Below are 56780 nucleotides of genomic sequence, written 5' to 3'. Positions count from 1 at the left end.
CATCTTGTCCATAGACGATATTGCGCAATAGAGGATGTTCTCGCCCTTTGCCTACTGCCCAGAAGCTCAGGAACCAGTCTAATTCTTGACACTGGTGGAGATTTGATTGAGCTATGCGATTTAGCCAAACTAGTCGTTGCTCTTGTTAACCCAGAAGCTGAAATACGTCGAGAAGTTGATGCAGGGTTACCATTCGACAACTATCATTCAGATGGAAAAGATTGGGATGATCTCCAAAAATCTGTTGGCTTGGCCTTAGATTCAATATCGCAACAGATCATTCGAGTAGCTGAAGACTTTTAGTAAAAAACTTTTGTCGCAGGACCAGTCTGGGGCAAAACTTATTAACCATCTCTGTTCATAAATGTCACTCCTGATTATTACTGGTGTGCTTTTTGCCTTGCGGTTTTTGAAACAGAGAAAAGAAGCCTGACTCTCGAAAGCACCCGGGTGAAAAGTTTCGCGATTTCGTAACCGAATTTGAAAAATGCGTAGGGAAGCTCAGCTAGAGATTCAAAAATCAATTTTGTTATCTTCATGACAAACCCAAGTTTCCTAGCAGTGATTGAGCTTTTGGGGCTTGGGGTGACACCACCTGGCTTATTTAATCCCTGGACAGTACTGTCCCAGGAGATAAGTCTGTTTCTCTCAGTCGTGACTGAGGTGAAAGTGGCAGAGGTTGTATACCCTTCAGAAGATTCGGTCACTGGCAACCTGCTCATACATGTTCTTTAGGTTTCCCAAGTAATTCTCTAAAGAAAACTTAGCTTCTGCGCGGGCCCTTGCACGAACACCAAGTTCTTTCAATAGCGATTTATTGTCTACGGACCATGTGATTCGATTTGCCATTTGGCCGACCAGACCATCAAGATGTACTTCCAACTCGGGGCATTCTGCAACTTCACTTGCGGCGGTCTTTCCAACAGTTATAACCGGAACGCCCGATGACATTGCTTCTAGGGTCATCATTCCGAAGGACTCTACTGAGGACGGCATGGCAAAAAGATCTGCTGCTTCGTAGAAAGTTCCTAGATCTGATAAATCGTTAGTCCAGGGCAACTCAATAGACTCAACTTCCTTGGAGTACTTTGCAACGAGACCTTGTTTCTGGATGCAGAGTAGAAGGATTTTTCTTCCAGTTTTTTTTACTTGCTCAATGGCCTGGACTAGCTCTTTAAATCCTTTTCTCTCATCGTCTGTAGAGCGAGCTGCAACAACAAACACATCCTTGTCTATTCCAAGAATCTGTCGGGCATCAAGTTCTGGCTTTGGTCTAAAAACTTGGGTGTCTATTCCGAAGGGAAACTGAAACACTTTAGCGTTCCAGTTAGAGACCTTCTTTTCAATCTGACCCCTCATCCAATCTGTGGTTATGTGAATGTTCATGGGGGTTTTCGAGAACAGTAGCTCCTTTCTTGATCGCTCTTTATCGGTTCGATCCCAATAGACAGGAAGCGAAGAATCAAGAGATGGGCAACTCCCGCAACCTAAATCCCACCTTGCGCAATTAAGGGGAAGGGTGCAGTGACCAGTAAGGGGCCACAGGTCATGCCAGGTCCAAACCGCAGGTTTCACTTCAAACACCTTCGCCATATTCTCAACGGTCATCATGTGATCGTGAATAACTTGAAGGTGGACTACATCTGCTTCTTGAAATTCGGGTAGGTCAAAAATTTTGCTTGACCAGGACTGGTAGGTGGACTGCCTACCCGTGAGGCTTTCCATAGCCATAATTGCTTCCGCGAGTAGTCTGGTTTTGCGACCGGGAAATAACTCAATTGAGTTTTCAGATTTTGAAGTATTGCTCCAGAATGAGCCAATCTTGGCATCTATTCCCAAGGCCTTTAGCGGTTCAATGATGTCGTGGCCATTCCATCGGCCCCCAACCTCATCGCTACTGCTTACATTGAATACCTTCAAGCCATTCCTCGCCAATACAAGATGTGATCACGTTGACCATCAAGTTCATCACCATCAGGCAACAGCCACAATGGATAATTGCACTAAATATACTGTAGTTGGCCTAGTTCCTTCCGTGGAGTTCACTTGAAGTCATTCGCGGAACTGCTAAAAATATTTGTCTTTGCTTGCCTAATCAACGCTTGTAATTGGCGTTGCTAGTAGATTTGGTATTTGCCGGTCTACTTAGGAGCAGTCTCCGTGAAAATCCTCGTGCTTCACGAAATTGATTACTTGGAAAAAGTAATCTATGAAATCCATGAGTTTCCAGAATTACTAGCCAAGGCCGGCCATGATGTCACATTCTTTCACTTTCAAGAAGGCGCTAACAGGGCCAAAAAGAACCTATTCCGTAAGAAGGAAATTATTGGTCGAGTAATTCCTGAAGCAAAGTTAACCCTTATCGGCCCTCATCAGTTCGGGTTTTTTGGGTTCGACAGGTTGTGGGCAACGGTTAGTAGCTGGCCAGCACTGTTTAGGATATTTCGAGAAAAGAAATTTGATGTGGTTCTCAATTACGCAGTTCCTACATTTGGCCTTCAGGCCCTGATTATTTCAGCCATTTTCAAAACTCCTTTTATTCACCGAGCCTTAGATTCCTCCCATGAGATTCGAGAGTCAATTTTTAGACTCCCAATACTTTTGGTAGAAAAACTCATGTATAGATTTTCTCCTTTGCTTTCTGCAAACAACTCCGCGATGCAGCGATATTGTGAAAACCTAGCCTGCCGAAAGAAACCCTCGGTTGTGAATTATCCACCGCTTGACATTGCTCACTTTTCTAATCGAGTCCCAGATCCTGAACTTCGGAAGCGCCTTGGAATTGCGCCAACAGACTCTGTAATTACTTACATGGGGTCTTTCTTCTATTTCTCAGGTTTACCAGAGGTAATAAAGAGGTTTGCTGAATTGGTTCCTCAAGGTTCATCAACGAAACTGCTTCTCATCGGCGGTGGCGACCAGGAGAATGAACTCAGGAATATTGTTACTGATCTTGGTATTTCTGATCGGGTCATCTTCACCGGCTTTGTGAGCTATGACGATTTGCCAAATTACTTGGCCCTTTCTACCGTGGCCATTAATCCTTTAGAAATAAGTCAAGTAGCATCGATCGCTTTTCCGAATAAAGTTCTTCAGTATTTGGCTACTGGCATTCCAGTTGTCTCTACTCGTCTGGAAGGTTTGTTCTCCGCTATCGATGGAATACAGGGTTTAACTTGGGCCGAGACTCCAACGAAAGTGTTGGACATTGCCTTAGAGGTTGCTCAAGCTGGTGGTGCTGAGACAAACAAGTCAGAATCCCACAAGGCGCTAGCGGCACTTTTCTCACCGGAGGCGGCTTTGTCTTCCATGGAGCAGACCTTAAATACCGCAATCGAGATCAACAAGCGGAACTAGAGTTAACTGAAATGAGTACGGTGTTGATATTGGGTGCCAGCGGAATGCTTGGCTCAGCTGTTTTGAAAGAATTTTCGAACTTTCAGGGTGAGTTGATAGCCACCACTAGAGCAGCCACGAGTTTAGTCGCTGGCTCAAATGTTAAATTCTTGAAATTCGACGCCGCTACAGACAACCTAGACAGCGCTTTCTCCATGCCAATTAATTATGTAGTTAACTGCATTGGGATCATTAAGCCATACATCAATGACTCAGATACTCAACAGACTGAAACAGCATTCGAAATAAACGGTGCTTTTCCCAATCGCTTAGAAGTTTGGGCATCCATGCACGGAGTGAAGGTTATTCAAATTGCCACAGATTGTGTCTTTTCTGGATCTAAAGGCAATTATTTAGAGACTAACGAGCACGACGCTTTGGATGTTTACGGCAAATCAAAGAGTCTGGGAGAAGCAAAAGGTGACTCCATGATGCACCTTAGGGTTTCCATAATTGGACCAGAAGTGGATCGAAACTCGTCCCTTTTGGAGTGGGTAAGGAATCAACCCAAGAACGCAGAGATTTCGGGCTATATCGATCATTTTTGGAATGGAATAACCTCGATGCACTTTGCAAAAATTGCTCGAGGAATTGTTGAGAATGATTTGTTTGAGGTTGGGGTCTTTCACGTACTTCCCCAAGACAGTACTACTAAGTGCGAACTAGTTACCTTGATTGCAAAGTATCTAGGTCGGTCAGATATCAAAGTCAACCCAACAGCGACTGGGGCAAACATAAACCGCACTCTAGGCACTAACTTTCCAGCGAAAAACAAGGGTTTTTGGCGGGCTGCTGGGTATGACGCACTGCCAACGATTGAACAGATGGTTTCAGAAGTTATCGCTTCAGAATCTAAAGGCTAGTGGGCCCGGCGTTGCCGAGAGGGCTTTAGCCTAGCTTTCGGATTCCAGCCCATTCATGATGTCTGGAAATAGTGGAAAGCATAAATCTGACCACTCGAGTGGAGCAATCGGTCACTTCATAGCCAGCTGGTAGCGACTGCGACGGTGTTCCATTTGCAGAGCTTCCGTCTTCTGTAACGGATCGAATGCCCGCGATAACGTTGGCGGCTTTTAACCCGGTCATAACAATTCCACCAAACTCAAGTGCCTCTGGTCTTTCCATAGAGTCTCTTATGGTGACAGCAGGGAAGCCAAGAATGATTGACTCCTCGCTTATGGTTCCACTGTCAGAGAGAACACACTTGGCATTTAGCTGCAGCTTGTTGTAATCAACAAAGCCAAATGGTTCGTGGAAAACCACACCTTTTGTTTCCTTGTAGCCAGGTATCGACTCAAGTTGTTTACGGGTTCTTGGGTGAGTAGAAACCATTACTGGCAAACCCCAGGTTTCGTGGACCATCTTCAGTGTTTCCAATAGGTCCTTGAGTCTTTCCGGTGAGTCGACGTTTTCTTGCCTGTGAGCGCTGACCAAGAAATACTTTTGAGGATCAAGGTCCAAAGTTGTCAGTATGTTGCTGGCCTGAATCTTTTGCATGTAGGAATCGAGGACTTCACGCATCGGGGAACCAGAAACCAGTATGCGTTTTGGTGGTAACCCTTCTGCGAGCAAGTTTCTTCTGGCGTGCTCCGTGTATGGAAGATTGAAGTCTGAAACGTGGTCTACCAATCGCCTGTTGGTTTCTTCTGGCACATTTTCGTCGAAAGACCGGTTACCCGCTTCCATGTGGTAAACGGGTATGTGCATTCTCTTGGCCAGGACTGCAGAAATCGCACTGTTGGTATCTCCCAGAATAAGAACCGCGTCAGGCTTGTGAGCTAAAAAAACTTTTTCTATTTTTGCAAGTGTGTCCCCAAGCACGGACCCGAGTGTTGAAGTGTCCACATCAAGATAAAGATCTGGGGTCCTAATTTCTAGTTCATCGAAGAAGACTTTGCTGAGCATAGGGTCTTTGTTTTGCCCGGTGTTTACAAAGATGTGGTTGAAGTGTTTGTCTAGAAGAGGGATAACCCTGGAAAGCCGAATGATCTCGGGCCTGGTGCCAACTACTGTGACAACAGTTAGCTTTTCTGGACCACTCATAACCCAAGTTCCTGACGTATTTCAGGAAGGGTAAGAAGAAGAGTCTTGACACCTTCCTTATCTAGCCTTGTGGTGTTGTGTGAAGTGTAAGACTCGTTCGAAGCCGGCTTGTTTTCCCCGTGCTCGAAGAACGCCTCGTAATCAAGAGTTCTAGTATCGAGTGGGACTCTGAAGTAATCCCCTCGATCCTCTGCTTTAGCCATTTCCTCAGCACCAAGTAAGGACTCAAAAAGTTTCTCGCCGTGTCGAACACCAATGGTCTTAATTTCTGGGCTGTCTAGTCCAACTAACTCAAGAAGAGCTTCTAGAAGGACGGCAATGGTTGCAGCTGGAGCCTTGCGAACAAACAAATCGCCAGTCTCAGCATTCTCAAAGGCGTGCTGGACCAAGTCAACAGACTCGCTGAGTGACATGAGGAACCTTGTCATTTCGGGGTCTGTGATTGTTAATGGTTTTCCACTTCGAATTTGACTGATAAAAAGCGGGATAACCGATCCCCTGGAATACATAACGTTTCCGTACCTGGTTACAGATATAACAGTCTTAGAGTCTAGATTGTCTCTAGCAAAAGCCATTGCAGTTTTTTCCATTAGTGCCTTGGTCATGCCCATGGCGTTGATTGGATAAACAGCCTTGTCGGTGCTTAAGCAAACAACGGAGGATACTTCTCTGTCAATTGCGGCCCTAAGAACATTGGCACTACCTTGAATATTGGTTGCCACAGCCTCCAAAGGGAAAAACTCTGCAGAGGGAACTTGTTTAAGTGCAGCGGCATGGAAAACCAAATCGGTGCCTTTTAGAGCATTTTTCACACTGAGTGGGTCTCTGGTGTCACCGATGTAAAAACGTACTCGGTTATCGGCGATCTTGTGTCTTAGTTGATCTTGCTTAGCTTCATCACGACTAAAAACTCGAACCTCCGCCGCGCCCTCGGAAAGAAGGTGGCTAAGCATGGTAGATCCAAAAGAGCCAGTTCCGCCTGTGATAGTTACAACTGAGCCTGAAATCTTATTTTTTGACAAGAAGTACCTCTACCTTTGCTCTGCTCAAGGTTAATGCTACTGCATCAATTTTTCTTGGGGTAAATATCTGAATCAGACTTTAAGCCCTTCACTACATAGGAGTCCTGGGTGGCGACCGATTTTACTAGCCTGGCTATTTTGATGTCTCTAAACATTTGATTTTTTGCTAGAAGTCCCAAGTAATCATCCCAAGGAATGAGCGGGGGCCCAGGAATAATGTCCGAAATAGCCTCGGCCAAACGGGCATTAACGATGTAGGCGTGTGCGCTGTCCCTAAACTCCCCTGGAACAAAACGAAAACCAGAACGGTCTCTCACCCCGCGTCTTTTCAAAAGATCAATCAAAAACTCCAATAATCCTGGGCGGAGAGAATCCCAAGATAGTGAATACAGCCAATCTATGAATCCAATTTGAAGAATATCAATTTGATTTCTGTTCATAAGGTCAGTAATTTCGGACAGAAACTGGTCGTTAACAACAGGGGTAAAGACTGCGTCGTCTTCAAGTATTAGTCCAAACGGAGCTTTTGCTTCAACAATCCTTCTCATTGAATTAACGTGTGATTTCCAGCATCCAACTGCCCCCTTGGATAAAAACTTGGGTTCATGAGTTTCTAGTTGACCATCAACTGCGACCTGGACTTCAAAACTTAAGCCAGCTTTTTGTAGCTCGGCAGTCATCCGAGCTAGTCGGTCAGGACGTCTTTCGAGATTGATTACCTGTACGAGTACTCCCGAAGCATTCGAATTTGTCATGTCTTCTTTCTTTCACTACCTAACTGAGAATAGTTGTTGCAGATTACTGTGCTGAAAGAACTTGAATCAAATTTACAACTCCTGATTGTTCACTTTTTAGCAAGTCATTCTCCAATCAATAGCGAATTACCTAGCCTCATGGTCCCAGATGTCTGAGTCTTTCTTTAATCCCTCGACTTGATATGACTCTTGCGACACCACACTTTCTATTAACCTGGCTACTCGTATTCCGCGTTGCATCTGACCCTTTGCAAGAATCTGAAGATAATCATCCCAAGCAAATATGGGTGGACCTGGAAAAGTCTCTGAAAGTGCCTCCGCCAACCGCAAGTTAACGATGTAAGCATGCGCTGTCAACAGGAAGTCTCCAAGTACAAATCGAACACCAGACGAGTCCTTGGTGCCCCTAGATTTCAGTAAAGCTATCAAAAATTCTAATAGCCCCGATCTCATAGAGGTTGAATTTCGCCAATCAATAAAACCAATTTGAAGAATATCAATTTGATTTCTGTTCATAAGGTCAGTAATTTCGGACAGAAACTGGTCGTTAACAACAGGGGTAAAGACTGCGTCGTCTTCAAGTATTAGTCCAAACGGAGCTTTTGCTTCAACAATCCTTCTCATTGAATTAACGTGTGATTTCCAGCATCCAACTGCCCCCTTGGATAAAAACTTGGGTTCATGAGTTTCTAGTTGACCATCAACTGCGACCTGGACTTCAAAACTTAAGCCAGCTTTTTGTAGCTCGGCAGTCATCCGAGCTAGTCGGTCAGGACGTCTTTCGAGATTGATTACCTGTACGAGTACTCCCGAAGCATTCGAATTTGTCATGTCTTCTTTCTTCAAAGATCAAATCGAAACTTAATTGCCACTCTGGGGATTCTAATATGATTTGGCAAAATGAATGGTAGCATTTAGGTCATGAGTTGGAGAAAAAGTGGTGACTCTCCGATTGTGGCAAAACTTATGGGTGGTTTGGGTAATCAATTATTTATTTACGGTGCTGCATTAGAGCAAGCTCGTCGGCTTGGTGTGAAAGTCGAGGTTGACACCTCGTTTTACAGGATACATACAAAGCGTGTCTATGGGCTTGATCAATTGTTCGAGCACTCCATACACGAATCAACTCCAGGTGAAGCAAATCCCAGCCTGGTAAGACGGGCCCTGAAATATGCCCTTCGACGTATGAAGCGTTCTGATCTAGTTATGGAATTCAAAGAGAAGTCACACCTTTTCCAGCCTGAAATATTCACGATTCATCCCGGGACAACAATAGAGGGTTATTTTCAATCACCCAAATACTTCCCGTCGGTTGGTGCCGAGATTGCAGAAAAGATAAGAAATGTCGTCGTCTCGACGAGCGAGCAGGCAATTATTGACGATGTGTCCTCCAATCCCTTTATTGCAGTCCACGTGAGAAGGGGAGACTATTCATCAGAATCACACATTCGGGAGGCTCATGGTCTGACGACTAGAAGATACTATGAGGCGAGTCTAGAAATTCTTGATGGAAAAGGTACTCCTTGCATTGTATTTACTGATTCTCTCGAAGAGACTAAAAAAGAGCTCGGGGGAATAAGTGATCTAATTTTCGATTCGCGAATTTTGCTTCTCGGCGAGCTAGCTACACTTAAAATCATGTCCCTCGCATCTGGGATTGTCATGAGTAACTCTTCATTTAGCTGGTGGGCGGCATACACCATGAGTCACTTTGATTCAGATTCAACTGTCATCAGTCCGCGCCCATGGTCAAAACAAATAAATTTTAATGAAGAGTTGATTGATCGTCGTTGGTTAAGTGTCGGAACATAGGGATTAAATGCCCGGCTATTGCATTAGTAAGTTTGCCAAAGTCTAACAAATGATGTTTAGCTACCAGCAAAAAATATTGCAAGGCGATGATTACAGTTAGGAAAAAATTCGACGCAGTAATTTAGACCACTAAAAAACTTGTCGGACTCGTGGAGTCTGCGCCGGAGACATCCTCAATTGAACTAATGATGTGTTGTGCAAGCATAATGGTAGAGGTTGGTAAGCAGGAATTCTCATTCAGCTCATTCAAGAATTGTTTGCATTCCTCAAGCTTTGAAGCCGAGGGCCTCCCTCGAGTTGATTCATGTAGATATCATGTAAACAAGATGAGTTGCTATGATTTTTTTATGGGCATTGAAGCGAAACACGAGGAACATACTTCCCTAATTAGCCCAAAGCATCAGTTAACTGTGTTTATTCCAACATTTAATCGAAGCGCGCGACTAGCTAAGAACATTGAAAAAGTACTCGGTGAAATTTTAAAATCCGGTCACGAAGAAAGTGTTTCTCTCCTTGTCGGAGATAACAGTTCGACTGATAATACATTTCAAGTCTGCTATCAATTCGACGCCTTTGCTAAAGAGAAAAAATTAATGTACCAATACTTTAGGAATTCACGTAACTTAGGGATGGGCGGAAATATTGTCGCAGGGTTAGATAGGATCAACGGTGGATATGTTCTACTCCTATCTGATGATGATGAATTGTATGAAGGCGCATTGACAAAGGTGCTTTCAGATATTCTGGAATTCCAGCCTAGTGTCGCAATTTATAATTTCAATCAAGAGCCATACAGCACAAATAATCCTTTGCATAAAATTCAAGAGTACACTTCTGACTCAATTGATTTCAAAATCCTGAGCTCATTGTTAATTTGGCCTAAGCTCACTGGAATCGTCGTGAATACTAAAGTTCTGGAACTACACTCAGATGAATTTCACCCGCTAGTAAAAAACTCAAAATACTATCCACATGTGTCGCTGGTGTTGTTCTGTTTTTTGAAATCTAACGGACTGTTAAAGTCAAAATTTTTTTTAGCGGGACCTGACGCCGACTATCGCGAACACTTTAATTTTCCGTGGTATGTTGGGGCGCATCTCTTGCATGACATAAGGGTGTTATGGGAGCAATTAGAAATTCAAAATCCTAGTTTCGATAAGGTAACAGAGGATTTAAAAAAAATTGACGTTTTGGACTTAAGCGTAAATCAATTAATCTCTTTCTACCAAGGTAAAGCAAAAGTTACGAGATCAGTAAAAATCACTCTTTGGAGAAATATAGCTCGATTTTTAATGTTCAAGAAAACTAATTCCGAAGGCCTAAAATTTGATCGACAGAATTGGCGCACCGTCATACAGATCCCTTATTTAGTAATTCTTAGCTTGTTTTCCAATTTATACCCTCCTTTGGGCCGCAAAAAGAAGCTTATGAATGAGGGTTTTTGATTTTTAATTTAGATTTTTTTAGGCTATAAATTTTTGATTCTTAAATAGTCAATATTCTTGGACCTTACACTTAATTTTGAATCGTTAGGATTACTTGCAGCTGTTTGAAGGATTCCGGGAGTAGTCTTGGAAAACTTCAGTTGAAAAAATCTCCTCAGCCCGTCTTGTTCAGCTACTCCCATTGAATACTCAGGTTAGAGACGCGTCACATGAGACGGCTTTCCTTCAGGATTTTTTCATGGTCGACGCCAATTGATTCTAGACTCGGACACAGTTCCTCTAATTGAAACTTCATGGTTTCTAAAGAATCGAGTTCATTGAGTGTCGGTGGAACGATTGACGGCTCCTCCCTCTTGCTCAGCAATTCGCTCCTTTAATTGCTCGTTTAGAATCGATTTGAGTTCCTGGATTGGCTCTGGAAGCCACTCGTTTTTGTCAAAACGCAAAGGAGCATAAAACTCCTTTTCGACCTCCGGGAATGTACGAAACTGGGCAATGTTGTTTCGTACACCAAACTGCCGATGGGCCTGGGACACAATGAGGCTTAGTTTGTCCTGCCCAGATGCTTTCAGTTTGAGCCTGTTTGGGCCTTTCGGGGCCGGTGCTTGACTAATGACAGAAAGTTGATCGGCTGCGTCTGTGAAGTGAAGGTACGGAAGGTACTTGTCGGGGGAACCCAAAGAATATGGTTTTTGCGCCAATATCCCTTCGGATAGAACCCTGAAAAATCTGGACTCTGGCTCAGAGGGTCCGACCAGGTGAGGAGCAATTACTTGAGTAGGTATTACTCGATCCTTGTTTTGCTCTAAAGACTCAAAAAATATTCTCTTACTTCTTGAATAGTGGTCTTTATCCACCCCGTGTATATCAAAATATAGGTTGTAGTACGAGTCCACTTGAATCCACTGAATGGTGTGAGTCTGCCCCTCTAACAACGCGAGTACTCGCTTGGGGAACTCGTAGCACGCTTCCCAGATTTCATTATCTGAATACCTCGGCCCCCATACAGCTGCACAATTAAGGATTAATTCAGGACGCCATCCAAGAAAAACTTCGCCGAGATTTGAAATTTCAGAGAAATAATCCCGTCCTCCTTGAGAGGGTCTCACTCTTGAACCCACCTCTATTATGTCAAAACTTTTTGAGTGTCGATTTATGAATTCTCGGCCTAGCCGACCTCGAGAGCCGAGAAGAAGGAGTTTTTTCCTGTGACCCACTTTCAAACCTCTCTAGACCCCCGAAGACCGCAAAAATATCGAAATTAGTAACTGCTATTCGGTGTTAGAAGTCTCATCTCGGAGGGTGTACACCTTGGAAATCTGTTGACTTTTTACTTTTTTTCATGATTGATACCATAAGGTACTTTACCAGAGCAAAAATGACTAAAGAGTAAACGAGCGCAGCTATCGGAAGAATCGAGACTTCTTCCTTGTGCCTCATTCCAACAAGCATCCACGAGGCGCCCATAAATGCAGCTTGGCTAAGTACTGCAGAAACTAGAAGAAGCGACAGCCCGGATCGTCTCAATACAAACCAAGCGGGGACAACCAATAACATGAGTAGGTATTCAATCCAGACGGGAACACGGATTTTGTCGAGGCTCGAGGCTACATCAAAAGCAAACCTGTCTATAGACATCGAAGGGTTCCAATAAGGTTGAAATTGTGGTGGTCCCGAAACCACAGCAAAGCTGTAACTCAAATTGTTGCTAGCGTTCAGGCTCTTACCGTGCATTACGAGAGTTTTAGGGTCTTGCACAACCGGCAGGAAGCCATCCTGGTAAACACCCCAATCGCCTAATAGCCCGGAACTAATCTTGTTGAAGATATGGCTAGGATTGCCGCGGAGATATTCAAAGAATACAGCTCGACCTTGCCTCTCAGCTTCGGCAAGTCCAACGTTCCAATAGATTGGAGTTGGCTGACTGAAGTGACTGTACTCCTGCTTAAACTGTCCAGCGTTTGTAAGTTCAATAAGTTGATCTCGATTCATGGACATTATTTCATTCCATAACGCAAGACCTTGCTCTTTGACTTCGGGATAAGCACCGACGTCAATTCTTGGATACGCAAACGCATCACCGGTAGGCAATTGTTGAATGAGCGCCTTCCAACGCAGAGCCTCTATACCCAGATTTTCGTTATCTCCTTCCAGATATCCAGGATCCATCGAGGAAGTGAGAATCCATGCGGTGTCGTAATTCAAGGTTGTGGTGCCTGTCCTTGGCTCGTGATACGAAATACTAAAAAAAGAAACAAAGGCAAAGGCGCTAATAGTGGCCGCAGATACGCCCAGAGCAATTTTTTTGAAACTGATACCACTAAACACAAATATTGCAATCAAGCCAAAGATTAGAACTAGTGAATTAAATTTGACCAAATACGCCAGAGCAAATACCAATCCCGTGATCGACGATAAGACAATCACCCTAGGCAAAGTTTTCTGTCGGGCCGCGGTGGCTGCTAGCAGCAACGCGAGGATTAAAAGATCACCCTGCAGCCATTCTGGAGATGCGGAATTTAGGCCGCCCCAGAAACCTACGTAAAGGGAATTTCCAAGGACGAAAAGCGAAGCGACGGTTGCATTTGTGAGGCGCCACAACAGGAACACGGCGGTAAGGAAAAGAAACAAGTGAAGGATGTTTTGTGCTAATTGGACGCTTTGTAGGAATCCAAGGTCACTGAATAACTCAGGTATTGGTACTCCTGCTATTCGCATGACAATCCTGTTCAAAACAAAGCCGTAACCTGGGGCCAAAATCAGATTCGACGACCCACTTAGAATCATCTGCAAGTAAGTCAGATTGTCGGCTCGACCAGCATTTATAGGATAACCAGTAGCGAAAATGACCTGCAAAACTACAGCAATCACCAGCGAAGGGAGAAGAAGCGTGACTTCTAGTGGGGTTTTGCGAAACCACCCAATAATGTTTTTCACTATGAAATGCCTCTTCTTGCGTAAGCTGAAATAGTCCTAAGTTGTTCCCGCTTAGACTAAGCCCGCTTTAGAGGCGGACTTTATCCAGGGAATAACTTCGTCAAGCATTGTGCTCAATTCGGTATCGGCAGTAAAACCTAGGATATTCTTTGCTTTATCGGTTGCTGGAACGCGCTTTTGAACATCGAACTCAAATCCGGATTCTAGAACAAAGTTGAATGGCTTTGAGTCTCCGTGAATCTTTTTCCAGATCGCCTCTGCTAATTCAATGACTGTGTGTCCGACTGCAGTAGACATGTTGAAATCATTATTGGTCGCCTCTGGATGCTCAAGGCTCATAACGATGCCTCTGGCCAAGTCTCCCCCGTATGTGTAATGGCGCACCTGATCGCCAGTTCCAAGAATATGAACAGGATCCTGACCCGCAAGAATTTTCCGGATTAGGTCAGGTACAACGTGACTCATGGCTAGGTTCACGTTCCCCGACTTAATTTCTACTTCGCCAAGGGCCCTAGATTCGCCAATGCCAACACAGTTGAAAGGTCTGATAATTGTGTATGGGAGTTTGTACTGATCCCATGCCGCTCGGGCAAAATACTCCACAGCTAATTTTTGGAATCCATACGATGAAAGTGGCGGTGGGACGACAAGCTGGTCTCCCTCTTGACTTGGCCAACGATCTGTGGATTCAAAAACCATGGAAGAGCTCATGTAGGTGAGCTTCTTCAGCTTTCCATGCTCACGAGCCCAAATGGCGGCATCACAGGCAGATGCGGTCATTCTCTCGTTCTTGGCTAGCAAATCGTATGCATATGTATGGAAGTACGAGATACCCCCGATAAGGGCAGCTCCGGCGATGAAGTGGTCACAATCGAAAATCACAGACTTCATGAAGTCCACATCTGAGGCATCTCCCTCGCGGAGTTTGTAGTTCGGGTGCGTGTCGTAGCTCTTTGCTACCCTGCCATACTTTGAAAAGTTGTCTACGCCTGCTACCTCAAAGCCTTTATTCAATAACTCCTCGACTATGTACCCACCGATAAATCCGTTAGATCCTGTGACCAGTACTTTAATTTTTTGTCTCCCTACTCTTAATCAGCACCCTAATCGTTGAGTCCGGGTGCGCAAATCCCAATCCAAACAGATACCAACCGAGGTACCTTGGAAGCCATTTTGCTAATCTGAAATTTGACTTCCCATAAGTCCTGTCGATCCAAGTAGTTGGAATTTCTGCAACAGATAATCCGAGTCGCCTGGCTTTGGCTGTCAACTCGAGTCCAATTTCAAAACCATGTCTGCTATGAATTCCCACTTGGTTGACAAAATCCTTGTCGTACGCCTTAAATGAATTAGTGGCGTCCCGTGTGCCAACTCCAGTTATGAAAGCGAAGCTTTTCCCGGCAACCCTAGACAACCAGCGCTTGATTCGTGGTCCACCAACCTGCTGGCCCCCGGGCATGTATCTAGAAGCAGAGGCGATTACAACCCCGCGCTTTACTAAGTGTGCCAGCTCCTCAACTTGACGCGGGTCATCACAACCATCTGCCATGGTGACTACGACCACGTTGGCGACTGCTTGATCTATTCCATATCTAATGGCATTTGCTGGACCCGCACCGTAGGTGTTTACTGCTAATCGAATTGAAGGAAATTCTTCAGACAATTTCTTCACTGGAGCGACGGTCGAGTCGCTTGGATTGTCCACGACTACCAGAATCTCGTTTGGTTGTTGTATTTCTTGGCTTAAGTTTTTAAGCCCAGGAACGACTGCCTCCCCCTCTTCAAACGCAGGAATGATTACCGAAATGCTGGGCGTCGTGGTCACGTTAAATTCCTTGGAGAGATGCCCCACATGTCCACCAAAGGCTTGTCTGTAACCATGTCTTTGTATTCTTTATGGGGTGTTGCCAAGATAAGGATGTCTGCCTGTTTCAAGACCTGGTCTAGTGGGATAAGGTCCTTGTCAGTACTGGTGGGCACCATTGGGTCTGTTGTGAGAACATTCTTGGCCCGAAACTTTAGCACCCGTTTTAGTTTGTACGACAACGAGCTTCGAATATCGTCTGAACCGGCCTTGAATGCCATCCCAAGAATTCCGACCGTCATGGCTGACAAATCATATTTTTGTTCAAGCTGCGAGACTATGAAAAGGGGCATGCCCTCGTTTACCAACATCGCCGAATGGCCAAGACTAAAGTTGTTATCTGAGAACGCGGCCAATTGCATTGTGTCTTTAAACAAACATGGTCCAGCTGCGAAACCAGCGCTCGGAACATCAGCGGCTCTCGGATAATCCTGTCGAATAGCAGACCTAATATTTTCGTAGTCAAGGCCTTTGGATTCTGCCATCATGTAAAACTGATTAGCCATTGCAAACTTCACATATCGCCAAGTATTCGTGAACAACTTTGCGAGCTCTGCTTCTTCTGGTGATAGCCGAACAATCGCAGGTGCGATTCTTGAGAATAGCTCGGAAGCCCTATCAAAACCTCTTTGTGTTCTGGAGGAAACTATCTGGGGAAGGCTTACAAGTTCTTCAACAGCATTATGCTCGGCAATTCTTTCAGGGGCAAAGGCAACATCTATATCCAACCCCCAAGCTTCCAATTCCCTCTCAACCTGTCTTGTAACGCCTGGGTAAATAGTTGATCTCAGAATTAATAGTTGACCATTTTTTAGGTAAGGGCGGCATCTATCAAGAGCCAAAGTAATTGCCTGGGGGTCTGGGTTTAGATGCTCGTCAACTGGCGTCCCGATAACCACGATCAGGGAATTCGTTTCTCCCGTTACTGCAGGATCGGTCGTGGCAATTAGTTTTTTAGCATCCAGGGACTCTTGGAGAAGTTTCTCTGCCCCAGGCTCCCAAAAGGGCATCTTGCCTTCGTTGATTCCCTCCACTGCAGGTTTGGAAATGTCATATATTGCAGTGTTTACGCCTCTGCTTGAGAGCATAATCGCGAGAGGGAGTCCGACGTGACCTCCTCCACCTATAACGACCGCGTCGAAACTCATCTGGACCCCGGAAATCCTAAGCATTTTTGTCCTGCGAACTTTTTAGTCTACCTCTAAAGGTTTTACAACTCGGTCATTATCTGAGTGAATTGATTCAGAGCAGAAGAGCTCTTTAGCACGGGAGATTAAAGTATCGGTGTGTTGATCTATATTCCCGCTTGGAGGTACTCAAACCCCAACTCTCTAATCCGTAGTCAGAAGTTCTAACCTTCGAGTTACAAACCGTAGGCCTTAAATGAGGTGGAGCGCTAGCAAATTCCAATTGGGTCAAACGGGTGACAGTCTGCATTGCAGCGACTATGACAACTCTGATTGACTACCCAAACTTGGTCTAGACCTAATGTAAATCAAGTCTTCATGGGTACGTCCTCTTGGTTGCCAAAGTGGAATAAAACCTTCGCGCCTCAAAAACTTATCGAGCTCAGCATAATTGACCCCCCCCGTCGTAAACGTCGAAGGTGCTTATCTCGACGTCAATTGTTTGGCAGGAGTCAAGTAGTCGACCTGCGCCTTGAAGAACAGATAGCTCTGCACCTTGCACATCAATAACCCAGTGCGGGTAATTTCCCGCTTGTTCTAGAGTGAGCAGGTTGTCTAACCGTTTCATCTTCAGCGGAACTGATTCCGTCATAGACAAGTCAAAACCATTATTCTCGGCTAACGGGTAGATTGATGAAGACATCCCGTCATTACTGGCTACGTGAAAGTTTACAACTTTTTCTTCGTCTCCCAGAAGTGCGTGTATAGCCTGTTGGTTTGGAAAGTCCTTGATATTTTTTATCAGGTCTAAATAGGGACCTTCTAAAGCCTCAAACCAAATTACTTTGGCTTTTGCTCTTGCATACGTGGTTGCTTCTTGACCGCGATGACCGCCAATGTGGAGAACCCCTTTAGTGGATTCGTAAATTTGCTCCCTGAAGGATGTTGTATCGGGTGCCGTGCCACCTTTCCTGCGAATATCAAATCCTAGGGTTGCAAAAATTCTCTTTACGAATTTGACAATAAATAGCACTAGATAGTTCCAATCAGAGTTCCAGGACAGTGAGATACATCACATTTATACCCTAGCTCAAGCTGTGGTGCGCTTGGAGGGACTCGAACCCCCAACCTTCTGATCCGTAGTCAGATGCTCTATCCGTTGAGCTACAAACGCTGGTGCCCCTAATTAGGAAGTTCATCCATTATGGAACCTTCTCAGTCTAGTCAAACCGAATGGGGTGTGACAATTGCCTGTTTGGATTGAAACTAACTTGATGGACGCGGTTCACGCGGCAGGAATAGAGAAACTGTTTTTCCTTAGTTCTTCCAAATTTTTCCTCAGCCTATGCTGTCTCTCCTCATGGTCCAACATGATCAAAGTCTTTGAAACTGGAGTAATCTACTGTGTGAGCTGTGATTTACTCCTCCCAGAAAGACAAATAAGGAATTAATGTTTCGAAATATAGCTAGCTTCTCTAGGAAAATTGTCCGATTTCTTGTCAGCAACCAGTTCCTGCGCCGTGGTTATAAGGACATATCAGGGATTCAGAAAGTCAGAGTGGTTTTTAGGGGCGGAATTGGGGCGCAGATTATGAGCGCCGCAACTTACTGGTATCTTGAACAGCAAGGTAAGGAAGTTCAAGCTGACATGACGTACTTTAGTTTGTTGCCCTTCGATGTTCGACCAACGATGGTAGGAGGACTTTCCTACTGGCCCTGGAATTTAGATTTTTTAGGAATATCTCAAGAGTCATTCATTAAATCTGATAGTTCAGCATATAACTATTCTGAATTTTATACAATTGGGGACAATTTTCAAAAATTTGAACTTGCCCTAAAGGCTCTGTCAACACAAAACATTAAGGAAAAGTTTAGAACTGGTGACTTTGAAGACATAATTCAACGTTGCCTGCCTAGGGAATTTGGAGGCCAAATAGGATATGCGGCGGTACACATACGACGCGGTGACTATGTTAATGTTGCTAGCCACGTTGTAAAGGATCAGACGATTATTGCTGCAATAGAAGCCGTAGCAAAGCTTATTGATATGTGTGTAGTAATTTCTGATTCGCCCATACACTCAGACGTAAGGGAGGCGGCTCAAAGCAAATTTAAGGTAGTTTCATTTCTGGACTCACCTAATTTCTCAGAAACAGACGCACATGTAGTTATGCAGCAAGCCAAATTTTTGGTTACGTCAAATAGCCAGTATAGTTTGACCGCAGCTTTGCTTGGAAAAGGGGTTTGTTTAGTCCCAAAGGTTTGGTTCTCCGGAGAACCTGAATTTTTAAAAGCAATAGAAGGACTTGGTGAATATCAGTTACTTAGTCAAAAACTGCACTCAAGCGATTGAGAACAGCGCGCAAAAAGGAATGATGTGTCGGTGAAAGAAAGAAATCCAATGGAAAACAAAATCGTTCTGAGTGAATCCTTGGAGCGAGAAATTGAATTGCACGCTTTCGAAAAATCCATGGTTTCGGCCAAGATTGCCGCCGAAAAGAATCTTGAAGAAGCAGTATTGAAGTATGAGGAAGTTCAGGCAAAGTATGACGACATTCTCCAATCCAGGACTTGGCGTTACAGCTATCCGATCCGAAAAGTAAGCCACTGGGTCAAGTCCCAATTTAGAGGTTCTGCATTTGGCAGATTTACCCTAAAAGTATTTAAGAAAATCTTCGGATAAACAGAAATACTTGAAAATGAGTTTTTCTGGCGAATTAAGTGTCTCTGTTGTTGTCGTTGGTAGGAACAATTTCGAACTAACCTCCAAATCTGTTGATTCGGTTCTGACGCACACTGATAAAGACGTAGAAGTTATCCTGGTCGACAATGGCAGCGAGTCGGGTGTTCTGGAAAGCCTAATTGAGAAATTAAGAGATACCCGAGTGTCTATTCTGTGCGTTGGTGCTAATAGATCTTTTGGTGAGGGAAGCAACATTGGTGCAGAATCGGCTACTGGTGAGATTCTTGCTTTTCTCAACAACAACGTCATGGTTACAGAGAACTGGCTAGAGCCTCTGGTTCATGAATTACAAGCAAACCCAGATGTGGGAGCTGTTGGTCCTAAATTTCTCTACCCTGACGGATCGATTCGGGAGGCTGGGGCTTTCTTAGATAGGAATGCTCGATCCGTTCAGAGAGGCAAGGGGCAAGCGTCGGGTTCCGATCTATTTAGTGAAAAACGCGCGGTTCAATATCTTTCGGAAGACTGTTTCGCAGTACGCAAGAAAGATTTTCTAAAAGTCGGTGGGTTTAACTTTGTTTATGAGCCTGGCAATTACGAGGACGCCGATTTGTGCTTCTCGCTCCGCGCGGCCGGACTCTCTGTTGTCTATCAGCCAGAATCAACAGTGATTGACATAGGAACTCAAGCAACCTCTGCTGCTGGAAACACCTCGCTTGTTGAGGGGGTAGTTGAAATGAATCGAATCAAATTCCTGAATCGCTGGGGTAATGGGAAGATTCCCTCTCGATTAACTCTCGACAGTCAAACGCCGCCTAAGGCGATTGTTTCAGTCGGTCCAACTGTTGTGATTTACACACCTTTTGATCTGGTTTTTGGTGGCGGAGAGAAATACATCCTAAGTGTCGCTCACGCTTATTCAACCTCGGGCTTCCGAACAATACTTGCTACAAGAGCTAGGTATTCTAAAGCCCGCCTTTTGGCACTTGGGTTTGATTTTGGACTTGACCTTGGCCTAGTCGAGCTTTCCACCCTGGATGAAGTGCGTTCTCCGGTTGACATATTCATATCGATGGGCAACGAGGTCTATCCTCCTGTGGATCCTATTGGAAAGATAAACATTCACCATTGTCAGTTCCCTTTTCCGCCAGAATCTCAGACAAACGAGCAAGTTTCACGGCTAAGCAAAACTGATTATGTTGTGGTTAATTCTGAATACACAAAAGGACACTACCTACAAGCTGCTCAATCCGTAGGTTTCAATAATCTAAAAGTTGTCGTCATTTCTCCCCCTATTTCGGATTTACCCGTCAGCGAGATAGAGAAGAATCAGAACCAGATTCTTTCTGTTGGACGGTTTTTCGTCCATGGTCATAGTAAAAATCAACACATGCTCATAGCCGCATTCCGTGATTTGTTGATCAAGCACCCCGAGGCAACGTTGGTATTGGCTGGAGGTCTTGCACCTGGGCCTGTTCATCGTGAGTACTTAGATATGTGTCGCGACCTCGCCAAGGACCTTCCTGTTAGTTTCCATATTGATGCGGAGCGTGATGAGGTTTCGACACTGATGGAGAGTTCTTCGATTTACTGGCACGGGGCGGGCTTTGAAGTAGACCCAGCGCTTTACCCCGAACGTTGCGAGCATTTTGGAATTTCACTTGTTGAGGCAATGGGTTCTAGAGTCATCCCAGTTGTGGTGGGTAACGGTGGTCCTGACGAGATAGTTCAATTTGGGATCAATGGTTTCAAGTATCAATCTATGGAAGGGTTGGTCCGTCGCACCAGTCTTATCTTCGATCTAGATAATCAAAGTCGAGAAATGATGCGTAAAGCGGCCCGAGCAAGATTTGAGGAGTACTTTAGTTCCGATTTTGATGCCGCTTGGAAATCCTTAGCTCTAAGTAAGTAGCCGGCGTCCTTCGTTCTTTACGACGGCTAGTAACTGTTCAGATCTGTGACTAAAAGAGGGTCTCAGGAACAATTGCGACAGGAGTAATGAGCTCTGGGCCATTGTTTCGAATTGAATTCACTAAATCAGCCACTGGCCAAAACTGAAGGTTGGCATCCGGTTGAAACTCCTCAAAGAGATTCCTAATTGTTTCAACATCTTGTAAATCGGTATCTAACCATTTGCCCCATCGCTCTCGGGGTAAAAACATCGGCATGCGGCTGTGAAATTTTGCTAGATCACCAACTGCCTCTCTTGTGATTATTGAAACGCTGTCCCTGGATTCACCCTCAGGGGATATCCAGCGATCATGAATGCCGGCAAACGCCATGATTTTTCCGTCATCACGAGAGATGTATATCGGTTGCCTTGGTTTATAGTCACCCAACTCTGTAGCCCATTCGTAGTAGCCAGTGGCTGGTACTAAGCACCTCGACCTTCGAAAAGCCTTCTTGAACGTTGGCTTTTCGTGCACGGTTTCTGATCTAGCGTTAATTGCTTTGGATTGGCTTTTTTGGGCTTCAGAGTTTGACTTGCTCCACGGTGCAATCATTCCCCATGAGGCGACACTGATTTGGTCTTTTGTGATCACATAAAGGTCTTCAGTTGGCTTGATGTTGTAATTGGCTTGTAGCTCTCGTGATTGCTTAGAGTCGACGCCGAATTCTCTGACGATATCCTGAAGCATTGCTTCCATCGAGATGCGGCCACACATATAACTAATCTAAAGCCTGGTCAAAAAAGAAACTCCCCCTATCTCTAGGAGGAGTTTTCTTCTTTGTGGAGACTAGGGGTATTGACGTGCCTAGTAATGACGGGGGTTGTAGAGGGCCGATTTGTATTTTCAGACTATAAATCAGACTATTTCTGCCAGTAAGTTGGGGTCGTTAGAATTTCCACATGGACACCTGGACGTTACATAGGGCCATTTGGGTATCTCTGGTTTCAACTGGGTTGCTGTTTGTAATTGAGTCGGCATTCTCAGGTGGTTTTCCTCTAGGGGTGCCGTGGGCCGTTTTTGTATTTCTAGCGGCTATGTCGTTTATCGCTGCATCATCCCTAATTCAAGGGCTTGGTCGTAAGCCAAAAAACAAGTTCGTTAGGTTGGGTTCAGTTCTTGTGGGATTCTTTGCTGTCTTTGCTTGGACAACCCTTTTTGTAGATCAGCTACCTTGCTTTCTTGGTGGCAAAGGCTGTTAGGTGTAGCCAGACTATAAATCAGACTATGGTGTCGGAGAAATAGAAATCCCCCCTGTAAAAACAAGGGGGAAATCTACTTCGTGGAGACTAGGGGGGTCGAACCCCTGACCCCCTGCTTGCAAAGCAGGTGCTCTACCAACTGAGCTAAGTCCCCGGATCGTTAGATCTGGTATTTCTTGGTCGGAACCATCGCCTCTGATGAAGAGATGCTCCCTGGTGGGCCTAGGAGGACTTGAACCTCCGACCTCTTCATTATCAGTGAAGCGCTCTAACCACCTGAGCTATAGGCCCGTAGAGCTTCATTGAGTCTAATACATTCAAAAACAATGCTCAAACCGCTTGAAGCCAAACCAGTTGTGAATCTAGTTGTTTGTGAAGCTAACCGCAATACCGCCAGTAATCTTGCCAATTACATTGAAGATCATGGCGTAAACAGCTGCCAAAGATGTTCCTACGAATACGTTGAAAATTGAGAAGCCAAAAGCAAAGGACATAACTCGGGGCAAAGAGAGTTCTTGTTGAATGTCAACGCCACCATCGCCAAAGGCGCTAGACAGCAAGGTGTTGAACGATGCGAACAAACCGAGCTGGCCAACAACAAGCCACATTGCAAAGAAACCAACAATTGTTGCAACTCCCGCAGCAACGGTCACAAAAAACCCCGCCTTGGCCGCTGACCAAACTTCGATGTTGACAAGTCTTAGTTGTACTCTTTTTTGATCAGCGCTTGGAGTATGGCGCAGCTTCAATCTTGATAGAGATTTCAATCTAGATTTCTTTGGTGGGGCTTCACTCATTCTCTATTGAACCTTCCAAGTTACGCTCTGAGTTCTTTGCTAGTCCTATTACTGAGTCCGCCTCGTCAAATCTGGCAAACACCACTCCCATGGTGTCCCGGCCCTTGGCCGGTACCTCGCTAACAGCGGACCTGACAACTTTACCGCTAGACAGCACAACTAGCACCTCGTCGGCTTCAGAGCAGATGATTGCACCCACTAAATCACCGCGTTTTTCCTCTAGTTTGGCGACCTTGATACCCAAACCACCGCGGTTTTGTGGGCGATATTGGTCCACCGCTGTGCGCTTGGCATAGCCACCTTCGGTGGCTATAAATACGTAAGAATCAGCAATGTCGTTGATAACCGTTGCGGACAGTAATTCGTCGCCCTTGCGGAAGTTCATACCGATGTTTCCTGATGTGTCACGGCCCATTGGGCGAAGTGATTCATCAGATGCGGAGAATCTAATTGACATGCCCTTACGGGAGACCAGCAGCAAGTCGTCTGATTCTGAAACCAACATGGCCGAGATAACTTCGTCGTTGCCTTTTAGTTTGATGGCGATGATTCCACCAGATCTTGGGGTGTCGTAAGACTCAAGTTCGGTTTTCTTCACAAGCCCCGACTTTGTTGCGAGAACAAGGTAAGGCGCTTGGTTGTAATCTCTGATGTCCAGGATCGAAGCGATCTGCTCGTCTGGTTGCAGGGCAAGTAAATTAGCTACGTGCTGACCTTTCGCGTCACGCCCTGCTTCCTGAACTTCATAAGCCTTCGCTCTGTATACACGACCCTTGTTGGTGAAGAACAATAGCCAATGGTGAGTGGTGGTAACAAAGAAGTGAAGTACCACATCGTCTGCTCTGAGCGATGCTCCCTTTACTCCCTTACCGCCCCGGTGTTGGCTGCGGTAGTTGGCGCTGTTGGTTCTCTTGATGTATCCACCGCGAGTAACGGTGATAACCATTTCCTCAACGGGAATTAGATCTTCGGTAGTTACATCGTCATCGCCGCCAGATTGAATCTGGGTTCTTCGCTCATCGCCGTGCTTTTCAACAACCTCGACCAGTTCGGTCTTGATTATCTCCCGCTGTCTCTTCGGGCTTGCGATGATGGCCTTGTAATCCTTGATTTCAAGTTCCAGGGCAGCCGCTTCATCGATGATTCTTTGGCGCTCAAGGGCAGCAAGCTGACGTAGCTGCATGTTCAAGATTGCACGAGCTTGCAACTCATCGATCTTGAGAAGCTTCATCAGACCTTCTTTAGCAACGTCTGCGTTCTCACTCTTTCGAATAAGGGCGATTACGGCGTCGAGTGCGTCAAGAGCTTTTAGATAGCCACGAAGAATGTGAGCTCTTTCTTCAGCTTTTTTCAGCCTAAAGTTGGTTCTTCTAACGATTACGTCAACCTGGTGGTTTACCCAGTGTGATATAAAGCCGTCTAGAGAAAGTGTCCTGGGTACCCCATCGACAAGTGCCAACATGTTGGCACTGAAGTTATCTCTTAGTTGGGTGTACTTATACAAGTTGTTTAGAACAACTCTGGCAACAGCATCTCGCTTCAAGACAATAATCAAACGCTGACCGGTGCGACCAGAGGTTTCGTCTCTGATGTCCGCGATTCCGCTTAGCTTGCCTTCCTTGACTAGCTCTGCAATTTTCTGAGCCAGGTTGTCAGGGTTTACTTGATATGGAAGCTCTGTAACAACAAGGCATGTTCTGCCTTGGAGTTCTTCAACGTTTACGATTGCTCGCATTGTGATCGAACCACGACCAGTTCGATAAGCGTCTTCGATACCTCGACGGCCAATAATTTCGGCTCCGGTTGGGAAATCTGGTCCCTTGATGCGTTGCATCAACGCTGAAAGCAGTTCTTCTTCCGAAGCATCTGGGTTCTCTAGATACCAGATTGCGCCTTCGGCAACCTCGCGTAGGTTGTGAGGCGGAATGTTGGTAGCCATACCAACAGCGATACCGATAGAGCCATTAATTAGAAGATTTGGAATCCTACTCGGAAGAATGGTCGGCTCTTGAGTTCTGCCATCGTAGTTATCTTGGAAATCAACTGTGTCTTCATCGATATCCTTAACCATCTCCATCGCAAGTGGAGCCATCTTGCATTCGGTATATCTTGGAGCAGCCGCGGGATCGTTTCCAGGAGAACCAAAGTTACCTTGACCTAGGACAAGTGGGTAGCGAAGGTTCCAAGATTGAACAAGTCTTACCAAGGTGTCATAAATAGCAGTGTCACCGTGTGGGTGGTACTGACCCATTACGTCACCAACAACACGCGAACATTTTGAGAACTGCTTGTCTGGTCGGTATCCCCCGTCATACATCGCATACAAAACACGACGGTGAACTGGCTTTAGTCCGTCTCTAACATCCGGTAACGCGCGTCCGACAATAACGCTCATTGCGTAGTCGAGGTAGCTTCGCTGCATTTCAACTTGCAGGTCGACCTGCTCAACGTGGTCCATACGAGGCTCTGGTGCTTCTGTCTTATCTGCCATGGTTTTCTTTCTTTCCTAGATATCTAGGAAACGAACATCTTTCGCGTTTTTCTGGATAAATGATCTTCTGGCCTCAACGTCTTCACCCATCAGTGTCGAGAAAACTTCGTCTGCCAGGGCTGCGTCATCAAGGGTTACTTGGAGCAGGGTTCTTCTGGCCGGGTCCATGGTGGTTGCCCAAAGTTCGTCGTAGTCCATCTCTCCTAGGCCTTTATAGCGCTGGATTGAGTTCTCTTTTGGAATTCTTCTTCCGGCCTTTTCGCCCTCTCTGAGCCTGAGATCGCGCTCCTGGTCTGTGTATACATACTCATGCTCAGCGTTTGTCCACTTGATTCGGTATAGCGGAGGCTGAGCTAGATACACGTATCCATGTTCAATAAGTGGTCTCATGTATCTAAAAAGCAAGGTGAGTAGCAGGGTTCTGATGTGCTGGCCGTCGACATCAGCATCGGCCATCAGGATGCACTTGTGGTATCTAATCTTCGAAACATCAAACTCTTCGCCGATACCAGTACCAAAGGCAGCAATAAGTGCCTGCACTTCGGTGTTCGCGAGCGCTCTATCTAGCCTGGCCTTCTCAACGTTCAGAATCTTTCCGCGAAGCGGCAAGATTGCTTGGTGTTCTGGGTCTCTACCGCTAACTGCAGAACCTCCCGCAGAGTCACCCTCAACAATATAGATTTCTGAAAGCGCTGGGTCTCTTGATGAACAGTCTCGAAGTTTTCCTGGCATTCCACCAGATTCCAAAAGACCTTTTCTTCTGGTTGCTTCGCGGGCTTTTCTTGCAGCCATTCGAGCAGCTGCGGCTTGGATTGCCTTGCGAACGATTTCTTTTGCAGATTGAGGGTTACGCTCTAGCCAGTCGCCTAACTGATCGTTCACGATTTTCTGAGTAAAAGTCTTAGCTTCTGTGTTTCCAAGTTTGGTCTTGGTTTGGCCCTCAAACTGAGGCTCAGAAAGCTTGATTGAAATAACCGCGGTTAGGCCTTCACGAACATCGTCGCCGGAGAGGTTCTCATCTTTCTCTTTTAGAAGGTTGTTTGATCTGGCGTACTTATTCAGTAACGAAGTAATAGCTGTCCTGAAGCCCTCTTCGTGGGTACCGCCCTCGTGGGTGTTAATTGTGTTCGCGTAGGTGTGAACAGACTCGGTATAGGCATTAGTCCACTGCATGGCCACTTCAATAGACATGTCTTTTTTGGAGGTCTCGGCCTCCAAAGAAATGATTTCGTCGTGAACGATTTCAATCTTTTTTGATGCGTTTAGAAACTCCACATAGTCAACAAGACCGCGAGTGTATTTGTAACTGTCAGTTTTATCGCTTCGCTCGTCGGTAAGAGTTATTCCAAGACCTTTATTCAAAAACGCCATCTGTTGGAATCTTGCTCTTAGTGTTTCGTATTCGAACTCGACTGTTTCAAAAATTGATCCGTCTGGTTTGAATTCAATTGTTGTTCCGGTGTAGTCGGCTTTCTTCCCCTTAACAAGTGATGCTTGAGGAACACCAATCTTGTATTCCTGGCTCCATAAGAATCCATCTCGTGCTACCTGTACTTTTAGATCGGTCGAGAGCGCGTTCACAACCGATGCACCTACACCGTGTAATCCACCGGAGACAGCGTAGCCGCCGCCGCCAAACTTTCCACCAGCGTGTAAGACAGTCAACACAACTTCAACGGCGGGTTTTTTCTCAACCGGGTGCATATCAACCGGGATACCTCGACCATTGTCGACTACCTTGATCCAACCTTTTTTGGTTATAAAGACATTGATTTCATCGCAGTGACCGGCGAGTGCTTCGTCAACAGAGTTGTCAACAATTTCGTAAACAAGGTGGTGAAGACCGCGTGGACCAGTTGATCCGATATACATTCCTGGTCTTTTGCGAACAGCTTCCAATCCCTCGAGGACTTGAATGCTTCCGGCGTCATAGCCGGATTTTGAGGAAGATTTGGGTTTGGTTTCTTTTTCAGATTTTGGTTTTGTCGCTACTTTTTGTGTTGTTTTGGGAGCCGCTTTGGCTGGTGCTTTCACGGCCTTTGTTGCTTTTTTTGCCGGTTCTTTCTTCACTGCCATTTACGAAATGCTCCTCTAGTAACGAGTTAGTTCCACATAACAGCGCAATGCGACTTAAATTCGGGTTTGCTAACTCTTTTATTTTACCTTGTCAAAAGAGCAAATATTCGAGGTTGGGGAAATCTATCCGTAGGTGTCTCTTGGTCCTCGACCGGGAACTGATCTTGAGCCTTTTTTCCAACTAGGTGCGTCTGGACCAATGAAGGAAATATTCGATATTTTTAGCTCTGGAAATGCGGCCTCGATTTTCTCCAAAATCTGATTTTGCATCAAACGCAGTTCGGTAGCCCAAGCGGTCGATTTGCAACGAATTGTTAATTTGCCATTATTCAAGGTTTCAGGTTGTGAATTCTTTGCGTTGATTTCGCCCACAATTTCGCTCCAGCGAACAAATAGCTCTGCTTCCTCTAGCTGTGATTGCCAGCGAAAATCGTGCATCAGGGAGTCGATGGTGTTTCCTGCCGGCACTGGGTCACGGCCAGAATCAAAGGGTTTGGAGCGAATTTTCTTCTTTTCTATGATTCGTTTCTGGTCCTTGGATACCCTGCCGGTAACGGCGGCCTTCATGGCGTAATAGAAATCGACTGCAAAGTTGTTGTCTTCAGACATGCGTTACCTTCCCAGACTCAACTTCAAACTTGTTGGCAAGCAAATTGTTGGGGACATCCTCAATTACCGCAGCTGTGATTAGTACCTGTTCATTTTGCTGCACTAGGTCGGAAAGTTTCTCTCTGCGGTCTTTATCGAGCTCAGCAAATACGTCGTCAAGAATCAAAATTGGATCGCCTAGCTTGGATTCGCTTTTTAGAATCTCAAGCGATGCGAGCTTGAGAGAAAGTGCGTAGGACCAACTCTCCCCATGGCTTGCATAGCCTTTTGCTGGAAGAGAGCCAAGGTTTAGCTGAAGATCATCGCGGTGTGGGCCGACAAGTGTGATGCCGCGCTCAAGCTCCTTTTGGCGGAGGAGAGAAAGTTTTTGTTGAAACAAGCTGGAGATCTCTTCTTTGTTGGGTGTATCTAGCGCATCCTGGGTCTCAAGATCATCTTGATCTAACTTGCTTGATTCCACTACTGATGAGCGGATGAACATGCTTGGTTCGTTATTGCTCTTGGCAATGTTTTGATAGTTAGTCACGAGCGGTGGCGAGAGTTTTTCGGCGATGGCAACCCGCGCAGCGATGATTTCGGTTCCGCTTTTTACAAGTGCTTGATTCCAGGCGTCCAGGGTGGACAAAGCATCTCCCTTGGTGCCAGTGGCTCTGGCTGATTTCAAGAGAGTGTTTCTTTGTTTTAGAACTCGGTCATAATCGGCATAAACACCGTGCATCCGGGGGTTGAATTGGACAATCAGTTGGTCTACAAAGGCCCTTCTATTACTTGGGTCACGTTTTACTATGTCTAGATCTTCCGGGGCAAAAATCACCGAGTTTAGGTAACCCAGTATGTCTTTAGGTTTAGCTACTTCGGACTTATTCAGCCTCGCCCTGTTTGATGAATCTGCGTTAATCTCATACTCGAGAAGTAAGTCCCGGCCTTCGTGAGATAACTCGAGGGAGATAATCGCGGTTGATTTACCCTGCTTAATTAGTGGGGTGTGCCCAGCAACTCGATGTGAATCTAGAGCCGCAAAGAAATTCAAGGCTTCAACCAGGTTGGTTTTTCCTTGGCCGTTAGGCCCGTAAATCAGATTGACTCCGGAAGTAAACTCAATGTCTGCGGACTCATAGTTTCTAAAGTTGGTGAGTTTAACTCGCTTTGCAAACATCTTCTCGAGAGAGCTTTATTTGTCTTTTTAGCGGCCAAGAAGATTTGGCTGCAAAAGATACATGTAGCTATCGCTAGCCGATTTTTCTTTTGCCTGGTGGTTAGTAATCAAAACTGGACTTGGCCTATTTGGGTTGTCACTGTTTGTAAAACCAATTTTCAAAAATTCAGTTTTTACACCAGCCAAACCATCGATCAAAAATTGTGGCTTTAGGGAAACTGTTACATCAGGACCAGTTACTTGGACATCGATGCTTTCAGAAGCTTGGGCGGTCTCTCCCCCAGCGGCCTCTAGATTCAAGGAAGTTGAGCTGAATATATATTTGATTGGGCTTTCGCGTTCTAGAACCAAAGAGACTCTCTTAGTGGAATCTAGTAAGTCCTGAGTGTTGATGATTGCGAAGTTTTCAATCTTTTCTGGAAATAAAGTTTTAACCGCAGGAAAGTTTCCTTTGATTAGCCTTGAAGTAACGGAGCGATTGTTTGCTTTGAAAGCAATCAAATCTTTTTCATCAGATGGGTTAATTGAAATTGAAACTTCACCTTGGTTGGCAAATGTCTTGGCTATTTCTTGGAGAGTCTTTGCTGGAATTAGGGCTGTCTGATTAGCACCTGAAGTTTTTGACTTCCAGGGAATATCCTGAATCGCTACACGGTAGCGATCTGTTGCTACAAGTGAGATGTTTTCACTTGAGGTTTCAAGGAGCACTGTGGTGAGAACTGGTGTCACATCTTCCTTGGAAGCGGCAACAGAAATTTGAGAAATAGCGGAAGCAAAATCTTCACCAGAAACTTGACCTGATGTTTCCGGAATTTCTGGAAGTGTTGGATACTCATCAATTGGCATTGTTAGAAGTGAGAATTTAGCCGAGCCACAATTGACTTGAACCTTTGATCCATCGGTTGCAAAATCAACTACGGAGTTTGGGAGTTTGTTTACGATCTCAGCTAAAAGACGGCCAGAGACCAGAACCCTTCCGGACTGTTCTACTTTGGCCACTATTTCCACCTGGGCTGAGGTGTCGTAGTCAAAGACCGATAACCGGAGGTTATTAGCATCTGCCTCGATAAGGATTCCACTAAGGATTGGGAGGGTGGTTCTTTGAGGAAGTAATCTCACCGCAAATGACACGGCCTCATTTAGTACGTCTTTATTGACTTGAAACTTCAATTGGTTCCCCTCCTAGTAGGTCTTCAATCTTGGCACATTCATACAGTGGTTTTTGACCACCAGTTTTATAAGGGTTATAGATCTACTTAGAAGCTATTTAAGTAATAATCACATTAACCCTTGTTGAAACTGTGGATAACTAGCTATATCCCATTATTTTCCTAAAAACTACATCTTTGAAACTTGTTTACACAGTTGTGTATAAGCCTGTGTATAACCACCTATCCTGTTGACTTTAATTGTCCACAGGGTTGGTTTTTGGCCTTAAATCAGCCAATTACACACTTATCCACAGGTTATCCACGGGATTTTTGCTTAACTCTGTTGAGGATCTCGGTGACCTGGTTATAAAGCGCCCTACGCTCCTTCATTAGGTCTGTAACCTTCTTGTTTGCATACATAACTGTTGTGTGATCCCGGTTTCCAAACAGTTGGCCAATCTTTGGAAGCGACAGGTTGGTCTGTTCCCTAATCAAATACATGGCAATCTGCCTAGCTTGGGCCACAGCTTGCTGCCTCGAGGAGCCAAAGAGGTCACTTGGGGTGATTGAGTAATACTTTGACACCTCCGCGATGATGTCGTTGGGGACGATAATGTTCTGCTCCCCTAAAGGGACAACATCCTTTAGGACTGTCTGAACGAGGTTCATATCCACCCTGGTTCTGTTTAGGGCAGCGAAGGCTGTGACTCGAATCAAAGTGCCTTCGAGTTCTCGGATATTGGAGGCAACACGAGCGGCCATATATTCAAGGATCTCGTCCGGGACCTTAATTTTCTCGTTCTCGGCCTTTTTCCTAAGGATGGCGATTCGGGTTTCTAGCTCAGGAGCCTGGATGTCAGTGATTAGACCCCATTCAAACCTGGAAAGCATCCGTTCTTCAAAACCGGTTAGCTCTTTTGGCTGCAAATCAGAGGTGATGACAACCTGCTTGTTGTGATCATGGAGGGTGTTGAAGGTGTGGAAAAAGGCTTCTTGGGTCTGGTCTTTTCCTTGTAGGAATTGAATATCGTCAATCAGAAGAACATCAATATCCCGATATTCAGCCTGAAAGGCTGAGCTTCGGTTGTTCTGGATGGCATTAATGAAGTCATTTGTGAACTCTTCAGAGGACACGTAGCGAACCTTGATTTTTGGATAAAGACTTAGGGCATAGTGGCCAATGGCGTGCAGAAGGTGGGTCTTACCTAGACCTGAGCCACCGTAAATAAATAGTGGGTTGTAAGCCTTTGCCGGAGTCTCGGAAACCGCAAAGGCAGCGGCATGGGCAAAGCGGTTGGAACCCCCGGTTACGAAGTTATCGAAGTTGTATTTTGGGTTCAATCTGGTGTCGAAAACTACCCCAACTGACCCGGTTTTTCTGGGATATTCCTCAGACTGCAGGGATGGGGCTGAGCCAATAGGAAAGACATTTTCAGGGGTTTCCGAAATAGTGGTTTTGCCTTCAATGTCTGGGTTTACCACCACGGCGAAGTTAGTTGGCCCGCCCATGAGAGCGTCCTCTTGCAAAACCTCAAGGATGTCGGTCCGGATTCGCTGCTCTAGCATTCCGCGGGTTAGGTCGTTCGGGACCTCAAGATACAAGGTGTCCGCCAGGACACCCTTTGGTTCCACAAGTGTCAAAAAACCCATCAATTGAGGGCTGAGGGATCCTTTGATTGTGAGTCTTGAAACTACCGATGACCATTGCTTTGTAACTTCGTCTAGCTCATTCACTTAGATCCCCCCTTTCGTCAATTTGAATAGTTTTCCACATATCTACAAACATTTTCGGGGCTGTGGAAAACATCGAACACCAGACAAGTATTCAACTGAAAACTGTGATTAAAAGCAAATCGAAGTTTAATTAATTCAATTTTTGTCCACAAAAAATTGGTCGGTTTTCGACTTGACCAAACACCCCTCTAGGCTCTAGATTTGAGAGGTTGCGCTGTAGCAAGGAACCAACAGCCCAATAAAATAAAGGCCACTAGCCGACTCACCTGGTTCCTAAATAAATTTTCGGAGTGTATTCACATGGGCAAGCGCACTTACCAGCCAAATAACCGTCGTCGCTCAAAAAAGCACGGCTTCAGACTTCGCATGGCAACCCGCGCCGGCAGAGCTATTTTGGCTGCACGTCGTCGTAAGGGTCGCAAAGAACTTTCGGCCTAAAAACCAAAATGCTGGATCGGGCCAACCGACTAGTTCGAGGCGATGACTTTCGCAAGATCATGCGAGCCGGCAAGAAACAATTCACTAGCCATTTGGTCGGGTATCGACTAATCGAAGAAGACCAACCTAGAAAATTCGGGTTTGTGGTTTCGAAGGCAAGTGGTGGAGCTGTCAAGAGGAATCTTTTGAAAAGAAGACTTAGGAGCCTAGTGAGGAAGCAATTGGAATCTTTTCCAACTGGCTCCCAGGTTGTGCTCAGGACACTCCCAGGCAGCGCAGAACTTGATTTTCAGCAGCTTTCCGCCGATTTTGAGAAGGTTTGCGGGCTGAAATGAACGCCTTGTGGACAATTTGGCTGGTTCCTAGGAACCTGGTTGTTTTGTTTCTCAAGGGCTATAGGAAGTTTATATCTCCGCTTTATGGAGATGTTTGTAGGTACTACCCGAGCTGTTCGGCTTATGGCTTAGGCCAAATCCAACAGCGAGGAGTGATTGTTGGTAGCGTGTTGACAACGGCAAGGATTGTCAGATGCAACCCTTGGTCCCAAGGGGGAATTGACCAGGTCAAGCCCTCAAACCAGAGGTTTTTTGTTCTAGAAAACGGCTTTGTTTCGCCAAAGCCCCAAGGAAGGTAATTTCATGGATTTTCTGTTTCCAATTAAGTGGGTAATTGAGCTGATTTTGGTCAGTTTTCACACCTTTTTCACCTTTTTTGGCATAGCCGCAGAGTCCGGTTTGAGCTGGGTTTTGGCCATTGTTGGCCTAGTTCTGGTCGTTCGATCAGCCCTTATCCCGCTGTTTGTTAAGCAGATTAAATCTCAGCGAAATATGATGCTGGTTCAGCCGGAGCTTCAGAAGCTTCAAAAGAAATACAAGGGCAAAAACGACCGTGAGTCCAGAGAGAAGTTTGCCAAAGAGCAGATGGATCTATACAAGAGAACCGGATCTAACCCCCTCAGCTCCTGCCTTCCAATCTTGGTCCAAATCCCTATCTTTACAGGACTCTTCTTCGTTTTGAACGATGCCCAGGCCCAAAAAACAGGTGTTGGCTTGATGAATGCCACCTTAGCAACCCAGTTCTCAGATGCCACTTTCTTTGGAGCCAAGCTTTCCGAGACATTCCTGACCGCGACCGGAATTGAAGTTCAGATCCTGGCTGGAATCATGGTGGTTTTGATGTCTGCCTCTCAGTTCATCACCCAGAAGCAGATCATCGCTAAGAACCAGAACCCTGATGTCCAAAACAGCCAATACATGCAGACCCAGAAGATCCTGCTCTATGTTTTCCCCCTAATCTTCGTAATCTCCGGAGTTTCCTTCCCTATTGCGGTCATCTTCTACTGGCTAACCTCTAACTTCTGGACCATGGGACAGCAGTTTATTGTTATCCGCAACATGCCAACAACAGGCTCCCCGGCATATCACGCCCGTATCGAGCGCTTAGCCAAGAAGGGCAAGCTCCCGAAGGAGCTTCAGGAAAAGAAGGACGCCGACGACGCTGCCCAGGCAGCAGCCGAAGCAGCCGAGAAGGCTCAACGAGACCAGCCAGTTTCAAAGAAACGGGCCAAAAAAGACCAGAAAAAGAAGAAGTAGGAAACCAAGATGGCAGATTTAGAAGAAAGCAAAGATAGAACCGTCAGGCAGCTCGAAGAAGAAGGCGACATCGCCGCTGACTACCTAGAAGAATTACTTGACATAACAGATTTAGATGGCGATATTGATATCGATGTTCGTGAGGGAAGAGCCTACCTAGCGGTCACCGCTAGCAAGGATTCCAACCTAGCGCTAGTGTCCCACCCGGACACCGTTGAGGCTCTCCAGGAGCTAACCCGCCTAGCTGTCCAGGTCAAGACCTCAAGCTACTCCCGCCTCATCCTCGATGTCGGCGGCTCAAGACAGGCCAAGATTGACCAACTCACCAAGGTGGTTGAGAAGTTCATCAGCCAGGTCAAAGAAACCGGTGAGCCAAAGCACCTAAAGCCAATGAGCTCCTACGAGAGAAAACTGGCGCACGACTTGATCGGCGAGGCTGGGTTGAGCTCAGAGTCTGAAGGCGAAGGCCGCGACCGTCACATCGTAATCTCCAAGCCTGAATAGTTTCACGTGAAACAATTTGAGGCTGAGCCAGAATCAGCCAAGGCAGTCTTTGGCCCCCAAATCGAGAAAGCCAGAGCCTTTGCTCAAAAGCTGGCCAACGATAGCGACGACCTAGGCCTACTTGGACCAAGGGAGCTGGACAAGCTCTGGTCCCGCCACATCCTGAATTCCGCTGTGGTGGCCGAAACCGTAAATCCAGGGGACCATGTTGCCGACGTCGGTTCTGGTGCCGGACTCCCAGGCATCCCCATGGCAATTGCCTTGCCAGAGGCTCACTTCGTCCTTATTGAACCAATGGAACGCAGATCCAACTGGATGCTAGGGGTAATTGAGGAACTGGGCCTGACCAACGTTGAAGTCAGAAGAGCTAGGGCAGAAGAGGTCTTGGATCTAAAGTTTGATGTCGTCACCGCGAGGGCGGTGGCAGCTCTGGATAAACTCCTAAGGCTAACCGTTCCAATTCTAAAGCCAGGGGGCTCTCTGATTGCCCTTAAAGGATCGAAAGCGGCTGACGAAATAGAAGCCGCGAGGAAGCTCCAAAAGAAGCTGGGAATTGCCTCGTTCGAGATCCAAATTTGTGGTGAAAAGTTTCTCGCTGAGCCCACATCGGTAGTCAAAACTACGCTAGATTCTTCGAAGGAGAACTAAATGTCAGAACAGCCTTCAGAGACCACATCGGTTACCAAACCGAGTGTAGTAAAGGGCCTAGGATACCCTAACGGTCGACTTGAGAGTTCTCCACACCCCACAGGATGGCTTGTGGATAAGTCAGAGATTTCGGAGGTTTCACGTGAAACATCCCGATGATTTAGCCTCAAATTTGACCGACTTAGCTGATACTCCGCTGGCTCGAGAGCTTGTGGAAAACTCTCAACGTTTGGAGCAGGCAGGGTCTAAGGTTGTGGATAAACCTTTAACTACTCGAATCATCACAATTTCTAATCAAAAGGGCGGTGTTGGTAAAACCACCACCACAGTGAACCTCGCTTCTGCCCTTGCCTCCAAAGGACTCAAGATCCTAGTAGTGGATTTGGACCCTCAAGGCAACGCTTCAACGGCATTGGGTATTGACCACCATGCAGACATCAAGAGCATCTACGAAGTGCTCATCGACGACGTCCCCATCGCTCAGGTGGTCCAGCAAAGCACCGAGAGCCCAGGGGTTACATGTGTCCCAGCTACCATACACCTCGCCGGTGCGGAAATCGAACTCGTTTCATTAGTAGCCAGAGAACAACGTCTTCGCACCGCTATCGAGACCTACATCGCCTCCACTCCGACCCCACCAGATTTTGTCTTGATTGACTGCCCACCAAGTTTGGGTCTACTAACTGTCAACGCGTTCGTTGCGGCGAAGGAAGTTTTGATTCCGATTCAGTGCGAGTACTACGCCCTTGAAGGATTAAGTCAGCTAATCAAAAGCATTGAGATGATCAAGAAGCACCTTAACCCTTCACTTGAACTTTCGACAATCTTGCTAACGATGTATGACTCGCGAACAAAACTTGCTTCGCAAGTTGCGGATGAAGTAAAACTTCATTTTCCAAATCAAGTTCTTTCAACAATCATTCCAAGATCCGTTCGAGTTTCCGAAGCACCAAGTTATGGACGCACTGTTATTTCTTACGATCGAACATCACCAGGTGCAATTGCATATCTGGAAGCAGCAATTGAAATGGCAAACAGAGGAGCAGCCCGTGGCTGAGAAAAAAGGCGGTCTCGGTAGAGGCATCGGTTCACTAATTCCAACCTCAGATAAAACAACTGAGCGCCCAGTGGACATATTTTTTCCAGCCGGTGGAACAAAAGAATCTAACCTCGTTGCAGTTCCCGGTGCGCGCTTTGGTCACTTAGACGTTCAAGCAATTGTTCCTAACCCAAAACAACCAAGATCCGTTTTTGAACCAGAAGCTTTTTCGGAACTTGTTCATTCCATTCGCGAGCTAGGTGTTTTGCAACCGATTGTCGTTAGAGAAAAATCTGAAGGCAAATATGAATTGATCATGGGGGAGCGAAGACTTCGCGCATCGAAAGAAGCAGGACTTACAAAAATCCCCGCAGTTATTCGTGAAACAGCAGACGAAAATATGTTGCGCGATGCACTTCTAGAAAACCTTCACCGCAGTGATCTAAACCCACTTGAAGAAGCCAGTGCTTACTCGCAGCTGTTGGAAGATTTTGGAATCACTCAAGAACAGCTCGCAGAGCGCATTGGTCGATCCCGTCCACAAATCACCAACACCTTGCGTTTGCTAAAGCTACCTGCAAGCGTGCAAAGACAGGTCGCATCCGGCGTGTTATCTGCCGGTCACGCCAGAGCAATTCTTGGTGCAGCTGATGCTTCTCGCATGGAATACTTTGCAACCAAAACAATCAACGAAGGTTTATCAGTTAGATCTTTGGAAGAAATTGTCGGCATCGATAAGCCAGAAAACAAGAAGCCAAAAATAATCCAGGGGACCCGTCAAGATCTTTTGAAGGAAATTGCCGAGGGACTTGGCGACCAGCTAAACACGACTGTGAAGATCGCTCTTGGTCGCAATAAGGGTCAACTGATTATTGACTTCGCAACGGTCGCAGATTTGAACCGAATCTTGGATGAGATTGGTTACAAGAAAAAAGGCAGCTAACTAAAAAACCGTTTGGTTTTTAGGCTAGGAATTCTGCAAGGTCAGCAACGATTGCCTGCTTAGGCTTTGCTCCAACCATTTGCTTGACCAGTTGGCCACCCTGAAAGATGCCCATTAGTGGGATTCCGGTAACGCCGTATTCCATGGCTAGTTGTGGCTCTTCGTCCACGTTTACTTTTACGATTTCGATCTTGTCTGAGTACTCAGCTGCAATCTCGTCAAGGATTGGCGAAACCATGCGACATGGCCCACACCACTCGGCCCAGAAGTCCACCATTACCGGCTTCGGGTTTGACAGCACATCCGCTTGGAAAGAAGCGGTGGTTACATTCTTGGGTGCCATGATTTCTCCTAAATAATCGATCTGTTCTAAATCTACTGCGAGCCTATGAGTTATCTGTGAGGAAATGCTCAGCGTCTAACGCCGCGACACAACCAGATCCAGCGGCTGTGATTGCCTGGCGGTAAGTCGGGTCAATCACATCGCCACATGCAAAAACCCCAGGTATAGAAGTCTTGGAGCTTCGGCCATCAACCTTGATGAATTTGTCCTCAGTTAGCTCCAGCTGGTTCTCAACCAGCCAGACCCTCGGGTCGTTTCCGATGGCAATAAACAGGCCATCTAGATCTAGCTGGGACTCAGCTCCTGTGACGGTGTCCTTGAGTTTCACTCCGGTTAGCTTGCCTTCGCCAAGAAGCTCTTCAACGCCTGCGTTCCAGATGAACTCAATCTTGGGATTAGCCTTTGCCCTATCCTGCATAATCTTTGAGGCCTTGAGTTCATTTCTGCGGTGAATGACATAAACCTTGGATGCAAAGCGGGTTAGGAAGTTAGCTTCCTCCATGGCTGAGTCTCCACCACCAACAACAGCAATGGTTTTTTCTCTAAAGAAGAAACCATCACAGGTCGCGCACCAGCTCACACCGTGGCCGGAGAGTTCCTTTTCCTTAGGCAAACCAAGCTCACGGTAAGCAGCACCGGTGGCCAAGATAACCGACTTGGCTTCAAAGGTTTCACCTGTCCCAATCTTGACAATCTTTGGGTTCGCCTTGAGGTCAACTTCAACGACGTCCTGCAACAGGATTTCAGTTCCAAAGCGTTCTGCTTGAGCCTGAAATTTCATCATTAGATCTGGTCCCATTAGCCCATCTGGGAAGCCAGGGAAGTTCTCAACATCTGTGGTCTTCATAAGCTCGCCACCGGCTTCGACGCTGGAAGCAATAAGAAGAGGCTTCAGGCCTGCTCTTGCGGCATAGATTCCCGCGGTGTATCCGGCGGGGCCTGAACCAATGATGATGACTTCGCGCATTTTCTTCTTTCTTGGTGTGGCGTCAATTGAGGCCACTAAACAAGAACTAAGTTTAGCGACGCAGTATTCCGCGAATTCCCTTAAGGGCGCTATCTATCTCCGGAACACCTAAAACCTTCAAAACCAACACGTAAGCCAAGAGCATCGCTGAACCAGTGGCAAAGATAACCGTGATGGCCCCAGCTATCGAACCAAGCCCCAAACTACCCTCAGCGGTTCCACCCATGACCACAATCATCCCGTATCCCACCAGTGCGGCAGCTAGAGCCGCAACCAGCACTCTTAGTGTCAAGCCCTCACCCTTTGGTGCAGTTCCAATTAGACCGATCCTTGCTCGTAGGAACAAGTAGGCAACCAGCGCCTGAATCAAGATAGTTACGCTGGTGAGCCCCGCAAGTGACATAACAAGAAACTCAGATGTCATTGTGAAAAATAAGGTGATCGAACCGGCGATGTGAATCGCTATCTGGATAGTTGTGAAAACAAATGGTGTTTTGGTGTCTTCAAGGGCAAAAAATGCCTTCTGAAACATAAATACCAAACCAAAAGGAACCAACCCAAACATGGTTGTAAACAACACGTTGCCTAAAGCAACAGTCGATGGATATTCTCCAACAAACACCCTGGCCACTGGATAGCTAAGAAGAATAAGCGCAATTGATGAAAAGACGTTCACCAAAACAACCACCCGAAGAGCCGCGCGAAGATCAATCTTCATCAGATCGATTCTTTTATCATGAACGTGCTCGCTCATCTTGGTGAAGTATGCCGTAGCTATCGAGACTGTTACTACCGAGTGAGGAAGCATGAAAAGCAACCAGGCAATCAGCATGGCTGCAACTGATGCAATCGCTAAATCCTCTGATCTATCCGCTACTGCCCGAGACGCTACGAAGGTCTGAACCAAGCCACCAATCTGCGAAACCAAAACCATTCCAATTGTCCAAGTGGCTGCTTTCATGGCTGGACGAAGTCCGACCCCTCGCCAAGAGAAGTTCAGCGAGAAATTGATTCCGATTTTCTTCCAAGACAAAAATAAAATGAGCGCTTGGGATGCCACTCCTAGGGTCGCAGAACCTGCCAGCAGCGCAATCTGATCTGGTCCCCAACTTTCGACAGACCTAGCCCCAACTGGGTCCGCTCCAAAAACCACCAGGAAAGAAATTAGACCAATAATCCCAACAACGTTGTTTAGAACCGGTGCCCACATGTAAGGACCAAATGCGCTTCTAGCATTTAAGACTTCTCCGAGCATTGCGTAAAGGCCGTAGAAGAAAAGTTGCGGAATACACCAGTAGGCAAACGCGGTAGCAAGTGCCAACTGAGCAGGAGACCACCCGGTTGTATAAATCGAAATCAAGAAAGGTGCCGCGAGGGTGGCGACCACAGTCACCGCAGCAAAGACGACAATTGCCAAAGTCAGCAGCCTGTCGATATAACCAAGCCCACCGTCTTTGTGAGATCTAGCCTTGACTATCTGCGGCACCAGCACAGCCGAAAGAACTCCACCGGCGATAATCGCGTAGACGTTATTGGGAAGTTGGTTTGCAACACCGAAGGCGTCTGCGGCATCTGTAGTAACTCCGATTGTTAGCGCCAAAACCACAGTGCGAACAAATCCAAGAATTCTGGAGGCTATTGTTCCACCGGCCATCAGTAACGATGATTTGGCGATACTCATAAGTTTTCCCTAGCTAGATCTAGATTTACGCGATGTTCGAATAAAACCAACAACTGTGAGCACGGCGACAAGTCCAAAAAATAACCCTATTGCCCAGGTCTCAACATCGGGATTAACTGTGAGTTTGATTGGCACCTTTGGGCCGATTTCAACTCCGCTGATTGAAGTCAACCAAGCAACCATCACAACTTCGCCGCTTCCGATTGCAGAAACTGGAAATTGGGCGTTGACAGTAGATCCCGGTTGCATAACCAGCCAATCAGTGGTTTCCTCAACAATAAGTTTTGGGCTGGTAGAAACTAGGTGCACAATTACCCTCACCTGATTAGCCTGGCTGTTATTCACAACCACTGGAAAACTTGATTCTCTGGCAACCAGGGTGATATCTGATCCACCCAGAATCGAAACACCATCAGGGAAAGTCACTGTTCTCTCAGCTGGGAACGCAGGCATCGCCGCCAATCCCATGGAGGCGGCGATAGCAACAATTAGGACAATTGTTATTTTCTTCAACTTCGAGCCTCGATAAGTTCTAGAGCCACCTTGGCAATTCTTTTCTCATTTACATGAGAGAGCCTATTGATAAGCTCGCTCAATTTTACCCAGGCTAGTTCACTTGCCTCATGATTTGGATCGTGCTCCATGGTCAGCTCACCGGATAGTTGTTTCATTAAGTAGATGTGAACTGTTTTGGATACGTTCTTACCTTTTTGATTGAAGGTGTAACTCACATCCCCCAGGTAATCTGTGATTTCTGCACTCAGTCCCGTTTCCTCAAAAACCTCTCGCAGTGCTGCCTGCTCATTGGTTTCGTTTGGCTCCAAATGCCCCTTTGGAATACACCATTCGAGTTTTCCGCCCCGGTTAAACCTCGCCATAAGCGCCACCAGAGTCGAATCAGTTTTAGAAACCACAAAACCACCAGCCGATACTTCAATAACAGGAGCTGGCTTTTCACGGGTCATGGTGTTAAGCCTAACCTCAAGACCAAATGCGCCCATTTTGCCTGATAGAAAGCACCTAAGCGTTGTGGCAAGGTTGAACGTATGCAAACTTCCGACGCCATGAAAAACCTTGAGCGCGTTACAAAAACACCGCTTCTTGATTCGCTCGGAGCGATGTTTGAAAGCGCAGGGTATGAGCTAGCCCTTGTCGGAGGACCGGTTAGAGATGCAATTCTTGGTCGAGTAGCACCTGATGTTGACCTAACCACGAACGCCACACCAGAACAAATTCTTGAAATCATCAAAGGCAAAGTCGATACCCACTGGGAAATCGGAAAAGAATTTGGAACCATCGGTTGCCGAATCGGCGACAATCAAATTGAAATTACAACTTATCGAACCGATAAATACGACGCTGACTCAAGAAAACCAGAAGTAAAATTCGGAACCGATTTGAAGCATGATCTACAACGCCGTGACTTCACCGTAAACTCCATGGCTTTAACTCTTCCTGCCAGGGAGTTTGTTGACCCATTTGGAGGCCTGCGTGATCTGGGCGACAAGGTGCTCAAAACCCCAGGTAAGCCAGAAGACTCCTTTGGCGACGATCCCTTACGCATGCTCCGCGGAGCCAGGTTTGCATCTCAACTTGGGTTTGAAATTGAACCTGCAACATTTGAGGCAATGCATTCAATGCGCCAAAGACTCGAGATCGTCTCTGCAGAAAGAATTCAAGTTGAATTACAAAAACTTATGCTTGGAGCAAATCCAAGAAAGGGTCTTGAGGCACTAGTTGATTCGGGACTTGCAGGAATAGTCTTGCCGGAGCTTCCAGCCCTAAAGCTAGAAACCGACGAGCATCACCACCATAAAGATGTCTATGAACACACCCTCACTGTTGTCGAGCAAGCAATCGACTACGAAAAGGATTACAACCTAGAGCCGGATTTCGTGTTGCGATTTGCAGCCCTGCTACACGACATCGGAAAACCAGCAACAAGAAAGCTAGAACCAGGCGGAGCAGTTAGTTTCTACCACCACGATGTGGTGGGAGCAAAACTTGCTTCAAAAAGAATGAAGGCGCTTCGTTTCGATAACGACACTACAAAAGCCGTATCCAAGCTCGTTGAGCTTCACTTGCGGTTCTTTGGCTACAGCGATCAATCCTGGACCGATGCCGCAATAAGAAGGTATGTGCGCGATGCCGGAGAGCAGTTGGTTCGACTGCATATTCTTACCCGCTCAGATGTAACTACAAGAAATAAGCGCAAAGCTGACCAGCTTTCCCACGCCTATGACGATCTTGAGAAAAGAATTGCAATTGTCATGGAGCAAGAAGAGCTCAATGCCATGAGGCCTGATCTAACTGGCGAGGAGATTATGGAGATTTTGAATCTGAAGCCAGGTCCAAAGGTGGGCAAGGCTTATAAGTACCTTTTGGAGCTTCGGATTGAAAATGGCCCCCTAGGTCCAGAGGCCGCCAAGAAGGCCTTGCTGGAGTGGCACTCCAAGGGCTAGACTCGTGAAGTTGCCTAGATTTTGGGTCTGAAACAGAGAACTGAAATCAAGAAAACAGATGCCACATACCCTCCTGTCATGGAACGTCCATGGCCGCTCTAGTCCAAAGGAGGTGGGTTAGCTATGCATCAGTATGAAGTAATGGTAATTCTCGACCCAACAGTTGAGGAAAAGACCGTTGAACCATCAATCCAGAAGTTCCTCAAAGTCATCACTGACGCCAAGGGAACAATCGACACTCTTTCCATTTGGGGAAGACGCCGCTTGGCTTACGAAATCAAGAAGCAGACCGAAGGTATCTACGCAGTCATCAACATGACCGCTCCTTCAGAAGCCGTTATTGAGCTCGACCGTCAGCTAAACATTTCAGAAGCCGTAATGCGCACCAAGGTATTGCGTGCAGAAGATGTTCAGTTCACCATCACACCTATTGAGTACTCTCCAGAGCGTCCGGCCCGCAAGCCATATGCCAAAAAGGGTGACTCGGATTCAAGATCTGACTCTCGTTCAGAGGGACGTTCAGATTCTCGTTCAGACAGCAAGACTTCATACAAGAAGGAAGAAGCTGTGGCTGAAGTAGCAGCGGTGGTTGAGTAATCATGGCTGGAGAAGTAAACATCACAGTAGTTGGCAACCTAGCTGACGATCCAGAACTTCGTTACACCCAAGGCGGCATCGCTGTTTGCAGCGTGCGAGTTGGTTCAACTCCTCGAGCTTTGAACAAAACCACAAACACCTGGGAAGATGGCGAAACTGTTTGGGTTCGTTGCACCGCTTGGCGTGAACTTGCAGAAAACGTAGCTCAGAGCCTAACCAAGGGATCCCGCGTTGTAGTTTCTGGTCGCCTGAAGGCACCTTCTGCTTACCAGAGTGCTCAGGGAGAATCTCGCGCATCTCTAGAGATGGAAATCGAAGAAATCGGTCCATCGCTTAGATATGCAACCGCAGCTGTTACCCGTCGCGCCCGCGAGGGTGGACCAGCTGGTGGAGCCGCACAGGTTCAATCAGATCCATGGGCAAACACCCCAGCTGCTCCGGCAGCTGCCAAGGCCGATGACGGCTGGGCTAACCCAGGTGCACCTGCATCCGACGACACACCTTTTTAAAGATTAGAAACTAGGAGAAATAAATGGCTGGAAAAACCGACCCACGTCGTAAACCAACTAGAAACTCGAAGCTAGACAAACTAGCTCCAGTTAAGTTCATGAAGGTTGGCATCATTGATTACAAAGATGTTGCAACTCTAAGAAAGTTCATCTCTGATCGCGGAAAGATCCGCGCTCGCAGAATCACTGGCGTCTCTGTTCAAGAGCAGCGCCTAATTGCAACCGCTATCAAGAACGCACGCGAGATGGCCTTGTTGCCATACGCTGGCGCTGGCCGCTAAGGAGAAACCACATGTCAAAGATCATTCTTACCAATGAGGTTTCTGGCCTTGGCTCCGCTGGAGACGTTGTTGAAGTAAAAAACGGTTACGCACGCAATTACCTACTGCCTAGAGGATTTGCCGTTACTTGGAGCAAGGGTGGAGAGAAGCAAGTTAGCTCTATCCGTGCAGCTCGTGACGCACGTCAACTAGCAACACTTGAAGAAGCACAAACTCTAAAGGCAAGACTTGAAGAGGGTTCCGTGAAGCTTGCAGTTAAAGCTGGCGTTGGCGGAAGACTGTTTGGTTCTGTGAAGACTGGCGACATTGCGTCTGCTGTTTCAGAAGCTGGCCTTGGTCAGATCGACAAGCGCAAAGTTGAAATCCCAAACCCGATTCGCTCCGTTGGTGAGTACCTAGCAACCGTTAGATTACACGGTGACCTAGTTGCAACCATCAAGCTAAAAGTTGTAGCCAAGAAGTAAACTGCTATTGCTTTAGGTCTATAAAGTTTCTGCACTCTAACTAAGAGGAGAGTCAAAACAGGTGAGAAAAACGCTTGGAATTGGCTTGATGCTTGGCTGGCAAGATATTAGACAGTCATACCGAAGAAGTGTTTTTGGTCAGCTTTGGATAACTATCGGTATGGCAGTAACCATTTCTGCTATTGGAATTGTCTTCGGAACGATTTTCAACACGCCACTAGAAGTGTTTCTTCCTTACCTGGCTTCTGGACTAATTACTTGGGGTTTGATTGCCGGAATTCTAAATGAAGGCAACCAGGCATTTATCGTCGCAGAGGCGATGATCAAGCAGCTACCGCTACCAAAGATTGTTTATGTAGTTCGCGTTGTTTGGCGGAACATTATTGTTTCTGCTCACAACATCGTGATTATGCCAGTTGTGATTCTTATCTTTGGCGGTGGAGTTACGTGGGCATTACTGTTATGGCCGCTTGGCGTATTGCTGGCCGTGTTCGCATTGTCTGGAATGGCAATGATTTTTGGAATTGTGGCAACAAGGTTTAGAGACCTCCCTCAAATTATCAGCGCTGCTTTGACCGTTGCTTTCTACATAACACCGGTTATCTGGATCAAAGAAAGTCTTGGAGACAATGAACTGGTTGAGGCCATCGTGAGCCTAAATCCGCTGTATCACATTTTGCAGGTGATGAGACTTCCATTGATCAGTCAGTACCCTTCTCTTGAAAACTGGATATGGGTTGTGGCGTTGGGTATAGCCCTGTGGATAATAGGACTTCTGTTATTCAAGAAGTACGAAAAAAGAATTGCGTATTGGGTATAGACATGGCGCACATAAGACTAAAGAACGCATCCGTAGTGCTTCCCATTTACAACTCTTCTGCCAGATCGCTGACTAATACTCTCGTGAGTGCTGCTACCGGAGGAGCCCTAACTGCTCAACGAGGCGGCCACCTCAGTATCGAAGCCTTGAAAGAATTGAATCTTGAAATCAAATCTGGTGACAGGGTTGGAATAATCGGTCACAACGGTGCCGGAAAAAGCACTCTATTAAGACTTTTTACTGGAGTGTTCGAGCCAAGCTCTGGAACGGTTGAGAGATCAGGCACCATTTCATCCTTGGTGGATATCTCTCTTGGCATTAATCCAGAAAACACCGGTAGGGAAAACATTCTTCTTCGTGGAAAGCTCATGGGTCTTTCAAAGAAACAAATCAATCAAAAGATTGACGAAATCATTGAGTTCTCCGAACTTGGCGATTACGTGAATTTGCCAGTTCGCATTTACAGCTCCGGAATGCTTCTGAGATTGGCTTTTTCTGTTTCGACCTCAATGTCTGCAGACATCCTAATTATGGATGAGTGGCTTTCTGTGGGAGATGGGGCTTTTGCTGATCGGGCAAGCAAGAGACTACAAGATTTAGTTAATCAGTCAGAAATACTTGTTATTGCAAGCCACAACAAAGAGTTAATCGAGCAAACATGCAACAAGGTCGTGTGGATGGAACACGGAGTCATGAAAAAAGTTGGCCCCACTAAGGAAATTGTCCAAGACTATTTCGGCTAGTAACTTTTCTGGTCAGCCACGTCACTTGGCCGCGTAGAATCCCACCGTCTCAGCTAGCTTTTCCTCAAAGTTTCCATGTTTTGGTTTCCACCCAAGCTCAGCTTCTGTCGCTGAAGCATCAATCGCATATCTCAAATCGTGCCCTGGACGATCACCAATAAATTCAATCCAGTCCTTCGGTTTGCCCATGATTTCAAGCAACGCTTGAACAACCTTCAGGTTCGAGCGTTGATTATCTGCACCAAGGAGGTAGGTCTCACCGATTACACCCTTATCAATAACAGTCCAAACACCATCGTTGTGATCATCGACGTGAATCCAGTCCCTAATGTTTGCTCCATTGCCATAAAGCTCAGGCTTGGCTCCGGAGTTGATTAGGCCAATCATGCGAGGAATCAACTTTTCTTCGTGCTGGTATGGGCCAAAGTTGTTGCTGCAGTTAGAGATTGTTGCCCGAAGGCCAAAAGAACGAACCCAGGCCCTAACCAGGTGATCACTCGAAGCCTTGGAAGCAGAGTAAGGAGACGAGGGATTGTATGGGGTGTCTCTAGTGAACTTGTCCGTTCCATCAAGTGCCAAGTCACCAAAGACCTCATCGGTTGAAACGTGGTGCATTCGAACACTGTTTTTGACACACGCTTGAATGAGTTCGAAAGTTCCGAAAACGTTTGTCTCAATAAACGGCCGCGGGGATTTCAATGAATTATCGTTATGACTTTCGGCAGCGAAATGAACAACGACGTCCGCCTTTGACACCACAGATTCGACAATGTCTGGGTTGCATATATCTCCCTGAACAAACTCGAATTTACCTTCAAGGTCTTCTAGGTTTGAAAGACGCCCAGCATAGGTAAGAGAATCTAGAACAGTAATTTTTACATCGGGGCGAGTTGCTAGCGTCCTGCGGACGAAGTTTGAGCCGATAAATCCAGCTCCACCGGTGACAACAACCTTCAAAATGCCTCCCACGACTCTGTAATAGGCTATCAGAAGAGCGATTCATGTTTCAGGGCAAATGCTAAGCGCTGGAACCTTTAGCGCGGTGAAGGGAAAAATGAAGGGCATAATTCTTGCCGGCGGATCCGGAACCAGGCTCTACCCTCTCACTATCGCAACCTCTAAACAACTCATGCCGGTGTACGACAAGCCGATGATTTACTATCCGTTGAGCACACTGATGCTTGCGGGAATTGTTGAGATTCTGATTATCACAACACCTCACGAAGCCGAGCAGTTTAAGAGACTTTTAAAAGATGGTTCGCAGTGGGGTATAAAAATCAGCTATGCAGAACAACCAGAACCTAAGGGCCTCGCTGATGCATTTGTTATAGGTGAAAGGTTCATTGATGGTGACAATGTCGCTCTGGTTCTTGGGGACAACATTTTCTATGGCAGCGGCCTAGGTTCAACACTTAGCCGCATGAAGAGCCGCCCTGGCGCAACAGTATTTGCCCACCGAGTAACGAACCCGCAGGACTATGGAGTCATCGAGTTTGATGAATCAGGCAAAGTACTTTCGATTGAAGAAAAACCAGCCAAACCGAAGAGTAAATATGTCATTCCAGGCCTATATTTCTACGATCACAAAGTTTCTGAGATTGCAAAGAACCTCATACCTTCGGCCCGCGGAGAAATTGAAATATCAGACCTTAACAAGGCCTATCTGGACAAAGGTGAATTGCAGGTTGAAAAACTCGATCGTGGAACCGCTTGGCTAGACACGGGTAGCATCGATTCTCTCCATGAAGCCGCAGAATTTGTAAAAGTAATTGAACACAGACAGGGAACAAAAATCTCTGTTCCAGAAGAAATTGCCTGGCGACTTGGTTACATCGACGATTCCCAACTAAAAGCAGAGGCGCATCGTTTTCTCAAGTCGGGTTATGGCAAGTACCTGATGGATCTACTTCAATAACCCCAAGACATCGTCTTTGGCTACAAGCCAACGATCTTTCCAATCGGCAATCGGTGTGACTAAATTGCTTGAGTTGTCCAAAACACTATATTTTGGTCGCCTTGCTGCCGTTACAAACTCGCCACTAGAAACTGGCTCAATCGGGTACTCACCAACTATTTCAGTTGCAAAATCAAACCAACTTGCTTTACCCGAAGATACGGAGTGGACAATGGCCGGTGCTTTCTCTAGTTGGGCGAAACTAAGAATCTGTTCCGCTAGATCTTTGGTCCAAGTCGGTTGTCCAAACTGATCGTTTACGACCCTTAGTGGATCACCATGCAAAGCCTTCTCGTGCATAACCTTTGGAAAGCATCTTCCGTGTGCGCCATAGAGCCAGGCAGTTCTGAAAATTGTGTAATTAGCTCCTGAGTCTTCAACTAGCTTTTCGCCGAGTAACTTGGAGTGGCCATATGCGCCTTGTGGATTTGGAATCGCATCAGTTGCGTATGGAACATCTGAGTTGCCATCAAAAACGTAATCGGTAGATAGGTGAAGAAACTTGGCGCCAACAATTTTGGAAGCACTGGCTAGCTTGCCCGCGTAATCACCATTTACAAGGTTGGCAAGTGTAATTTCTGATTCAGCCTTATCTACCGCGGTGTAAGCAACAGCATTTACTACAGCATCAAAACTTTCCAGCTGACGAGCAATTATTTCGATTGAATCATCTAGATTCAGCGTCTCGCGATTAAAGCCCATAACCTCATGGCCTTGATCAGCCAGAACGAGCGTCATCTCTGAACCGAACATTCCGCGATTTCCGATCACAGCAAATCGCATGGAAATCCCTTCGTTCGGTAGTCTTAGGATAATCAAACTATCAGAGGGACAAATGAGCTTCACACCGCTTAGCATCCAAGGTTCCTGGGTTTTCACACCTAAAAAATTTGACGATGACCGTGGCTCGTTCCATGAGGTATTCAAACTGTCCTCAATATCGGAAACTCTAGGATTTGATTTTCACGTAAAGCAGGTCAATCAATCTGTTTCGAAAGCCGGTGTTATTCGCGGCATTCATTGGGCGGATGTTCCTCCAGGGCAAGCGAAGTATGTGTTCTGCCCCAGAGGGTCAATCTGGGACATTGTCGTTGACATTAGAGTTGGCTCTCCAACGTTTGGCAAATGGGACGCCGATGTGATCTCAGAACAAAACGGGAAAGCCGTACTTATCCAAGAAGGCCTAGGACATGTATTTCTCACCCTTGAAGACAACACAGTTGTTAATTACCTCTGCAACGAACCGTACAACCCAACTGGCGAGCACGAGATAAATCCACTGGACGAAAAGATTGGAATCCCATTTGCTGACAAATGGAGCACATCAGAATTTTTGACCAGCCCAAAGGACACGAACGCATTTTCCTTGGCCGAGGCAAGTGTAGAAGGACTTCTTCCAAAGTATTAAACCCAGGCCCAGGTATCAAAAAACTGGAATTCTCAGGCGACAGGGAGGTGTGACTTGTTAGTTTCTTCAGTGCTTGGTTATCTGGGTCGCAAGATAGACACCAGAAGCTGGCGACTTTCAAACCTGGTTAGCTTCGATAACGATCACGACACTCGCTCCACCACCACAAGACTTGAACCTAAAGTTTCAATCATTATTCCAACTAGAGACAAGCCGAAGCTGCTTCGCGTTTGCATTGAGTCAATTCGAGAAAATACGAGTTATTTGAACTACGATCTTTTAATAGTTGACAACTCTTCAATCGAGCCTGAAACAAAAGACCTTCTAGCCCAATTTGAATCCGAAGGGGTTTCAATCTTGAAATACCCTGGAGTCTTCAACTACTCGGCAATCTGCAACTTTGCTGCTACTAAGGCCACAGGCGATTATCTTTGCTTTCTCAACAACGACACTGAAGTGATCTCCAAAAACTGGCTCAGTTGCATGGTCGAACACGCATCCGTAAGTAGTGCTGGGTTAGTGGGTGCCGTTCTTAGCTATCCAAATGGATCCATTCAACACACAGGGATAGCTCTGGGTTACACCGGCATTGCGGGTCACCCATATCGCGGTGAATCTAGAAAAGATTGTGTTCCAGAAAGTTGCTTCCAAGTCAGTGCAGTAACTTTTGCCTGCGCGCTGATCTCGGCAAGTAAATTCCGAGAAATAGGGGCACTGGATGAGAAATTCCCATCAGGATTCAACGATGTGGATATTTCTATTCGCAGTTCAAACCATAATTACAACAACATCGTTTGTGTGAAGGCTGAGCTAATTCACCGCGAGGCTCAAACAAGACCAAAGTCTCTGAGTGTTTCGGGTTTCTCAAGAGCAGTAACTGACGTTATTGGAATTCTTCGAAAGCACAGAGCCAGACTTAGAGATCCTTTTTTCGCGGCAGGTACCTACCCACGAACTCACGAAGAGCCTTAGAGGGAAGCCGGGCCAGGACTGACAAAAGGCCAGACCGAAGAATGACCAAGAGGAATAATCTAAGAATTTTCTTGCTGAATTTAACTATCGGAAAAGTTATGAAAAGGTATTTTCTTTTTCCACGGGCCGTGATTTCGTTACTTGATCGCACAATCGACCTGAATTCTTTAAGCCTGGACAATCGCTCTTCATAGTTTTCGCCGCCCTTGAAAGCGGACTCAATTACGTCTCCTGCAAATTGATAGGCGAACCTCTTATACATCAGTTGTCCAAAAACATAGGTTCCTACAACCGAACCTTCCGGGAAGGTTTTCAACAACTTCTTGAAGTAAATGAATCTGCTTCGAGCCATGGATTCTGTGAAAGAAGTACTTGAAGTGTTGATTGTCCAAACCGTTACAGCTTCGGGGGTGAACCTGTTTGAATAGCCAGCCAAGAAGAATCTCAGAAACAGATCATCGTCTTCGAAGCCGCGCAGTTCTGGATCGAAACCACCAACTGCCAAGAAAGCAGTTCTACTTATCAGGGTGGCCGAAGGAACGATAAACATGTTTTTGCCGACCAAAGTATTAAGGCTAGTGTGCGGATGCTTGATTTTCACATTTATAGAGGAGTGCGAAAGGATTTGCCCAGCTTCATTCGATCGCCATAGGTCCCCATAAGAAAAGCCAAATGTCGGGTCTTCGAAATCGGCATTTTCCACAAGGACTTGATTGTGTTTAGGAAGGTAGTAATCGTCCTGATCCAGTAAGCAAATGTAATCTGAGGTTGCTTTGGAAACCCCCAAATTTCTAGCAGCAGACTGGCCGGAGTTTTCTTGGCTTAGGATTTGGAAATTAAAACGCTTTTGGAGACCGACTAGAAACCCTAATTCTTCTTCGCTTGAGCCATCGTTGACCACAATCACTTCGTTAGGCGGCATTGTTTGATTCTGAACACTTTCCAGTGCACGCTCTATCCAACGAGAGCCGTTGTAGAACGCGATGACTACCGAAACACTCGTGCTAGCCAAGAAATCTCCTAGGTTTAGTAGTCGTTTGCCTCACTAAATAATAGCTCATGCGTTACTGGGACTAGGTAGCTCACTTTCCACCACATGCATAAGAAACTTGGAATTTGTGATTCTTGTAAGCTCGTAAGTGATCGGAGGCACGAATTAAGTGAACGACCAGACCGCTAATCTTGCGTGGCTCAGAGTTGGCAGGAAAACATTTGGAAGCCTGGATCTCGGGCTTCATTTGAATACAACCGTTTTTCTTGGACTTTACAAAGGTGAGCAGTACGTCAAGGAGCGTATTCAAGACCTGGAAGCGCAAACCTCCCAGGATTTTTATCTTGTCATTGTTGACAATTGTTCCCCCGGATTTGATTTGGCCACCCTAAGTGACCTTCTTGAATCCTCCAAAAAGTTTGCTAACCGATACAAACTTGTCCAAAACCCAATCAATTTGGGTGGCCTAGGTTCGTTTCAGTTAAATCTGGATTTGGTCCCCACAGCTTGGATCACTTTTTTTCACCAAGATGACAAATACCTGCCTAACCACGTTGAAAGTCACCTACAAGCAATAAAAAGCGGAAATGAATCGCTTAGCTCAGTCTCTACAGATCTAGGTTCACTTAATTCTGAAGGTAAGAAAGTTCCAGTGCCACCAAGGGCAAACTGGTTTATCGACAACAGCAGTGAACAAGCCACTTTTCTTGCCAATGTAGCTGAACAAGTTGTTCCATTTGCGTCGCTGTCAATGCGTAAAGCAATTTTTGAAGCAGACCAAGTCGCGATGCACACCGTTGCCTTCTCTGACTCAGAACAAACACTAAAGGGCCTTATGCGAGGCGAGCATGAGTTTATAAATAAGCAGACTGTCCTATACAGAGAAAACCCAATTAGCGAGTCACACACCCAGGGGGCAAAAGTGAGGACCTTCTCGGCTACCATCGGTCTACTCAAGGTTTTTGCTTCTGATCTGTTTATTGATTACGCTCAAAAAATTTCATCTAATGACCGCGGTCCATTTGTCGCAAAACTAGAAGACGCCATTCGACGCCGAATTCAAGACTCAGCTTTTGCCGATTTGGTTTGGACCACGGCCTTAGAGCAACTAAATGTTGCCTGGCAGTATGAAGAACCAAACAGCACATCAGCTACACGTGATGTTTTCAATTTTTTGGGTGAGTCATACACGCCAGATATTCTCAACGCTATCCTCTCCCAATTAGAAACCGCTAGTCACTATCAGCAAAAAAACACCAATCCTAAATCGCCGAACACTATGGAAACAGCTAAAAACTTAAGTGATTCGACGCAAACTCTACAAAAAAGAAAGTGGACAATTTTGTCTTTGTTGTATCAGTTAGTTGGCCGGTTGCCCTACTTTATGAGGCGAAGAATTTTCAAGCTTTACAACTCGCTAACCTCAAGGTCACAATCAAAACCAAAAGGGACCCTTTAGATAGTGGGAAACTCGCTCAAGACGATAATGCCCCTAGGTCCAAATAGCGGCACGACAACTAAGCCAGATGAAGAGACCTTTGCAGGATTTGTGCAGTCTCTTGGTCGAAACACACCAGAAGGCAGCAATCCAGGTGTCTACGTCTTTCTAGATTTTGACAACGACCCCTCCGACAAGCTACCGAAGAACGATGTAAGAGCGCCTGCTGTATTAGTTCGGCAAGAACCAAGCGTTGTCAGGCCGCAAAACTACAGAACTGATTACCTCAAACACATGAGTATGGTGATTGATGTTGGCCGATCACCCTTTGCGTCAAAGTCCAGAATTAACTGGCCTCAACGTTGGACCTTAGAACACCTAATCTCACCTAAGATCGCCAGCAGTGAAAGAATCGATCGTTTCGCAATAATCAACGCCAACAAAATGAGCTTTGCTAAGGGAGAGCTTTACACCCTCCGCAGAATCGCCGCCCAGAAATCCACAAACATAGATGTCTGGGGTTTTGATTGGGACATGCCTTGGTTTAGAAGGGCCACTAAGGCTTTTGAGGAATTATTGATTCCCCTAAAACATGGTTTTGGAATCAAACCATCTGCGATCCAGGGTTGGTTTAGATCCCCACTTTCTTTCAAGGGAACTAGCGAAGACAAGCTTTCCACCCTGGCTTCCTATAAGTACGCGCTGGTGATTGAAAACAGCATCGAGTACATGTCAGAAAAACTCTTTGATTCTTTGTTTGCCGGCACTTTCCCCATATACGTGGGCCCAAACCCAGTTGATTTTGGAATACCTGAATATGTCGCCATTCACGCAAAGCCCGACATCAATTCGATAATGAAGGCCATTGAGCAAGCTAGGACAATTGACTTGGAATCTTGGAGATCTTCGGTACTTTCCTGGCTAAAGTCTGAAGGTGTTGAACAGGCCTGGTCTGGGCCATTTGTGACTCAGCAAATTATTGACAGAATCGATGAGTCTCTGCGTCCTCTTTAAGTGAGGACAAAGAGGGGCTGTGCAATTTTCTACATTTCTATAGACCCTCAGGGGGGTCTTTAGACTTTCACCCATATTTGTTTTCCACATCCAGTGCCCAACAGATCACTGACTAGTGGCTCCTTTAGCCTTCATTTACCCACAGCTGTCTCCACAGGTAAAGGTCAGTTATTAGAGTGTTTCCCCAGGTTTATCCACAGCTTTATACACACCGTGGCTTTATCGATAGTTGTCAGTGGTGGATGCTAGACAGGTCAGTAAGCGCAAGCTTTTACCCGAAAAACTCATTTCCATTCAGGAGCACTAAATGTCATTGGCGCCAGTACTTCCGGTTGAACCCGGGCGCTCAACTGACCGAGTTTTACCGCACGATCTTCTCGCAGAACAAAGCACTTTGGGTGCCATGCTTCTTTCCCAAGAAGCAGTAGCGGAAGTTTTTGAACATATCCGAGGAAACGATTTCTACGCACCAAAACACCAGATTGTCTTTGATGCATTGCTAACTCTTTACGGAATGGGTGAACCAACCGACGTCATTACCGTTACTGATCAATTAGTAAAAACTGGAACCCTAGTGCGCGCAGGTGGTGCTGACTACCTTCACACACTTACTAGTACTGTTCCAACTGCAGCAAACGCAGCCTTCTACGCAAAGATCGTTCAGGAAAAAGCAACACTACGAAGACTGGTTGAAGTTGGAACAAGAATTGCACAGCTTGGCTACGCCAACGAGGGTGAAGTCGAGTCACTTGTAAACCAAGCGCAGGAAGATGTTTATGCCGTAACTCGCACTGGCTCCAGCGAAGACTATGTTGCACTAAATGACTCCATAGAAGCGGCCATTGCCGAAATTGAAGCAGCATCTGCCAAAGATGGAGATTTGGTTGGTGTTCCAACTGGTTTTACAGAACTTGACGCACTAACAAATGGTTTGCACCCAGGTCAACTAATTATTGTTGCCGCTCGACCTGCGATGGGTAAGTCAACATTTGCGCTTGACCTAGCTCGCAACGCGGCTATCAAGTCAGACAAGCCAACGCTTTTCTTCTCGCTTGAAATGGGTCGAGCAGAAATTGCCATGAGAATGCTTTCTGCGGAATCGATGATTCCGTTGCAGTCAATGCGTAAAGGAAACATCGCAGACAGCGACTGGACCAAGTTGGCACAGGTCCGCGGAAACATCAACGACGCGCCTCTTTACATTGACGATTCACCAAACATGACCCTTGCCGAAATTCGCGCGAAGTGCCGAAGACTTGCAGGGCGAGTTGGTTTGAAGATGGTGATCATCGACTACTTGCAGCTACTTACCTCTGGAAAGAAAGTTGAGTCTAGACAGCAGGAGGTTAGTGAATTCTCTCGTGCTCTCAAGCTGCTCTCGAAAGAACTAGGTATTCCAGTTGTCGCATTGTCACAGCTGAACCGTCAAGCGGAGCAGACAAAGGATAAGAAGCCAGAACTTTCTCACCTACGTGAATCCGGATCGCTGGAACAAGACGCTGACGTTGTTGTTTTGCTTCACCGTGAAGCAGCAGGTGACACCGATCACCCAAGAGCGGGAGAAGCAGACCTTATTCTGGCCAAGCAGCGCTCGGGTCCTACCGGAACAGTCGTTGTTGCCTTCCAGGGTAACTACTCACGCTTTGTAAACATGAAGAACTAGCAAGAATCTCATCTTGCAGAAAGTTTTTGGCGTAAAGGCAGTAATTTTTGTTGCTGTTGGACTTTTTATTACTTTCACTCAGTCGCACTCAGCTTCAACAGGCTTATTCGCCCTAGCTATTTTTGGAATTGGATTAGCGGGAGCTAACATCGCGGCAACCATCTGGGGCGAAAGAAATTACCTATCGGTCGAGTCACTTCCTCTGACTCTTATCTCCTTAGCTGTTGGTTTGTTTGCGGCGCTAATCCCCCAAACCGATCCAACTGCTCAAGCGTTAGCGTTTGTCTACTTAGTCGCTGGCTGGGCAGTTATTGCTGGCGCGCTCGAGCTATATCTTGCAAATCGAAATGGTTTTAGAACACGTGCTGGCAAGGATGGGTTGATCACTGCAGTTCTTGGCTTAGCTCTTGGATTGCTTTTTCTGATTGCACCACTAGATATCGTTAGCGCTGTTGGTTTCTTTGGAGCATATTTAGTTATCTGCGGTGTGCATTTAGGCATTGCTGCTCTAACCCCACAGAAATAGCTTTAGGCTTGGACTATGCCCAAGAAACTTACCGCTTCAACATTTCTAATCCTGTCTGCAGTCGCAGCAGTTTTCGTTGGAATTTTGGTCTTTTTTGGAGTGAGAAAAGTTGACATGGCGCTAATTGCGGCTGGAGTTACATTTATTGTTTCTTTGGTTGGAATAGCAACTCTGGCACTTATGGTTCCGGAGCAAAACAACGATCCAGACAAGCCCGTTCTTCGTTAGATCGACTCAGCTAATTTCTTGGCAAGCCCCGTGTAATCCTTCGGGGACAAGGAAAGCAATCTATCTTTTGATGCCTGAGGGATGTCTAGCTTCAAAACAAAATCAGCTAGATCTTCACGAGTGAGTCTTTTACCTCGACTCAGGTCTTTGAGTAGTTCGTAGGGGTTGGTGATCTCTGACTTACCGCTTGCAACATCGGCGCGAATAACAGTTTGGATAGCCTCTGCTAAAACCTCCCAGTTATCTGCCAAGTCCGCAGCGATTGCTGCGTCAGCAACCTTGATTTCCCCTAGGCCTTTGTGAATG

General features: G+C 46.2%; 61 protein-coding genes and 3 tRNA genes (2 of these 64 only partly in view). 32 read left to right on the top strand and 32 right to left on the bottom strand.

Translation table 11 applies throughout. The annotated features are described in order from the left end of the window. Positions 1-303: the final stretch of an NAD-dependent epimerase/dehydratase family protein gene (locus AC9UCN_RS00920; protein WP_509522919.1), read on the top strand. Its footprint begins 618 nt before the window's first position; the window shows 303 of its 921 coding nt (coding positions 619-921); the start codon falls outside the window, past its left edge; the stop codon is at positions 301-303. A gap of 77 nt (positions 304-380) precedes the next feature. Here the strand turns inward: AC9UCN_RS00920 and AC9UCN_RS00915 are convergent, their stop codons facing one another. Both AC9UCN_RS00915 and AC9UCN_RS00910 read right to left on the bottom strand, forming a co-directional pair. After that, positions 381-539 (bottom strand): hypothetical protein, encoded by a 159-nt coding sequence (locus tag AC9UCN_RS00915; RefSeq protein ID WP_509522917.1) that lies wholly within the window; start codon positions 537-539, stop codon positions 381-383. 151 nt (positions 540-690) lie between these two features. Further along, on the bottom strand, positions 691-1920 hold the full coding sequence (locus tag AC9UCN_RS00910; protein ID WP_509522916.1) for a glycosyltransferase: 1230 nt from the start codon (positions 1918-1920) through the stop codon (positions 691-693). A gap of 240 nt (positions 1921-2160) precedes the next feature. Between AC9UCN_RS00910 and AC9UCN_RS00905 the strand changes: the two genes are divergently transcribed. Beyond that, the gene (locus AC9UCN_RS00905) at positions 2161-3357 is read left to right on the top strand and encodes a glycosyltransferase (protein ID WP_509522914.1); all 1197 of its coding nucleotides are present in this window, start codon (positions 2161-2163) and stop codon (positions 3355-3357) included. Between the two features lie 11 nt (positions 3358-3368). Next, entirely contained in the window at positions 3369-4259 is an 891-nt protein-coding gene (locus tag AC9UCN_RS00900) for a sugar nucleotide-binding protein (protein ID WP_509522913.1), read from the top strand. 25 nt (positions 4260-4284) lie between these two features. Here the strand turns inward: AC9UCN_RS00900 and wecB are convergent, their stop codons facing one another. The 4 genes from wecB to AC9UCN_RS00880 form a co-directional block, all read right to left on the bottom strand. After that, a complete protein-coding gene (gene wecB / locus AC9UCN_RS00895; protein WP_509522911.1) occupies positions 4285-5439 on the bottom strand; it encodes a non-hydrolyzing UDP-N-acetylglucosamine 2-epimerase in 1155 nt (384 codons plus the stop codon). Further along, positions 5436-6461, bottom strand: coding sequence for a polysaccharide biosynthesis protein (locus AC9UCN_RS00890; RefSeq protein ID WP_509522909.1), 1026 nt, complete (start codon positions 6459-6461; stop codon positions 5436-5438). The genes wecB and AC9UCN_RS00890 overlap by 4 nt, the downstream gene beginning before the upstream one ends. Before the next feature lie 44 nt (positions 6462-6505). After that, the gene (locus tag AC9UCN_RS00885) at positions 6506-7216 is read right to left on the bottom strand and encodes a glycosyltransferase family 25 protein (protein ID WP_509522907.1); all 711 of its coding nucleotides are present in this window, start codon (positions 7214-7216) and stop codon (positions 6506-6508) included. A gap of 126 nt (positions 7217-7342) precedes the next feature. Continuing rightward, a complete protein-coding gene (locus tag AC9UCN_RS00880) occupies positions 7343-8047 on the bottom strand; it encodes a glycosyltransferase family 25 protein (protein WP_509522906.1) in 705 nt (234 codons plus the stop codon). 90 nt (positions 8048-8137) lie between these two features. On the opposite strand from AC9UCN_RS00880, the gene AC9UCN_RS00875 reads away from it, so the two are divergent. Together AC9UCN_RS00875 and AC9UCN_RS00870 are read left to right on the top strand one after the other, a co-directional pair. Beyond that, positions 8138-9028, top strand: coding sequence for an alpha-1,2-fucosyltransferase (locus tag AC9UCN_RS00875; RefSeq protein WP_509522904.1), 891 nt, complete (start codon positions 8138-8140; stop codon positions 9026-9028). Between the two features lie 347 nt (positions 9029-9375). Continuing rightward, positions 9376-10473, top strand: a complete 1098-nt coding sequence (locus AC9UCN_RS00870; protein ID WP_509522902.1) for a glycosyltransferase family 2 protein — start codon at positions 9376-9378, stop codon at positions 10471-10473. A 314-nt stretch (positions 10474-10787) separates the two neighbouring features. On the opposite strand, the gene AC9UCN_RS00865 is transcribed toward AC9UCN_RS00870, so the two are convergent. From AC9UCN_RS00865 to AC9UCN_RS00835, 7 genes are all read right to left on the bottom strand, one after another. Then, positions 10788-11690, bottom strand: a complete 903-nt coding sequence (locus AC9UCN_RS00865) for a hypothetical protein (RefSeq protein ID WP_509522900.1) — start codon at positions 11688-11690, stop codon at positions 10788-10790. Positions 11691-11763: 73 nt separating this feature from the next. Beyond that, positions 11764-13410 (bottom strand): hypothetical protein, encoded by a 1647-nt coding sequence (locus tag AC9UCN_RS00860; protein ID WP_509522899.1) that lies wholly within the window; start codon positions 13408-13410, stop codon positions 11764-11766. 51 nt (positions 13411-13461) lie between these two features. Further along, on the bottom strand, positions 13462-14475 hold the full coding sequence (locus AC9UCN_RS00855) for an NAD-dependent epimerase/dehydratase family protein (RefSeq protein ID WP_509523643.1): 1014 nt from the start codon (positions 14473-14475) through the stop codon (positions 13462-13464). A 4-nt stretch (positions 14476-14479) separates the two neighbouring features. Further along, positions 14480-15235 carry a glycosyltransferase gene (locus AC9UCN_RS00850; RefSeq protein ID WP_509522898.1) on the bottom strand — a complete coding sequence of 252 codons (756 nt, stop codon included), beginning with the start codon at positions 15233-15235 and terminating at the stop codon, positions 14480-14482. Then, complete coding sequence (locus AC9UCN_RS00845; RefSeq protein ID WP_509522897.1) at positions 15232-16422, bottom strand: nucleotide sugar dehydrogenase; 1191 nt, start codon at positions 16420-16422, stop codon at positions 15232-15234. Before AC9UCN_RS00845 ends, AC9UCN_RS00850 begins: the two co-directional genes overlap by 4 nt. 421 nt (positions 16423-16843) lie before the next feature. Further along, entirely contained in the window at positions 16844-17434 is a 591-nt protein-coding gene (locus tag AC9UCN_RS00840; protein ID WP_509522896.1) for an FkbM family methyltransferase, read from the bottom strand. A gap of 65 nt (positions 17435-17499) precedes the next feature. Beyond that, positions 17500-17575: transfer RNA gene (locus tag AC9UCN_RS00835), tRNA-Arg, on the bottom strand. A gap of 417 nt (positions 17576-17992) precedes the next feature. Between AC9UCN_RS00835 and AC9UCN_RS00830 the strand changes: the two genes are divergently transcribed. Genes AC9UCN_RS00830 through AC9UCN_RS00820 form a run of 3 tightly spaced genes read left to right on the top strand, consistent with a single transcriptional unit; the run spans position 17993 to position 20996 of the window. Continuing rightward, a complete protein-coding gene (locus tag AC9UCN_RS00830) occupies positions 17993-18754 on the top strand; it encodes an alpha-1,2-fucosyltransferase (protein WP_509522895.1) in 762 nt (253 codons plus the stop codon). 48 nt (positions 18755-18802) lie between these two features. After that, positions 18803-19084: a hypothetical protein gene (locus tag AC9UCN_RS00825; RefSeq protein ID WP_509522894.1), complete on the top strand. Its 282-nt coding sequence runs from the start codon at positions 18803-18805 to the stop codon at positions 19082-19084. Positions 19085-19100: 16 nt separating this feature from the next. Further along, entirely contained in the window at positions 19101-20996 is a 1896-nt protein-coding gene (locus AC9UCN_RS00820) for a glycosyltransferase (RefSeq protein WP_509522893.1), read from the top strand. Positions 20997-21045: 49 nt separating this feature from the next. Here the strand turns inward: AC9UCN_RS00820 and AC9UCN_RS00815 are convergent, their stop codons facing one another. Beyond that, entirely contained in the window at positions 21046-21750 is a 705-nt protein-coding gene (locus AC9UCN_RS00815) for an SOS response-associated peptidase (RefSeq protein WP_509522892.1), read from the bottom strand. Positions 21751-21935: 185 nt separating this feature from the next. Here AC9UCN_RS00815 and AC9UCN_RS00810 point away from each other — a divergent pair, with 185 nt between their 5' ends. After that, entirely contained in the window at positions 21936-22235 is a 300-nt protein-coding gene (locus AC9UCN_RS00810) for a hypothetical protein (RefSeq protein WP_509522891.1), read from the top strand. Between the two features lie 81 nt (positions 22236-22316). Here the strand turns inward: AC9UCN_RS00810 and AC9UCN_RS00805 are convergent. The 9 genes from AC9UCN_RS00805 to dnaA all read right to left on the bottom strand — a co-directional run bounded on the left by AC9UCN_RS00805 (position 22317) and on the right by dnaA (position 32192). Beyond that, positions 22317-22389: transfer RNA gene (locus AC9UCN_RS00805), tRNA-Ala, on the bottom strand. A 60-nt stretch (positions 22390-22449) separates the two neighbouring features. Continuing rightward, positions 22450-22526: transfer RNA gene (locus AC9UCN_RS00800), tRNA-Ile, on the bottom strand. A gap of 71 nt (positions 22527-22597) precedes the next feature. Continuing rightward, positions 22598-23032 carry a DUF3566 domain-containing protein gene (locus AC9UCN_RS00795; RefSeq protein WP_509522890.1) on the bottom strand — a complete coding sequence of 145 codons (435 nt, stop codon included), beginning with the start codon at positions 23030-23032 and terminating at the stop codon, positions 22598-22600. Then, positions 23025-25523, bottom strand: coding sequence for a DNA gyrase subunit A (gene gyrA / locus AC9UCN_RS00790; protein ID WP_509522889.1), 2499 nt, complete (start codon positions 25521-25523; stop codon positions 23025-23027). Before gyrA ends, AC9UCN_RS00795 begins: the two co-directional genes overlap by 8 nt. A 15-nt stretch (positions 25524-25538) precedes the next feature. Beyond that, positions 25539-27599, bottom strand: coding sequence for a DNA topoisomerase (ATP-hydrolyzing) subunit B (gene gyrB / locus AC9UCN_RS00785; protein ID WP_509522888.1), 2061 nt, complete (start codon positions 27597-27599; stop codon positions 25539-25541). 123 nt (positions 27600-27722) lie between these two features. Next, positions 27723-28208 (bottom strand): DciA family protein, encoded by a 486-nt coding sequence (locus AC9UCN_RS00780; RefSeq protein WP_509522887.1) that lies wholly within the window; start codon positions 28206-28208, stop codon positions 27723-27725. After that, positions 28201-29364: a DNA replication/repair protein RecF gene (gene recF, locus AC9UCN_RS00775; RefSeq protein ID WP_509522886.1), complete on the bottom strand. Its 1164-nt coding sequence runs from the start codon at positions 29362-29364 to the stop codon at positions 28201-28203. Before recF ends, AC9UCN_RS00780 begins: the two co-directional genes overlap by 8 nt. A gap of 27 nt (positions 29365-29391) precedes the next feature. After that, positions 29392-30534: a DNA polymerase III subunit beta gene (dnaN, locus tag AC9UCN_RS00770; protein WP_509522885.1), complete on the bottom strand. Its 1143-nt coding sequence runs from the start codon at positions 30532-30534 to the stop codon at positions 29392-29394. A gap of 296 nt (positions 30535-30830) precedes the next feature. Further along, a complete protein-coding gene (dnaA, locus tag AC9UCN_RS00765; protein WP_509523641.1) occupies positions 30831-32192 on the bottom strand; it encodes a chromosomal replication initiator protein DnaA in 1362 nt (453 codons plus the stop codon). A 357-nt stretch (positions 32193-32549) separates the two neighbouring features. On the opposite strand from dnaA, the gene rpmH reads away from it, so the two are divergent. From rpmH to AC9UCN_RS00725, 8 genes are all read left to right on the top strand, one after another. Then, complete coding sequence (rpmH, locus tag AC9UCN_RS00760) at positions 32550-32687, top strand: 50S ribosomal protein L34 (protein ID WP_509522884.1); 138 nt, start codon at positions 32550-32552, stop codon at positions 32685-32687. 8 nt (positions 32688-32695) lie between these two features. Next, positions 32696-33022 (top strand): ribonuclease P protein component, encoded by a 327-nt coding sequence (rnpA, locus tag AC9UCN_RS00755; RefSeq protein ID WP_509522883.1) that lies wholly within the window; start codon positions 32696-32698, stop codon positions 33020-33022. After that, positions 33019-33321, top strand: coding sequence for a membrane protein insertion efficiency factor YidD (yidD, locus tag AC9UCN_RS00750; RefSeq protein WP_509522882.1), 303 nt, complete (start codon positions 33019-33021; stop codon positions 33319-33321). Before rnpA ends, yidD begins: the two co-directional genes overlap by 4 nt. Before the next feature lie 4 nt (positions 33322-33325). Continuing rightward, positions 33326-34279: a membrane protein insertase YidC gene (gene yidC, locus AC9UCN_RS00745; protein ID WP_509522881.1), complete on the top strand. Its 954-nt coding sequence runs from the start codon at positions 33326-33328 to the stop codon at positions 34277-34279. Between the two features lie 9 nt (positions 34280-34288). Next, entirely contained in the window at positions 34289-34783 is a 495-nt protein-coding gene (locus AC9UCN_RS00740; protein ID WP_509522880.1) for a Jag family protein, read from the top strand. A gap of 6 nt (positions 34784-34789) precedes the next feature. Then, positions 34790-35431: a 16S rRNA (guanine(527)-N(7))-methyltransferase RsmG gene (gene rsmG, locus AC9UCN_RS00735; protein WP_509522879.1), complete on the top strand. Its 642-nt coding sequence runs from the start codon at positions 34790-34792 to the stop codon at positions 35429-35431. Between the two features lie 142 nt (positions 35432-35573). After that, the gene (locus tag AC9UCN_RS00730) at positions 35574-36488 is read left to right on the top strand and encodes a ParA family protein (RefSeq protein ID WP_509522878.1); all 915 of its coding nucleotides are present in this window, start codon (positions 35574-35576) and stop codon (positions 36486-36488) included. Beyond that, entirely contained in the window at positions 36481-37413 is a 933-nt protein-coding gene (locus tag AC9UCN_RS00725; RefSeq protein ID WP_509522877.1) for a ParB/RepB/Spo0J family partition protein, read from the top strand. The genes AC9UCN_RS00730 and AC9UCN_RS00725 overlap by 8 nt, the downstream gene beginning before the upstream one ends. Positions 37414-37432: 19 nt before the next feature. Here AC9UCN_RS00725 and trxA read toward each other — a convergent pair whose 3' ends face one another. Genes trxA through AC9UCN_RS00700 form a run of 5 tightly spaced genes read right to left on the bottom strand, consistent with a single transcriptional unit; the run spans position 37433 to position 41369 of the window. Further along, on the bottom strand, positions 37433-37759 hold the full coding sequence (gene trxA / locus AC9UCN_RS00720; RefSeq protein ID WP_509523640.1) for a thioredoxin: 327 nt from the start codon (positions 37757-37759) through the stop codon (positions 37433-37435). A 40-nt stretch (positions 37760-37799) separates the two neighbouring features. Beyond that, positions 37800-38723: a thioredoxin-disulfide reductase gene (gene trxB, locus AC9UCN_RS00715; RefSeq protein ID WP_509522876.1), complete on the bottom strand. Its 924-nt coding sequence runs from the start codon at positions 38721-38723 to the stop codon at positions 37800-37802. A gap of 52 nt (positions 38724-38775) precedes the next feature. Then, on the bottom strand, positions 38776-40404 hold the full coding sequence (murJ, locus tag AC9UCN_RS00710; protein WP_509522875.1) for a murein biosynthesis integral membrane protein MurJ: 1629 nt from the start codon (positions 40402-40404) through the stop codon (positions 38776-38778). Positions 40405-40413: 9 nt separating this feature from the next. Next, positions 40414-40917: a DUF6049 family protein gene (locus tag AC9UCN_RS00705; RefSeq protein ID WP_509522874.1), complete on the bottom strand. Its 504-nt coding sequence runs from the start codon at positions 40915-40917 to the stop codon at positions 40414-40416. Further along, positions 40914-41369, bottom strand: coding sequence for an NUDIX hydrolase (locus tag AC9UCN_RS00700; RefSeq protein ID WP_509522873.1), 456 nt, complete (start codon positions 41367-41369; stop codon positions 40914-40916). Before AC9UCN_RS00700 ends, AC9UCN_RS00705 begins: the two co-directional genes overlap by 4 nt. Before the next feature lie 81 nt (positions 41370-41450). On the opposite strand from AC9UCN_RS00700, the gene AC9UCN_RS00695 reads away from it, so the two are divergent. The 7 genes from AC9UCN_RS00695 (at position 41451) to AC9UCN_RS00665 (ending at position 46280) form a co-directional block, all read left to right on the top strand. Beyond that, on the top strand, positions 41451-42866 hold the full coding sequence (locus AC9UCN_RS00695; RefSeq protein WP_509522872.1) for a CCA tRNA nucleotidyltransferase: 1416 nt from the start codon (positions 41451-41453) through the stop codon (positions 42864-42866). A gap of 123 nt (positions 42867-42989) precedes the next feature. Further along, the gene (gene rpsF, locus AC9UCN_RS00690) at positions 42990-43463 is read left to right on the top strand and encodes a 30S ribosomal protein S6 (protein ID WP_509522871.1); all 474 of its coding nucleotides are present in this window, start codon (positions 42990-42992) and stop codon (positions 43461-43463) included. A gap of 2 nt (positions 43464-43465) precedes the next feature. Next, entirely contained in the window at positions 43466-43972 is a 507-nt protein-coding gene (gene ssb, locus AC9UCN_RS00685) for a single-stranded DNA-binding protein (RefSeq protein WP_509522870.1), read from the top strand. 23 nt (positions 43973-43995) lie between these two features. Continuing rightward, on the top strand, positions 43996-44253 hold the full coding sequence (gene rpsR, locus AC9UCN_RS00680) for a 30S ribosomal protein S18 (protein WP_506557816.1): 258 nt from the start codon (positions 43996-43998) through the stop codon (positions 44251-44253). 11 nt (positions 44254-44264) lie between these two features. Next, a complete protein-coding gene (gene rplI, locus AC9UCN_RS00675; RefSeq protein ID WP_509522869.1) occupies positions 44265-44717 on the top strand; it encodes a 50S ribosomal protein L9 in 453 nt (150 codons plus the stop codon). Positions 44718-44778: 61 nt separating this feature from the next. Beyond that, on the top strand, positions 44779-45537 hold the full coding sequence (locus tag AC9UCN_RS00670; RefSeq protein WP_509522868.1) for an ABC transporter permease: 759 nt from the start codon (positions 44779-44781) through the stop codon (positions 45535-45537). Between the two features lie 2 nt (positions 45538-45539). Beyond that, complete coding sequence (locus AC9UCN_RS00665) at positions 45540-46280, top strand: ABC transporter ATP-binding protein (RefSeq protein ID WP_509522867.1); 741 nt, start codon at positions 45540-45542, stop codon at positions 46278-46280. A gap of 21 nt (positions 46281-46301) precedes the next feature. Here AC9UCN_RS00665 and rfbB read toward each other — a convergent pair whose 3' ends face one another. Further along, positions 46302-47249 carry a dTDP-glucose 4,6-dehydratase gene (rfbB, locus tag AC9UCN_RS00660; RefSeq protein ID WP_509522866.1) on the bottom strand — a complete coding sequence of 316 codons (948 nt, stop codon included), beginning with the start codon at positions 47247-47249 and terminating at the stop codon, positions 46302-46304. An 85-nt stretch (positions 47250-47334) separates the two neighbouring features. Here rfbB and rfbA point away from each other — a divergent pair, with 85 nt between their 5' ends. Next, entirely contained in the window at positions 47335-48195 is an 861-nt protein-coding gene (gene rfbA / locus AC9UCN_RS00655) for a glucose-1-phosphate thymidylyltransferase RfbA (protein ID WP_509523638.1), read from the top strand. Here the strand turns inward: rfbA and rfbD are convergent. Beyond that, entirely contained in the window at positions 48184-49017 is an 834-nt protein-coding gene (gene rfbD, locus AC9UCN_RS00650; protein ID WP_509522865.1) for a dTDP-4-dehydrorhamnose reductase, read from the bottom strand. The genes rfbA and rfbD overlap by 12 nt on opposite strands. Before the next feature lie 52 nt (positions 49018-49069). Here rfbD and AC9UCN_RS00645 point away from each other — a divergent pair, with 52 nt between their 5' ends. Both AC9UCN_RS00645 and AC9UCN_RS00640 read left to right on the top strand, forming a co-directional pair. Next, positions 49070-49642, top strand: coding sequence for a dTDP-4-dehydrorhamnose 3,5-epimerase family protein (locus tag AC9UCN_RS00645; protein ID WP_509522864.1), 573 nt, complete (start codon positions 49070-49072; stop codon positions 49640-49642). Positions 49643-49696: 54 nt separating this feature from the next. Further along, on the top strand, positions 49697-50614 hold the full coding sequence (locus AC9UCN_RS00640) for a glycosyltransferase family 2 protein (protein ID WP_509522863.1): 918 nt from the start codon (positions 49697-49699) through the stop codon (positions 50612-50614). Here the strand turns inward: AC9UCN_RS00640 and AC9UCN_RS00635 are convergent. Continuing rightward, positions 50559-51626 (bottom strand): glycosyltransferase family 2 protein, encoded by a 1068-nt coding sequence (locus AC9UCN_RS00635; RefSeq protein WP_509522862.1) that lies wholly within the window; start codon positions 51624-51626, stop codon positions 50559-50561. The two genes, AC9UCN_RS00640 and AC9UCN_RS00635, sit on opposite strands and share 56 nt — an antisense overlap. A gap of 148 nt (positions 51627-51774) precedes the next feature. Here AC9UCN_RS00635 and AC9UCN_RS00630 point away from each other — a divergent pair, with 148 nt between their 5' ends. The 5 genes from AC9UCN_RS00630 to AC9UCN_RS00610 all read left to right on the top strand — a co-directional run bounded on the left by AC9UCN_RS00630 (position 51775) and on the right by AC9UCN_RS00610 (position 56474). Further along, positions 51775-53064, top strand: coding sequence for a glycosyltransferase (locus AC9UCN_RS00630; protein ID WP_509522861.1), 1290 nt, complete (start codon positions 51775-51777; stop codon positions 53062-53064). A 27-nt stretch (positions 53065-53091) separates the two neighbouring features. Then, entirely contained in the window at positions 53092-54057 is a 966-nt protein-coding gene (locus AC9UCN_RS00625) for a hypothetical protein (protein WP_509522860.1), read from the top strand. Between the two features lie 307 nt (positions 54058-54364). Then, positions 54365-55720 (top strand): replicative DNA helicase, encoded by a 1356-nt coding sequence (gene dnaB / locus AC9UCN_RS00620; RefSeq protein ID WP_509522859.1) that lies wholly within the window; start codon positions 54365-54367, stop codon positions 55718-55720. Between the two features lie 13 nt (positions 55721-55733). Then, positions 55734-56246 carry a hypothetical protein gene (locus AC9UCN_RS00615; protein WP_509522858.1) on the top strand — a complete coding sequence of 171 codons (513 nt, stop codon included), beginning with the start codon at positions 55734-55736 and terminating at the stop codon, positions 56244-56246. 15 nt (positions 56247-56261) lie between these two features. Further along, positions 56262-56474: a hypothetical protein gene (locus AC9UCN_RS00610; protein ID WP_509522857.1), complete on the top strand. Its 213-nt coding sequence runs from the start codon at positions 56262-56264 to the stop codon at positions 56472-56474. On the opposite strand, the gene purB is transcribed toward AC9UCN_RS00610, so the two are convergent. Then, positions 56471-56780: the end of an adenylosuccinate lyase gene (gene purB, locus AC9UCN_RS00605; protein ID WP_509522856.1), read on the bottom strand. Its footprint extends 1088 nt past the window's final position; only the last 310 of its 1398 coding nucleotides appear in the window; the start codon falls outside the window, past its right edge — the gene reads right to left on this strand; it ends in the stop codon at positions 56471-56473. The genes AC9UCN_RS00610 and purB overlap by 4 nt on opposite strands.

The organism is Rhodoluna sp., assembly GCF_036721215.1.
Classification (GTDB): domain Bacteria; phylum Actinomycetota; class Actinomycetes; order Actinomycetales; family Microbacteriaceae; genus Rhodoluna.
Note: the sequence above shows the minus strand (reverse complement) of the source record. Positions and strands in the feature narration are given on the sequence as shown.

Bases quoted from the DNA above. Each gene is read 5' to 3' on its own strand.
- AC9UCN_RS00880 (WP_509522906.1), bottom strand. From the start codon at position 8,047: ATGACAAATTCGAATGCTTCGGGAGTACTCGTACAGGTAATCAATCTC.
- AC9UCN_RS00700 (WP_509522873.1), bottom strand. From the start codon at position 41,369: ATGACCCGTGAAAAGCCAGCTCCTGTTATTGAAGTATCGGCTGGTGGT.
- rpsR (WP_506557816.1), top strand. From the start codon at position 43,996: ATGGCTGGAAAAACCGACCCACGTCGTAAACCAACTAGAAACTCGAAG.
- AC9UCN_RS00830 (WP_509522895.1), top strand. From the start codon at position 17,993: ATGAGCGCCGCAACTTACTGGTATCTTGAACAGCAAGGTAAGGAAGTT.
- rfbA (WP_509523638.1), top strand. From the start codon at position 47,335: ATGAAGGGCATAATTCTTGCCGGCGGATCCGGAACCAGGCTCTACCCT.
- AC9UCN_RS00610 (WP_509522857.1), top strand. From the start codon at position 56,262: ATGCCCAAGAAACTTACCGCTTCAACATTTCTAATCCTGTCTGCAGTC.
- AC9UCN_RS00900 (WP_509522913.1), top strand. From the start codon at position 3,369: ATGAGTACGGTGTTGATATTGGGTGCCAGCGGAATGCTTGGCTCAGCT.
- AC9UCN_RS00695 (WP_509522872.1), top strand. From the start codon at position 41,451: ATGCAAACTTCCGACGCCATGAAAAACCTTGAGCGCGTTACAAAAACA.
- dnaB (WP_509522859.1), top strand. From the start codon at position 54,365: ATGTCATTGGCGCCAGTACTTCCGGTTGAACCCGGGCGCTCAACTGAC.
- AC9UCN_RS00740 (WP_509522880.1), top strand. From the start codon at position 34,289: ATGGCAGATTTAGAAGAAAGCAAAGATAGAACCGTCAGGCAGCTCGAA.
- trxB (WP_509522876.1), bottom strand. From the start codon at position 38,723: ATGCGCGAAGTCATCATCATTGGTTCAGGCCCCGCCGGATACACCGCG.
- AC9UCN_RS00665 (WP_509522867.1), top strand. From the start codon at position 45,540: ATGGCGCACATAAGACTAAAGAACGCATCCGTAGTGCTTCCCATTTAC.
- rpmH (WP_509522884.1), top strand. From the start codon at position 32,550: ATGGGCAAGCGCACTTACCAGCCAAATAACCGTCGTCGCTCAAAAAAG.
- AC9UCN_RS00810 (WP_509522891.1), top strand. From the start codon at position 21,936: ATGGACACCTGGACGTTACATAGGGCCATTTGGGTATCTCTGGTTTCA.
- AC9UCN_RS00645 (WP_509522864.1), top strand. From the start codon at position 49,070: ATGAGCTTCACACCGCTTAGCATCCAAGGTTCCTGGGTTTTCACACCT.
- rplI (WP_509522869.1), top strand. From the start codon at position 44,265: ATGTCAAAGATCATTCTTACCAATGAGGTTTCTGGCCTTGGCTCCGCT.
- ssb (WP_509522870.1), top strand. From the start codon at position 43,466: ATGGCTGGAGAAGTAAACATCACAGTAGTTGGCAACCTAGCTGACGAT.
- AC9UCN_RS00625 (WP_509522860.1), top strand. From the start codon at position 53,092: ATGCCCCTAGGTCCAAATAGCGGCACGACAACTAAGCCAGATGAAGAG.
- murJ (WP_509522875.1), bottom strand. From the start codon at position 40,404: ATGAGTATCGCCAAATCATCGTTACTGATGGCCGGTGGAACAATAGCC.
- AC9UCN_RS00820 (WP_509522893.1), top strand. From the start codon at position 19,101: ATGAGTTTTTCTGGCGAATTAAGTGTCTCTGTTGTTGTCGTTGGTAGG.
- AC9UCN_RS00875 (WP_509522904.1), top strand. From the start codon at position 8,138: ATGAGTTGGAGAAAAAGTGGTGACTCTCCGATTGTGGCAAAACTTATG.
- gyrA (WP_509522889.1), bottom strand. From the start codon at position 25,523: ATGGCAGATAAGACAGAAGCACCAGAGCCTCGTATGGACCACGTTGAG.
- AC9UCN_RS00845 (WP_509522897.1), bottom strand. From the start codon at position 16,422: ATGAGTTTCGACGCGGTCGTTATAGGTGGAGGAGGTCACGTCGGACTC.
- AC9UCN_RS00825 (WP_509522894.1), top strand. From the start codon at position 18,803: ATGGAAAACAAAATCGTTCTGAGTGAATCCTTGGAGCGAGAAATTGAA.
- AC9UCN_RS00885 (WP_509522907.1), bottom strand. From the start codon at position 7,216: ATGACAAATTCGAATGCTTCGGGAGTACTCGTACAGGTAATCAATCTC.
- AC9UCN_RS00870 (WP_509522902.1), top strand. From the start codon at position 9,376: ATGGGCATTGAAGCGAAACACGAGGAACATACTTCCCTAATTAGCCCA.
- rpsF (WP_509522871.1), top strand. From the start codon at position 42,990: ATGCATCAGTATGAAGTAATGGTAATTCTCGACCCAACAGTTGAGGAA.
- wecB (WP_509522911.1), bottom strand. From the start codon at position 5,439: ATGAGTGGTCCAGAAAAGCTAACTGTTGTCACAGTAGTTGGCACCAGG.
- rnpA (WP_509522883.1), top strand. From the start codon at position 32,696: ATGCTGGATCGGGCCAACCGACTAGTTCGAGGCGATGACTTTCGCAAG.
- recF (WP_509522886.1), bottom strand. From the start codon at position 29,364: ATGTTTGCAAAGCGAGTTAAACTCACCAACTTTAGAAACTATGAGTCC.
- rfbD (WP_509522865.1), bottom strand. From the start codon at position 49,017: ATGCGATTTGCTGTGATCGGAAATCGCGGAATGTTCGGTTCAGAGATG.
- AC9UCN_RS00915 (WP_509522917.1), bottom strand. From the start codon at position 539: ATGAAGATAACAAAATTGATTTTTGAATCTCTAGCTGAGCTTCCCTAC.
- gyrB (WP_509522888.1), bottom strand. From the start codon at position 27,599: ATGGCAGTGAAGAAAGAACCGGCAAAAAAAGCAACAAAGGCCGTGAAA.
- AC9UCN_RS00815 (WP_509522892.1), bottom strand. From the start codon at position 21,750: ATGTGTGGCCGCATCTCGATGGAAGCAATGCTTCAGGATATCGTCAGA.
- AC9UCN_RS00780 (WP_509522887.1), bottom strand. From the start codon at position 28,208: ATGTCTGAAGACAACAACTTTGCAGTCGATTTCTATTACGCCATGAAG.
- AC9UCN_RS00795 (WP_509522890.1), bottom strand. From the start codon at position 23,032: ATGAGTGAAGCCCCACCAAAGAAATCTAGATTGAAATCTCTATCAAGA.
- yidC (WP_509522881.1), top strand. From the start codon at position 33,326: ATGGATTTTCTGTTTCCAATTAAGTGGGTAATTGAGCTGATTTTGGTC.
- yidD (WP_509522882.1), top strand. From the start codon at position 33,019: ATGAACGCCTTGTGGACAATTTGGCTGGTTCCTAGGAACCTGGTTGTT.